Annotated in this window: 52 protein-coding genes (2 of these 52 running past the window's edge); 21 read left to right on the plus strand and 31 right to left on the minus strand. The window is 63.3% G+C overall.

All coding sequences use genetic code 11. The features are described from left to right. Positions 1-1,984: the 3' portion of a patatin-like phospholipase family protein gene (locus tag V3314_RS23045; RefSeq protein WP_046614655.1), read on the plus strand. It extends 203 nt beyond the left edge of the window; only the last 1,984 of its 2,187 coding nucleotides appear in the window; its start codon lies off the left edge, out of view; the stop codon is at positions 1,982-1,984. Between the two features lie 105 nt (positions 1,985-2,089). Here the strand turns inward: V3314_RS23045 and V3314_RS23050 are convergent, their stop codons facing one another. Together V3314_RS23050 and recQ are read right to left on the minus strand one after the other, a co-directional pair. Next, positions 2,090-2,527 (minus strand): MarR family transcriptional regulator, encoded by a 438-nt coding sequence (locus tag V3314_RS23050; RefSeq protein ID WP_046614656.1) that lies wholly within the window; start codon positions 2,525-2,527, stop codon positions 2,090-2,092. A 150-nt stretch (positions 2,528-2,677) separates the two neighbouring features. Beyond that, positions 2,678-4,822, minus strand: a complete 2,145-nt coding sequence (recQ, locus tag V3314_RS23055; protein WP_046614657.1) for a DNA helicase RecQ — start codon at positions 4,820-4,822, stop codon at positions 2,678-2,680. Between the two features lie 246 nt (positions 4,823-5,068). Here recQ and V3314_RS23060 point away from each other — a divergent pair, with 246 nt between their 5' ends. The 3 genes from V3314_RS23060 to V3314_RS23070 all read left to right on the plus strand — a co-directional run bounded on the left by V3314_RS23060 (position 5,069) and on the right by V3314_RS23070 (position 7,699). Then, positions 5,069-5,656 (plus strand): YecA family protein, encoded by a 588-nt coding sequence (locus tag V3314_RS23060; protein WP_025340148.1) that lies wholly within the window; start codon positions 5,069-5,071, stop codon positions 5,654-5,656. After that, positions 5,610-6,029, plus strand: a complete 420-nt coding sequence (locus V3314_RS23065; protein ID WP_161797623.1) for a YbaN family protein — start codon at positions 5,610-5,612, stop codon at positions 6,027-6,029. Before V3314_RS23060 ends, V3314_RS23065 begins: the two co-directional genes overlap by 47 nt. Before the next feature lie 311 nt (positions 6,030-6,340). Further along, on the plus strand, positions 6,341-7,699 hold the full coding sequence (locus V3314_RS23070; RefSeq protein ID WP_046614659.1) for a TolC family outer membrane protein: 1,359 nt from the start codon (positions 6,341-6,343) through the stop codon (positions 7,697-7,699). 41 nt (positions 7,700-7,740) lie between these two features. On the opposite strand, the gene V3314_RS23075 is transcribed toward V3314_RS23070, so the two are convergent. From V3314_RS23075 to V3314_RS23085, 3 genes are all read right to left on the minus strand, one after another. After that, a complete protein-coding gene (locus V3314_RS23075) occupies positions 7,741-8,340 on the minus strand; it encodes a DTW domain-containing protein (RefSeq protein WP_046614660.1) in 600 nt (199 codons plus the stop codon). A 225-nt stretch (positions 8,341-8,565) separates the two neighbouring features. Then, the gene (locus V3314_RS23080; RefSeq protein WP_046614661.1) at positions 8,566-10,131 is read right to left on the minus strand and encodes a PAS domain-containing methyl-accepting chemotaxis protein; all 1,566 of its coding nucleotides are present in this window, start codon (positions 10,129-10,131) and stop codon (positions 8,566-8,568) included. A gap of 140 nt (positions 10,132-10,271) precedes the next feature. After that, complete coding sequence (locus V3314_RS23085) at positions 10,272-11,165, minus strand: LysR family transcriptional regulator (RefSeq protein WP_046614662.1); 894 nt, start codon at positions 11,163-11,165, stop codon at positions 10,272-10,274. Positions 11,166-11,390: 225 nt separating this feature from the next. Between V3314_RS23085 and speB the strand changes: the two genes are divergently transcribed. Continuing rightward, positions 11,391-12,341 (plus strand): agmatinase, encoded by a 951-nt coding sequence (speB, locus tag V3314_RS23090; protein WP_025340154.1) that lies wholly within the window; start codon positions 11,391-11,393, stop codon positions 12,339-12,341. A gap of 133 nt (positions 12,342-12,474) precedes the next feature. Next, entirely contained in the window at positions 12,475-13,854 is a 1,380-nt protein-coding gene (locus V3314_RS23095; RefSeq protein ID WP_046614663.1) for a sodium:solute symporter, read from the plus strand. A 183-nt stretch (positions 13,855-14,037) separates the two neighbouring features. Here V3314_RS23095 and V3314_RS23100 read toward each other — a convergent pair whose 3' ends face one another. Beyond that, entirely contained in the window at positions 14,038-14,166 is a 129-nt protein-coding gene (locus V3314_RS23100) for a PA1414 family protein (RefSeq protein WP_009683677.1), read from the minus strand. 124 nt (positions 14,167-14,290) lie between these two features. Then, positions 14,291-15,184: a LysR substrate-binding domain-containing protein gene (locus V3314_RS23105; RefSeq protein WP_338459671.1), complete on the minus strand. Its 894-nt coding sequence runs from the start codon at positions 15,182-15,184 to the stop codon at positions 14,291-14,293. A 106-nt stretch (positions 15,185-15,290) separates the two neighbouring features. Between V3314_RS23105 and V3314_RS23110 the strand changes: the two genes are divergently transcribed. Then, positions 15,291-16,463 carry an MFS transporter gene (locus V3314_RS23110; RefSeq protein ID WP_085602120.1) on the plus strand — a complete coding sequence of 391 codons (1,173 nt, stop codon included), beginning with the start codon at positions 15,291-15,293 and terminating at the stop codon, positions 16,461-16,463. A gap of 127 nt (positions 16,464-16,590) precedes the next feature. On the opposite strand, the gene V3314_RS23115 is transcribed toward V3314_RS23110, so the two are convergent. The 4 genes from V3314_RS23115 to V3314_RS23130 all read right to left on the minus strand — a co-directional run bounded on the left by V3314_RS23115 (position 16,591) and on the right by V3314_RS23130 (position 18,607). Then, positions 16,591-17,517, minus strand: a complete 927-nt coding sequence (locus tag V3314_RS23115) for a DMT family transporter (protein ID WP_338459672.1) — start codon at positions 17,515-17,517, stop codon at positions 16,591-16,593. Positions 17,518-17,623: 106 nt separating this feature from the next. Then, positions 17,624-18,019: a hypothetical protein gene (locus V3314_RS23120; protein WP_013973698.1), complete on the minus strand. Its 396-nt coding sequence runs from the start codon at positions 18,017-18,019 to the stop codon at positions 17,624-17,626. 77 nt (positions 18,020-18,096) lie between these two features. Next, on the minus strand, positions 18,097-18,351 hold the full coding sequence (locus V3314_RS23125; protein WP_046614667.1) for a BrnA antitoxin family protein: 255 nt from the start codon (positions 18,349-18,351) through the stop codon (positions 18,097-18,099). Then, positions 18,329-18,607 carry a BrnT family toxin gene (locus tag V3314_RS23130; protein ID WP_046614668.1) on the minus strand — a complete coding sequence of 93 codons (279 nt, stop codon included), beginning with the start codon at positions 18,605-18,607 and terminating at the stop codon, positions 18,329-18,331. The genes V3314_RS23125 and V3314_RS23130 overlap by 23 nt, the downstream gene beginning before the upstream one ends. 268 nt (positions 18,608-18,875) lie before the next feature. Here V3314_RS23130 and V3314_RS23135 point away from each other — a divergent pair, with 268 nt between their 5' ends. Next, positions 18,876-19,148: a hypothetical protein gene (locus V3314_RS23135; protein ID WP_025340165.1), complete on the plus strand. Its 273-nt coding sequence runs from the start codon at positions 18,876-18,878 to the stop codon at positions 19,146-19,148. Positions 19,149-19,271: 123 nt separating this feature from the next. On the opposite strand, the gene V3314_RS23140 is transcribed toward V3314_RS23135, so the two are convergent. After that, complete coding sequence (locus V3314_RS23140; protein WP_338459673.1) at positions 19,272-20,633, minus strand: DEAD/DEAH box helicase; 1,362 nt, start codon at positions 20,631-20,633, stop codon at positions 19,272-19,274. 103 nt (positions 20,634-20,736) lie between these two features. On the opposite strand from V3314_RS23140, the gene V3314_RS23145 reads away from it, so the two are divergent. Further along, entirely contained in the window at positions 20,737-22,038 is a 1,302-nt protein-coding gene (locus V3314_RS23145) for a mechanosensitive ion channel family protein (RefSeq protein WP_135002395.1), read from the plus strand. 192 nt (positions 22,039-22,230) lie between these two features. Here the strand turns inward: V3314_RS23145 and V3314_RS23150 are convergent, their stop codons facing one another. The 4 genes from V3314_RS23150 to V3314_RS23165 form a co-directional block, all read right to left on the minus strand. After that, the gene (locus tag V3314_RS23150) at positions 22,231-23,607 is read right to left on the minus strand and encodes a cytosine permease (protein WP_046614671.1); all 1,377 of its coding nucleotides are present in this window, start codon (positions 23,605-23,607) and stop codon (positions 22,231-22,233) included. 72 nt (positions 23,608-23,679) lie between these two features. Further along, positions 23,680-24,561, minus strand: a complete 882-nt coding sequence (locus tag V3314_RS23155) for a carboxylate/amino acid/amine transporter (RefSeq protein WP_338459674.1) — start codon at positions 24,559-24,561, stop codon at positions 23,680-23,682. A 285-nt stretch (positions 24,562-24,846) separates the two neighbouring features. Beyond that, complete coding sequence (locus tag V3314_RS23160) at positions 24,847-25,446, minus strand: FMN-dependent NADH-azoreductase (RefSeq protein ID WP_085602097.1); 600 nt, start codon at positions 25,444-25,446, stop codon at positions 24,847-24,849. 109 nt (positions 25,447-25,555) lie between these two features. Next, the gene (locus V3314_RS23165) at positions 25,556-25,870 is read right to left on the minus strand and encodes a hypothetical protein (protein ID WP_012051530.1); all 315 of its coding nucleotides are present in this window, start codon (positions 25,868-25,870) and stop codon (positions 25,556-25,558) included. Positions 25,871-25,918: 48 nt separating this feature from the next. Here V3314_RS23165 and V3314_RS23170 point away from each other — a divergent pair, with 48 nt between their 5' ends. The 4 genes from V3314_RS23170 to V3314_RS23185 all read left to right on the plus strand — a co-directional run bounded on the left by V3314_RS23170 (position 25,919) and on the right by V3314_RS23185 (position 30,115). Then, the gene (locus V3314_RS23170; RefSeq protein ID WP_012273620.1) at positions 25,919-26,842 is read left to right on the plus strand and encodes a LysR family transcriptional regulator; all 924 of its coding nucleotides are present in this window, start codon (positions 25,919-25,921) and stop codon (positions 26,840-26,842) included. A gap of 13 nt (positions 26,843-26,855) precedes the next feature. Continuing rightward, positions 26,856-27,668 (plus strand): alpha/beta hydrolase, encoded by an 813-nt coding sequence (locus V3314_RS23175; protein WP_085663938.1) that lies wholly within the window; start codon positions 26,856-26,858, stop codon positions 27,666-27,668. Continuing rightward, on the plus strand, positions 27,662-28,219 hold the full coding sequence (locus V3314_RS23180; RefSeq protein WP_108481277.1) for a peptidylprolyl isomerase: 558 nt from the start codon (positions 27,662-27,664) through the stop codon (positions 28,217-28,219). The genes V3314_RS23175 and V3314_RS23180 overlap by 7 nt, the downstream gene beginning before the upstream one ends. 63 nt (positions 28,220-28,282) lie before the next feature. Beyond that, positions 28,283-30,115 carry an ABC transporter ATP-binding protein gene (locus V3314_RS23185; protein ID WP_338459675.1) on the plus strand — a complete coding sequence of 611 codons (1,833 nt, stop codon included), beginning with the start codon at positions 28,283-28,285 and terminating at the stop codon, positions 30,113-30,115. A gap of 125 nt (positions 30,116-30,240) precedes the next feature. Here V3314_RS23185 and V3314_RS23190 read toward each other — a convergent pair whose 3' ends face one another. Further along, complete coding sequence (locus tag V3314_RS23190; protein WP_338459676.1) at positions 30,241-31,368, minus strand: GNAT family N-acetyltransferase; 1,128 nt, start codon at positions 31,366-31,368, stop codon at positions 30,241-30,243. Positions 31,369-31,631: 263 nt separating this feature from the next. Between V3314_RS23190 and V3314_RS23195 the strand changes: the two genes are divergently transcribed. Then, complete coding sequence (locus tag V3314_RS23195) at positions 31,632-32,876, plus strand: putative porin (RefSeq protein WP_015271304.1); 1,245 nt, start codon at positions 31,632-31,634, stop codon at positions 32,874-32,876. A 200-nt stretch (positions 32,877-33,076) separates the two neighbouring features. On the opposite strand, the gene V3314_RS23200 is transcribed toward V3314_RS23195, so the two are convergent. Together V3314_RS23200 and hrpA are read right to left on the minus strand one after the other, a co-directional pair. After that, a complete protein-coding gene (locus V3314_RS23200; RefSeq protein ID WP_046614678.1) occupies positions 33,077-34,198 on the minus strand; it encodes a beta-ketoacyl-ACP synthase III in 1,122 nt (373 codons plus the stop codon). A 221-nt stretch (positions 34,199-34,419) separates the two neighbouring features. Further along, positions 34,420-38,325: an ATP-dependent RNA helicase HrpA gene (gene hrpA / locus V3314_RS23205; protein ID WP_196188619.1), complete on the minus strand. Its 3,906-nt coding sequence runs from the start codon at positions 38,323-38,325 to the stop codon at positions 34,420-34,422. 534 nt (positions 38,326-38,859) lie between these two features. Between hrpA and V3314_RS23210 the strand changes: the two genes are divergently transcribed. Both V3314_RS23210 and V3314_RS23215 read left to right on the plus strand, forming a co-directional pair. Then, a complete protein-coding gene (locus tag V3314_RS23210; protein ID WP_338459678.1) occupies positions 38,860-40,224 on the plus strand; it encodes a glutamine synthetase family protein in 1,365 nt (454 codons plus the stop codon). Between the two features lie 24 nt (positions 40,225-40,248). Continuing rightward, on the plus strand, positions 40,249-41,556 hold the full coding sequence (locus V3314_RS23215; RefSeq protein WP_085602092.1) for an FAD-binding oxidoreductase: 1,308 nt from the start codon (positions 40,249-40,251) through the stop codon (positions 41,554-41,556). Between the two features lie 149 nt (positions 41,557-41,705). Here V3314_RS23215 and fadD1 read toward each other — a convergent pair whose 3' ends face one another. Together fadD1 and fadD2 are read right to left on the minus strand one after the other, a co-directional pair. Continuing rightward, entirely contained in the window at positions 41,706-43,403 is a 1,698-nt protein-coding gene (gene fadD1, locus V3314_RS23220) for a long-chain-fatty-acid--CoA ligase FadD1 (protein ID WP_046614682.1), read from the minus strand. Positions 43,404-43,761: 358 nt separating this feature from the next. After that, positions 43,762-45,450 carry a long-chain-fatty-acid--CoA ligase FadD2 gene (gene fadD2 / locus V3314_RS23225; protein WP_338459681.1) on the minus strand — a complete coding sequence of 563 codons (1,689 nt, stop codon included), beginning with the start codon at positions 45,448-45,450 and terminating at the stop codon, positions 43,762-43,764. A gap of 219 nt (positions 45,451-45,669) precedes the next feature. On the opposite strand from fadD2, the gene V3314_RS23230 reads away from it, so the two are divergent. Together V3314_RS23230 and V3314_RS23235 are read left to right on the plus strand one after the other, a co-directional pair. Beyond that, positions 45,670-46,614 carry an alpha/beta hydrolase gene (locus V3314_RS23230; RefSeq protein WP_046614684.1) on the plus strand — a complete coding sequence of 315 codons (945 nt, stop codon included), beginning with the start codon at positions 45,670-45,672 and terminating at the stop codon, positions 46,612-46,614. 34 nt (positions 46,615-46,648) lie between these two features. Continuing rightward, the gene (locus V3314_RS23235; RefSeq protein ID WP_196182458.1) at positions 46,649-47,119 is read left to right on the plus strand and encodes a MaoC family dehydratase; all 471 of its coding nucleotides are present in this window, start codon (positions 46,649-46,651) and stop codon (positions 47,117-47,119) included. Positions 47,120-47,245: 126 nt separating this feature from the next. On the opposite strand, the gene V3314_RS23240 is transcribed toward V3314_RS23235, so the two are convergent. From V3314_RS23240 to V3314_RS23260, 5 genes are all read right to left on the minus strand, one after another. Then, on the minus strand, positions 47,246-48,484 hold the full coding sequence (locus V3314_RS23240) for an RNA polymerase sigma factor (RefSeq protein WP_338459683.1): 1,239 nt from the start codon (positions 48,482-48,484) through the stop codon (positions 47,246-47,248). Beyond that, on the minus strand, positions 48,484-48,969 hold the full coding sequence (locus V3314_RS23245; RefSeq protein ID WP_046614686.1) for an SRPBCC family protein: 486 nt from the start codon (positions 48,967-48,969) through the stop codon (positions 48,484-48,486). Before V3314_RS23245 ends, V3314_RS23240 begins: the two co-directional genes overlap by 1 nt. A 21-nt stretch (positions 48,970-48,990) precedes the next feature. Further along, positions 48,991-49,335, minus strand: coding sequence for a YciI family protein (locus V3314_RS23250; RefSeq protein WP_046614687.1), 345 nt, complete (start codon positions 49,333-49,335; stop codon positions 48,991-48,993). A 44-nt stretch (positions 49,336-49,379) separates the two neighbouring features. Continuing rightward, the gene (locus V3314_RS23255; protein ID WP_135002386.1) at positions 49,380-49,805 is read right to left on the minus strand and encodes a nuclear transport factor 2 family protein; all 426 of its coding nucleotides are present in this window, start codon (positions 49,803-49,805) and stop codon (positions 49,380-49,382) included. A gap of 261 nt (positions 49,806-50,066) precedes the next feature. Continuing rightward, positions 50,067-50,324 (minus strand): DUF2790 domain-containing protein, encoded by a 258-nt coding sequence (locus V3314_RS23260; RefSeq protein ID WP_004375752.1) that lies wholly within the window; start codon positions 50,322-50,324, stop codon positions 50,067-50,069. A gap of 354 nt (positions 50,325-50,678) precedes the next feature. On the opposite strand from V3314_RS23260, the gene V3314_RS23265 reads away from it, so the two are divergent. After that, on the plus strand, positions 50,679-51,047 hold the full coding sequence (locus V3314_RS23265; protein WP_046614689.1) for a GNAT family N-acetyltransferase: 369 nt from the start codon (positions 50,679-50,681) through the stop codon (positions 51,045-51,047). Here the strand turns inward: V3314_RS23265 and def are convergent. From def to V3314_RS23280, 3 genes are all read right to left on the minus strand, one after another. Next, a complete protein-coding gene (def, locus tag V3314_RS23270) occupies positions 51,002-51,538 on the minus strand; it encodes a peptide deformylase (RefSeq protein WP_135003020.1) in 537 nt (178 codons plus the stop codon). The two genes, V3314_RS23265 and def, sit on opposite strands and share 46 nt — an antisense overlap. Continuing rightward, the gene (locus tag V3314_RS23275) at positions 51,535-52,494 is read right to left on the minus strand and encodes a YihY/virulence factor BrkB family protein (RefSeq protein ID WP_338459684.1); all 960 of its coding nucleotides are present in this window, start codon (positions 52,492-52,494) and stop codon (positions 51,535-51,537) included. Before V3314_RS23275 ends, def begins: the two co-directional genes overlap by 4 nt. A gap of 220 nt (positions 52,495-52,714) precedes the next feature. Then, positions 52,715-52,894, minus strand: coding sequence for a CsbD family protein (locus tag V3314_RS23280; RefSeq protein WP_015271319.1), 180 nt, complete (start codon positions 52,892-52,894; stop codon positions 52,715-52,717). 186 nt (positions 52,895-53,080) lie between these two features. Here V3314_RS23280 and V3314_RS23285 point away from each other — a divergent pair, with 186 nt between their 5' ends. Continuing rightward, complete coding sequence (locus V3314_RS23285; RefSeq protein WP_013973727.1) at positions 53,081-53,461, plus strand: hypothetical protein; 381 nt, start codon at positions 53,081-53,083, stop codon at positions 53,459-53,461. On the opposite strand, the gene V3314_RS23290 is transcribed toward V3314_RS23285, so the two are convergent. Beyond that, the gene (locus V3314_RS23290) at positions 53,462-54,298 is read right to left on the minus strand and encodes a S1-like domain-containing RNA-binding protein (RefSeq protein ID WP_338459685.1); all 837 of its coding nucleotides are present in this window, start codon (positions 54,296-54,298) and stop codon (positions 53,462-53,464) included. A gap of 130 nt (positions 54,299-54,428) precedes the next feature. Here V3314_RS23290 and V3314_RS23295 point away from each other — a divergent pair, with 130 nt between their 5' ends. After that, positions 54,429-55,289, plus strand: a complete 861-nt coding sequence (locus tag V3314_RS23295) for a DUF6279 family lipoprotein (RefSeq protein ID WP_046614692.1) — start codon at positions 54,429-54,431, stop codon at positions 55,287-55,289. Between the two features lie 129 nt (positions 55,290-55,418). Here V3314_RS23295 and aceK read toward each other — a convergent pair whose 3' ends face one another. Beyond that, a protein-coding gene (gene aceK, locus V3314_RS23300) for a bifunctional isocitrate dehydrogenase kinase/phosphatase (protein WP_153671752.1) crosses the window boundary here: on the minus strand, positions 55,419-57,047 show its 3' portion. It continues 87 nt past the right edge of the window; only the last 1,629 of its 1,716 coding nucleotides appear in the window; the start codon falls outside the window, past its right edge; it ends in the stop codon at positions 55,419-55,421.

The following is a 57,047-nucleotide window of genomic DNA, read 5'->3' on the forward strand; positions in this document are numbered from 1 at the left end:
CGGCCTGTATGCCTCTGGCTACAGTGTCGAGGAGCTGGAAAAGCTCGCCACCACCCTCGATTGGCAGCAGGCGCTGTCCGACGCCCCACCGCGCAAGGACGTGCCGTTCCGACGCAAGCAGGATGATCGCGACTTCCTGGTCAAGCAGAAGCTCAGCTTTCGCGACGACGGCAGCCTGGGCCTGCCGCTGGGGGTGATCCAGGGCCAGAACCTGGCGCTGTTGCTGGAAAGCAAGCTGGCGCACACCGCCGACACCCGCGACTTCGACAAGCTGCCTATCCCGTTCCGCGCCGTGGCCACCGACATCGCCAGTGGCGAAAAGGTGGTGTTCCGCCGCGGCCACCTGCCGCAGGTGATCCGCGCCAGCATGTCGATCCCGGCGGTGTTCGCCCCGGTCGAGCTGGACGGCCGGCTGTTGGTGGACGGCGGCATGGTCGACAACATCCCGGTGGACGTCGCCCGCGAAATGGGGGTGGACCTGGCCATCGTGGTCGACATCGGCACGCCGCTGCGTGACCGCAAGCAGCTGGCCACCGTGGTCGACGTGCTCAACCAGTCGATCACTTTGATGACCCGCCGCAACTCGGAAGAACAACTGGCCAGCCTGCACCGCGACGACATCCTCATCCAGCCACCGCTGACTGCCTTTGGCGTTACCGATTTTGGCCGCGCCCGGGAAATGATCGAGGCTGGCTACCGCGCCACCCGCCTGCTCGACCCGCGCCTTGCCGCCCTGCGTCAGCCCGAAGGTGACAGCAGCCTGGCGGTGGCCCGTTCGCCGCGCCAGCGCACGCCGACGATCACCGCGATCAGGATCGAGAACGACTCCAAGGTCAGCGACGAGGTCATCCGCTCGTACATTCGCCAACCCATCGACGCACCGCTGGAGCTCGGCCGCCTGCAGACCGACATGGGCACGCTGTACGGCCTGGACTACTTCGACCGGGTGCAGTACCGCGTGGTGCACAAGGGCGACGACAACACTTTGGTGATCAACGCCCGTGGCCGACGCGGTGGCACCGACTACCTGCGTCTGGGCCTGAACCTGTCGGACGACCTGCGCGGCGACAGCGCCTTCAACCTGGGCGCCAGCTACCGGGTCAACGGCATCAACAGCCTCGGCGCCGAATGGCTGACCCGTGGCCAGATCGGCGACCAGCAAGAGCTCTACAGCGAGTTCTACCAGCCGCTGGACGTGGGTTCGCGCTATTTCATCGCGCCATACCTGGACTTCGGTTCGCAGAACATCGAAGCCACCCTGGACAACGACCCGGTGGCTGAGTACCGCCTGGAGCGATACGGTTTTGGTCTGAACGTGGGGCGGCAGATCGGCAACAGTGGTGAGGTGCGCCTGGGCGTGGGCAAGGCCTGGGGCGAAGCCGAGGTGCGCATCGGCGACCAGGACCTGCCCAAGGTCAGTTTCAACGAAGGTTTCTACGAACTGAAGTATTCGTTCGACACCCTCGACAATGTGTACTTCCCGCACCGCGGCGAGGATATCGGCCTGACCTTGCGCAAATATGACCAGTCGCTGGATTCCGACCAGGATTACCGGCAGTGGATGTTCAACCTGGACAAGGCTATCAGCAGCGGGCCGAACACCTTCGTGCTGGGCGGGCGCTACGGGCGCACGCTGGATGATACCGAAGTGGTGACGTCGAGCTTCGTGCTGGGTGGCGCGCGGGAGCTGTCAGGCTTCCGTCAGGACTCGGTGTCGGGGCAGAACGTGAGCCTGATGCGCATGGTGTACTACCGCCGCCTGACGCCAAGGGCCTACGTGCCGCTGGACTTCCCGCTGTACATCGGCGGGTCGCTGGAGCGAGGGCGTGCGTGGAACAACGACAACGAGTTCGACAGCGGGTACATCAACGCGGCGAGCATCTTCCTGGGGCTGGAGACGCCGCTGGGGCCGTTGAACTTCACTTATGGTGCCAACAGTGCACATGAGCAGGCGGTATACCTGAACCTGGGGCATACCTTCTAGGTGCCGGACACATTGTGGGAGGGGCTTTAGCCGCGAACACCGACGAAGCCGGTGCCATGCACCCCGTTGCATTGTTCGCGGGTAAACCCGCTCTCACAGGCCCTCTCAGGACTTCTCCAGGTTGGCCAGGATCTTGGCATGCACCCGCATGCACACCTGCAGCTCCGCCTCGTCCACGCCGGTGAACAGTTCAACCCGCAGTTGATTGGCAATGGTCTCGATCTGGTCGATCAGCGGCTTGGCCGGCGGGCACAGCACAATTTTCTTCGCCCGCCGGTCTTCCAGTACCGCCTGCCGGCGTACCAGCCCCTGCGCCTCCAGGCTGTCGAGCAGGCGCGCCAAGGTCGGGCCTTCTACGCCCACGCTCTGGGCCAGCTCACGCTGGGTCGGGGCATCTTCGAAACGGGCCAGGTGCAGCAACACCAGCCAGCGCGCCTGGGACAGGTTGAGCCCGGCCAGGCGGCGGTCCAACTCGGCACGCCAACCTCGGGACATCTGGGCCAGCTGCATGCCGAAGCGGTGTTGGTTGTCGGTCAGGGGCATAAGCAACTCATTGAACAGATCTAATTATTAGGCAGCTAACCATGGCCCGTCCCACGAGGCAAGGCTCGGGCCCTCTGGAATGCTCGATAATCGTCAAAAAACATGACCAAGGTCAGCAGTTGGCAGTTCTGCCTTCGACCCTGTCACCACTCACAGTTCGAACTCTGCCGCCAGTGCTGCACGCACGCAGTAAAGCACGCCCTCTGGCACCCGCCCCCCGAACTGCGGCGCTATCACCGACACCGCTGGCAGCTCGCCCTCGCCATCGAGGAAGGCATCCTGCACTTCCATCAACAGGTCTTCCGGCAGGTCCAAGGCTTGTTCCAAGCTCAGTTCCTGTCGGCCCAGCGCCTCGGCCAACAGGCTGTAGACGTTCTTCTCGCTGCAGTTGAGCTGCCCGGCGATCTGTGCCGGGGTCATGCCGGCGCGGGCAAGGCTGACCAGTTCGTGACGCAGGTCGAGCACCACTTTCGGTGCTTCTTCGGTGCCGCCGCTGTTGTTCAGCACCTCGAGGAAGGCCTGGCCATAGCGCTCCAGCTTGCGCGCGCCCACGCCGCTGACCTGGGCCATGTCGCTGAGGCTGACCGGCTGGCTGCGCAACATCTCCAGCAGCGTCGAGTCGGGGAAGATGACGTAGGGCGGCACACTGTGCTCCTCGGCCAGCTTGCGGCGCAGGGTACGCAGTGCTTCCCACAGTTCGCGCTCTTCGGCACGCACCAGCTGGCTGGCCGGGCTGCCGCCACTGGACGACGTTCTGGCGGTGGTCTGCGGCTTGAGGTCACGGCGCAGCTGCAAGGTCACCTCGCCACGCAGCAGCGGCCGGCAGCTGTCGGACAGGCGCAGGCCGCCGTAGCCTTCCAGGTCGATGTCGACCAGGCCGCGCGCCACCAACTGACGGAACAGCGAACGCCACTCGACTTCGGCCAGCCCCTTGCCGACGCCAAACACCGAGAGTTTCTCATGGCCGAAATTGCGCACCTTCTCGGTGTCCTTGCCCAGAAGCACATCGACCAGGTGACCGACACCATAGCGCTGGCCGGTGCGGAACACCGCCGACAGCGCCTGGCGGGCCGGCTCGGTGGCGTCCCAGGTCTGCACCTGGTCGACACAGTTGTCACAGTGCCCGCAGGGTTGCTCGAGGATTTCGTCGAAATAGGCCAGCAGCGACTGACGGCGGCAGCGTGTCTCTTCGCACAGGGCCAGCATGGCGTCGAGCTTGTGCTGTTCGATGCGCTTGTGACGCTCGTCACCTTCAGAGTTCTGCAGCATCTGCTTGAGCATCACCATGTCCTGCAGCCCGTAGGCCATCCAGGCATCGGACGGCAGCCCGTCGCGGCCGGCACGGCCGGTCTCCTGGTAATACGCCTCTAGCGACTTGGGCAGGTCAAGGTGGGCGACAAAGCGCACGTTGGGCTTGTCGATACCCATGCCGAAGGCGATGGTGGCGACCATGATCAGCCCTTCCTCGTTGAGGAAGCGGTGCTGGTTGGCCGCACGCGTCTCGGCAGCCAGGCCGGCGTGATACGGCAGCGCCGGGAAACCCTGGTCACAGAGGAAGGCGGCGGTTTCGTCAACCTTCTTGCGTGACAGGCAATAGACGATGCCGGCGTTGCCGCGGCGCTCGCCGAGGAAGGCCATCAGCTGCTTGCGTGGCGCCTCCTTGGGTACGATGCGGTAGAAGATATTGGGCCGGTCGAAACTCGACAGGAAGCGCTCGGCGCCCTGCAGGTGCAGGCGCTGGACGATCTCTTCGCGGGTGCGCATGTCGGCGGTGGCGGTCAGCGCGATGCGCGGAACATGCGGGAACAGCTCGGCCAACTGGCCCAGTTGCAGGTATTCGGGACGGAAATCGTGGCCCCATTGCGACACGCAGTGGGCCTCGTCGATGGCGAACAGCGAGATATCCAGGTCACGCAGGAAGTCGAGCATGCGCGGCTGCACCAGGCGCTCCGGTGCCAGGTACAGCATCTTCACTTCGCCACGGCGCAGGCGCCCGGCCAGGTCACGCTGCTGTTCCGGGGTCAGCGTGGAGTTCAGCGCGGCGGCCGGCACCCCCAGTTCGTCGAGCGTGGCGACCTGGTCGTCCATCAGCGCGATCAATGGCGAAACCACCACCGTCAGGCCCGGGCGCAGCAACCCCGGCACCTGGAAACACAACGACTTGCCGCCGCCGGTGGGCATCAGAACCAAGGCATCGCCGCCATTGGCCACGCAGTCGATGATCGCTGCCTGGCGCCCGCGGAAACTGTCGTAGCCGAAGACGTCCTTGAGAACGCGCTGAGCCTGTTCGAGCATGTGCAACTCCACAAATCGCCGTACCATCCCGGATACAGGCTGGACGAAAAACCCGCCCCGCACACGCCGAATGCGTAAGCGGTTTTTGCCAGGCAGCCAGTAATACCTGCCCCTGGATGAAAAATCGCGGAGTATACCGCAGCACTGCCTCGCGCAGGGCACCACGGCAATAGACGTTCCCTTTGCCCCGCTGCCGTCGCAAGGTGCTAGAATTCGTTATCGTTTATTCCCCAAGGTAGCCCTGTAATGTCCTTCGCCGAGCAACTGACCCGCCTGCAAGCCTTCCTCGACGCCGACGAGCTGCACGAGGAAGCGCTGGACTATGTCGCCGCCCACGGCTACCTCACCGCCCTTTCGATCAATGCCGAGGAAGTGCCCGAGCGCGAGTGGATCGATGCCCTGTTCGCTGAGGAGCCGCACTACGCCAGCGACGCTCAGCGCACCGAGATCGAGGCTACCCTGGTGGCGCTGAAAGCGCACATCGCCCGCCAGCTGGCCAGCGACGACGAGTTCGAGCTGCCATGCGACCTCGACCTGACCGACGAGCCGGACGATTCCGACCTGCGCGGCTGGTGCATCGGCTTCATGGAAGGCGTATTCCTGCGTGAAGAGGCCTGGTTCGAGAACGCCGAGGAAGAAGTCAGCGAAATGCTGCTGCCGATCATGGTCGGCTCGGGCCTGTTCGACGAGCAGCCGGAATTCGCCGACATTGCCAGCAACGCCAACTTGCAGGACGACATGATCGTACAGATCCCCGAAGCGCTGACAGCGCTGTTCCTGCTGCTGCATGCCCCTGACGAAAAGCCGGCACTGCTCAAGCCACGCCACCACTAAGTCGCCTGTGCGCTACCTGCTGCTGGCCATTGGCTGGCTCAGCGTTGCATTGGGGGTGTTGGGGATATTCCTGCCGGTATTGCCCACCACCCCGTTCCTGCTATTGGCGGCCGCCTGCTTTGCCCGCAGCTCGCCGCGCTTTCATCACTGGCTGGTCCATCACCCGAAGCTCGGGCCATGGATCCGTGACTACCTAAGTGGTGAAGGCATCCCCCTCAAGGGCAAGGTCTACGCCATCGGCCTAATGTGGGCCAGCATCGGCCTGTCCTGCTATCTGGTGCCCCTGTTCTGGGCGCGCACCTTCATGCTGATCAGCGCCGTCCTGGTAAGCCTGTACATCCTCAGCCAGAAAACCCTTCACAAGCCAAAGTGACAATATTCTGTCGCCAAATATCAATTTTGCCTAACCGCCATTCTCCTTATCCGGAATGATTCTGGAACTCCTTGGGGCCCGCGTATTCATTGGCTTTCATGGATTTTTCCGCTGCCATTTCCTGATTACTGCTGTTAGCCAATTAGACAATTTATATATTATATGGCGATTTGATATGAACAAATCTTCTTATATATCGCGTTGAATGTACTTAGCTGTGTTATTAAAAACCTGCAACACTATATGCAATAACTTTATCGTCATTTTTTTGGCGAGCAGCAGGATCAATTTCAGGATCAGGGAGATGTACCATGCGCGTTTTGAACCCCATCACCAGTGCATTACTGTTGGCCCTGGCGAGTGCCAACGTACAGGCGATGTCGATCACCGAGGCTGTCCAGAGCGCCGTGGACTACCACCCACAGGTCAGCTCCAACCGCAACAGCAAGCTGTCGGCCGATGAGGATGTGAAGTTCGCGCGTGGTGGCTACTACCCTTCCGTGGATCTGGTTGCCGGCTATGGCCGCCAGCGTTCGGACAACACCTCGACTCGTGCCGAGGGCAACCACAACAAGGAAACCCTCAACTACACCCAGTCCGAGCTGCGCCTGCGGCAGATGATCTTCGACGGCTTCAACACCTCGAATGAAGTGGGCCGCACCGAAGCGGTCTCCACTTCCCGCGCCTACTACACCCAGGCCGTTGCCCAGGATGTCGCCCTGCGTGCAGTCGAGGTGTACCTGGAAGTGCTCAAGCGCCGTGAACTGGTGACCCTGGCCAGGAACAACCTGCAAGCCCACCTGCGAGTCAACGACCAGATCGGCCTGCGCAACGAGCGCGGCGTCGGCAGCACCGCCGACCTTGACCAGTCCCGCGCACGTCGCGCCCTGGCAGAAAACAACCTGGACACCGCCGAAGTCGACCTGGCCGATGCCGAGGCCAACTTCTTCAGCGTCGTCGGCCGCATGCCGGACGAGCTGGAAAGTCCGCAGTCGATCAAGGTGGAAATGCCGGCCGACCTCGAACAGGCGCGTGAAGGCATGCGCCAGAACAACCCTTATATCAAGTCGGCCCAGGCCGATGTGAATGCCGCCGAGAAGCAGTACGAAGTGGCCAAGTCCACCTTCTATCCTCGCTTCGATGCCATTCTGGCCACAGGTGCCAACAACAACACCGGCGGCGAGAAAGGTCATAACAACAACGACTGGCAAGCCGGCGTCGAAATGAACTACAACCTGTTCCGCGGCGGCAGTGACAAAGCTCGCCTGAACTCCGACGCGCACAAGGTCAATCAGGCCCTGGACATCCGCAACAACGCCCTGCGTGAACTGACCGAAAACCTGAGCCTGGCGTGGAACGCCATGAACAACGCCAGCAAGCAGCTACCGACTGCGCGTGAATACGCCGAGACCACCAAGCGCGTGCGTGCCGCCTACCAGGACCAGTTCGGCCTGGGCCAACGTACCCTGCTCGACGTGCTCGACAGTGAAAACGAGCTGTACAACGCCGATCGCCGCTACACCGAGGTGCGTTATACAGAGGAGTTCTCGCGCTACCGCGTGCTGGCAACCATGGGCGAGCTGCTGAGCAAGCAGCGTATTTCGCTGCCGCCGGAAGCGTTGGCTACCACCGAAGTACGCACCGAGGCGCGTTTGCCTGATATGCGTTGATCGGGTTCGAGATAACCGGGGCCGCTTTGCGGCCCCTGCCCTCACTCGCTACCATGGTTACGCTGGAACGTCTCCAAACCCATGGCCCTGATCTGCCTCTCGATCAACGCCTCGAACGGTGCCAGCAGCGCATCGAAACAGGCAGGCTGCTCCAACGCGTTCAGCGCTCCCACCACCGCCTCGATAGTCGATAACGCACCCGCCTCCGGCGCCTTGCGCAAGCGGTAGCGTGAAGGCGCGACAGCCCCCAGCGTCACCCGCGGCAACGCCTCCAGCAATGGGTTCAGGTACAGCAGTTTGCGCGCCTTGCGCCAAGTGCCGTCAGGCACGATCAACAGCAATGGTTGGACTTCCGTTTCTCCATAGGCCACCAACTCCTGCGCGTCGTCACCCGGGAACAGCAGGGCTGGCCGGTAACCGGGGGTCGCCAGCAATTCGTTGAGGTCATCGAATACCTCACCTACCCGCAACTCGGCGTTGTTCAGGCCAAGGGCGGCCAGGCGGGCGGTATTAAGGGCATGGGCAGTTTCACTGGGGTGCTGCAGCAGGATGACGCGGGTGCGGCTGTCGAGCGCGGGAATCAGTGGGCAGAGGCAATGGTCGAGCGGGCGCTGACAGCGCTCGCAGCGGGGTCTGGGCATGGGGTTCTCCTTGGCGGGAACAGTTTGCCACAGAACCGGGGCCCGCTTTGCGGGCCTTTCGCCGGCAAGCCAGCTCCCACAGGATCACCACAGGCCTGGGCCTTGTGCAATACCTGTGGGAGCTGGCTTGCCAGCGAAAACAGGATCACCACAGACCTGAGCCTTGTGCAATACCTGTGGGAGCTGGCTTGCCGGCGAAAGGGCCGCAAGGCGGCCCCGGCGATCTCAACGATTGAACCGCTCCGCCAGGCTATGCAGGTACTCCGCCATGCGCTCCAGGTCCTGACTGATTTCCGCGCCCTGCCTGGCCTGCCCGGCACTCTGGTCACACAGGTGGGCTATCCGCACGATCTGCTGGTTGATGTCCTCGGCCACATGGCTCTGCTGCTCCGACGCCGTCGCCATCTGCTGGCTCATGCCGGTGATACGGCTGACCGCCTGGGCAATCCCGCTCAACGCTGCCTGCACCGCCTCGACACTGTGCACGCTGTCCCGCGAGATCTGCTCGCCGCGGCTGGCGGTGCTGACCGCACGCTCTGCCCCGGCGCGCAACGAGGCGATGATCTGATGAATCTCTTCGGTCGAGGCACGGGTGCGCTGGGCCAGCGAACGCACCTCATCCGCCACCACGGCAAACCCGCGCCCCTGTTCGCCGGCACGCGCCGCCTCGATGGCCGCGTTGAGCGCCAGCAGGTTGGTCTGCTCGGCGATCGAGGTAATCACATCGACCACGCTGCCGATCGACTGGGTCTGCTCGGCCAGGGCATTGACGGCCTGGCCGATGTCGCTGACCGCATTGCTCATGCTGCCCATGGCTTGCAGGCTCTGCATCGCCAGTTCGCTACCCTGTTGCGCCAGCTGGTCGGCATCGCCCGCTGCGTGCGCCGTGCTCTGCACGTTATGGGTAACCTGCTGGATGGTCGCCGCCATCTGCGCGATCGCGGCGGCGGACTGGTCGGTCTCGTTGCGCTGGCGATCGAGCATCTGTGCCTGGGCACCGGACAAGTCGGACGACTGCGCCGCCCGAGACTTCACCCCGACCCCGGCATCCACCAGGCGGGTCAAGGCCGTTTGCAGGCGTGCTTCCTCGCTGATGATGGCAAGGTCCAACTGGCCTTGCAGGCCTGGGTTATCGCTGTAGGTCAGTGCCACCAGCGGGCTGGTGAAGGCCTTGGGATGCTCGGCCAGCGTGCGGCGGATGGCCTGGTTCTGCCGGTGCTCGACCAGATACCAGGCCAGCAGCAGGCTGGCCATCAGCACCCCGAGCGCCGCATAAGGCGGTAGCCACAGGTAGGCCGCCGCCGACAGCAGGCCCGCACCGATCAATGGCCAACCATGGCCCAGGCCATGCCCCAACCGGGCCGCCCACGGCACCGGCGCGCGGCCGGCCCGCAAGCGCGCGTACAACACCTCGGCGCGGCGGATCTGCTCGCGGGTGGGCACCGAGCGCACCGACTCGTAGCCACTGATGCGGCCCTGTTCGTAGACGGCCGTGACATAGGCGCTGACCCAATAGTAATCGCCGTTCTTTGCTCGGTTCTTGACTACGCCCATCCACGGTTTGCCTTGCTTGATGGTTTCCCACATGTGGCCGAACACGGCCGGCGGCATGTCCGGATGGCGCACCAGGTTGTGGGGTTGGCCGACCAGCTCGTCATAGGTGAACCCGCTGATCGCCACGAAAGCGTCGTTGCAATAGGTGATGCGGCTGTTGAGATCGGTGGTGGAAATCAGGCGTTGATCGTTGGGAAAGGTTCTTTCGTGCTCAGTGACGGGCAAATTCATGCGCATCTTGGGCAATCCTTGCAGGATGAAAGGGAGGTAGACAGCAGCACACGCTGATTTGATATATAGCAGGACGCCATTATGTTGTCGGTCAGCGGCACCAACAAATTTGACGGGCGCCGACGAAATACAGCATGTACCGCGCTTCAGCCCACGTTGAGCTGGCTTTTCAGCAGGTCGCGGAAGGTCTGGATCAGCGGTTCGCGGCTGCGACCGCGGCGAATGATCAGCGAAAACGGTGCCTGATAGCCGAAAGTGGACGGCGACAGCACGCGCAGGTCGCCCTTGTCGACCCAGGCTTGGGCATAGTGCTCGGGCAGGTAGCCGATGTAGGCCCCGGAGAGAATCAGGATCAACTGCGCCTCCATGCTCTCCACCGTCGCCGCGCTGTGCTTGAAGCCATGCCGGGCCAGTTCGGCCTGGCTCCAGTAGCCACGCCCGACCATGCGCTGCTGGGTCACCACCTGCTCGGGGATGCGCCGTTCGGCATACAAGGGGTGGCGGCTGCTGCAGTAAAGCCAGTGCTGCTCACGGTACAGCGGCTGGTAGAGCAGCCCGCTCATGCGCGAGGAAAACGCCCCGATCGCCAAGTCCAGGCGGTTGTCCTGCACGCCCAGTTGCAGCTCGTAAGGGCTGGACACCGACAAGTGCAGATGCACCGCCGGGTGTTCCTGGCTATAGGCGCCGATGGCTTCGGCCAGCGGCAAGGCCCGATCACCTACCGTGGAGTCGATCACCCCCAGATTGAGCGTGCCGCGCAACTCGCCCTTGAGGGCAGCGGCGTACTGCTCGAAACCGTCCAGCTCGGCCAGCAGACGCAGGGTTTCCTGATGGAACAGCTCGCCCTTGCTGGTCAGGCTGAACCCGCCACGGCCGCGGTGGCACAGCACGATCCCCAGGGCGCCTTCCAGCTGGCTCATGTAGGTGCTGATGGCCGAAGTCGACAGGTTGAGGTCGCGCTGGGCATTGGCAAAGCCCTGGTGGCGCACAACGCTGACAAAGATGCGCAGCAGTTTCAGGTCAGGCAAGGTCGAGGCCATGGTGCAACGGTTCCGCAAGGGTATTTGCGCGCAGTCTAACCGCTCTGCCGCCTTTAGTTCAGAAATTCCTGAAGTAAGTATTTGCCGGTAGCGATTTTTCCCCGGCACTACCTTCAGCAGACTTGGCCGAAATGTCCCTGCCCGCCAGCAAGACCACACCTGGAAGGCGCGCGGCGGCAACAGGTTCGAACAAACAGAACAATCGACCGACTGATGAGGCCCACCGTGGACAAGATCCTCCACCAACCACTGGGCGGCAACGAAATGCCGCGTTTCGGCGGCATCGCCACCATGCTCCGTCTCCCCCACCTGCAAAGTGCCCAAGGCCTGGACGCCGCCTTCATCGGCGTGCCGCTGGACATCGGTACCTCGCTGCGCTCCGGCACCCGCTTCGGCCCGCGGCAGATCCGCGCCGAATCGGTGATGATCCGCCCGTACAACATGGCCACCGGGGCTGCACCGTTCGACTCGCTGTCGGTGGCCGACATCGGTGACGTGGCGATCAACACCTTCAATCTGCTGGACGCCGTGCGCATCATCGAAGAAGCGTACGACGAGGTCCTAGAGCACAACATCATCCCGCTGACCCTGGGTGGGGACCACACCATCACCCTGCCGATCCTGCGCGCGCTGCACAAGAAACACGGCAAGATCGGCCTGGTGCACATCGATGCCCATGCCGACGTCAACGACCACATGTTCGGCGAGAAGATCGCCCACGGCACCACCTTCCGCCGCGCCGTGGAAGAAGGCCTGCTCGATTGCGAGCGCGTGGTGCAGATCGGCCTGCGCGCCCAAGGCTACACCGCCGATGACTTCAACTGGAGCCGCCGCCAGGGCTTCCGTGTGGTCCAGGCCGAAGAGTGCTGGCACAAGTCGCTGGAACCGCTGATGGCCGAGGTGCGCGAAAAGGTCGGCGGTGGCCCGGTATACCTGTCGTTCGACATCGACGGCATCGACCCGGCCTGGGCGCCTGGCACCGGCACCCCGGAAATCGGCGGCTTGACCACCATCCAGGCGATGGAGATCATTCGCGGCTGCCACGGCCTGGACCTGATCGGCTGTGACCTCGTCGAAGTCTCCCCGCCTTACGACACCACCGGCAACACCTCGCTGCTCGGTGCCAACCTGCTGTTCGAGATGCTCTGCGTGCTACCGGGCGTAGTGCGTCGTTAATACCGCTACACCCCGGCAGGAGCCATGAGGGAGGGCCACAGAGGCCCGCCAACAACACGACAAGACCGCCGGGCGCCTTGAACCCGCCCGCGTGGTCGATCTCGCCATAATAAAGATAATCGGGAGACCCCCAATGGCCTTGGACATCATTGTTGTAATGATCTACACCGCCGGCATGCTCGGGCTTGGCTGGTATGGCATGCGGCGCGCGAAAACCCATGAGGACTACCTGGTGGCCGGGCGCAACCTCGGCCCGGTCCTGTACATGGGCACCATGGCCACCACCGTGCTCGGTGGCGCGTCCACCGTCGGCACAGTACGCCTGGGCTACGTCCACGGCATTTCCGGCTTCTGGCTGTGCGCAGCCCTGGGCCTGGGCATCATCGCCCTCAACCTGTTCCTCGCCAAACCTTTGCTGCGCCTGCGCATATTCACCGTGACCCAGGTGCTGGAGCAGCGCTACAACCCCGCTGCACGCCAGGCCAGCGCCGTGATCATGCTGGCCTATGCATTGATGATCGGCGTCACCTCGACCCTGGCCATGGCCACCGTACTGCAGGTGCTGCTCGACCTTCCGTTCTGGGCTTCGCTGCTGTTGGGTGGTGGCGTGGTGGTGCTGTACTCGACCATTGGCGGCATGTGGTCGCTGACCCTGACCGACATCGTCCAGTTCGTGATCAAGACTGTCGGCCTGATGTTCATCCTGCTGCCAGTGTGCCTGTACAAAGCCGGTGGCTGGGACACCCTGGTGGCCAAGCTGCCATCGGCCAGCTTCCAGCTGACCACCATTGGCTGGGACACCATCATCACCTACTTCCTGATCTACTTCTTCGGCATCCTCATCGGCCAGGACATCTGGCAGCGGGTATTCACTGCCCGTGACGAGAAGGTCTGCCAGCGCGCTGGCACCACCGCTGGTGTGTACTGCGTACTGTACGGTCTGGCCTGCGCCACGATCGGCATGGCTGCGCACGTGCTGATGCCCGACCTGGCCAACCCGAACAATGCCTTTGCCGAGATGATCAAGACCACCCTGCCCGACGGCATCCGTGGCCTGCTGATGGCAGCGGCGCTGGCCGCCATGATGTCCACCGCCAGCGCCGGCCTGCTGGCTGCGTCGACCACCCTGACCGAAGACTTGCTGCCCAAGCTGCGTGGCGGCAAGGCGTCGAGCCTGGGCGTAAGCCGCCTGTTCACCCTGCTCACCGGCCTGGTGGTGCTGGGCATCGCCCTGGTGGTGAACGATGTGATCAATGCCCTGACCCTGGCCTACAACCTGCTGGTCGGTGGCATGCTGATCCCGCTGATCGGGGCGATTTTCTGGAAGCGCGCTACCACCGCCGGGGCCATCGCCAGCATGTCGCTGGGCTTCGCGACCGCGCTGCTGTTCATGTTCAAGGATGGGCTGGAAGCCAATACGCCGATCTACTACAGCCTGGCGGTTGGTCTGGTGAGCTTTGTGGTGGTCAGCCTGATGTCACGTAAATCGGTGGCGGCGGTGAAGCTGGCCTGACCTTCAGCCTGAACTGGCCTCTTCGCGGGCTCGCCCGCTCCCACAGGGATACCACAAGCCTTGAAATTCATGGGGTACCTGTGGGAGCGGGCAAGCCCGCGAAGAGGCCGGTACAGGCAACACACAACTGGCAGACACAAAAAGGCCGCTGCACCCACCCAGGTGCAGCGGCCTTTGTCTGTATCAGCGACGACGCGGTTGGCGTTTGCGCTGCTCTTCATCAGTCGGGATCGGCACCGGCTGCAAAGGTGGTGGAATCAGCCCCAAGGCGACAGCCAGGTCGTGGAGCCAGTTGGATAGTGGTTTATTCATAATGCCCCCTTGACGGGTCAGCCTCACGGCAATTCAATCCTGCGATGTTTCATACAGATCATAGCCCTATGTCCTGTATTACGCATGCCTCTAAACCTACAGATACGGGCCATTTTGATACGGATCAAGCCGTAACGGCGCATTCCGACGACTGGTTAATCGTTTCGCTTTGTTGCAGGTCGATCCAGGCCTGCAAATTTGCCCCGCACATGCCCTGGCGCCACATCAACCAGGTGACCGCCTGATCGAACGGCGCCTGCAGTCGGTGCGCCCGTACCCGGTCGCGCCCGGGAAGGCTGTCGAGCATCGACCTGGCCATCATCGCCACGCCCGCACCGGCGATCACGCAGGCCAGCATGCTCTGGTACGACTCGATCTCCATCACCCGGCCCATGGGCGTATGGGCATGGGCATACCAGGCCTCCAGGCGCATGCGGTACGAGCAGCCTTGGCGGAACGTGAACACCGCCTTGCCCGCCACATCCTTGGCAGTGAGCACCGCTGGGTGCTCGGGGCTGGTGATCAGCACCAGCTGCTCATCACACAGCGGAACACCATCCAGCCCGGCCAGGCTCGGCGGCCCATCCACCAGTGCCGCGTCCAAGGTGTGGTTCAGCAGGCCTTCCAGCAGTTCGCCACTGGGCGCAGCGCGCACCTGCAGGTTCACCGCCGGGTAGGCTTGGTGATAACGCGCCAGCAGCTCGGGCAAATGGGTCGCCGCCGTGCTGTACATGGTCCCGAGTACAAAGTCCCCCGCCGGTTGGCCGCCCCGCACGGCGGCCAGCGCCTCGTCGCGCAAGGCTGACATGCGGTTGGCGTAATCCAGCAGCACCTTGCCCGCCGGCGACAGCTGCAGGCGCTGGCGTTCGCGCAGGAACAGCTCGACACCCAGTTGCTCCTCGAGCTGGCGCAAGCGCGTCGACAGGTTCGACGGCACTCGACGCAGGCGCTCTGCGGCACGGGTGACCGAACCTTCCTCGGCGACGGCCTGGAAGATACGCAGTTGGCTGAATTCCACGGCATTCTCCAAAACAGAACAACTTAATCATCATTATTCAATTTTATTGAAAAAGAAACCGCCCTAACCTGCCAGCCATCGCTTACATCCGTGCAGGAGAATCGTCATGTCGCCACTCATTCAACTGCTGGCAAGCGCCGTGGCGCTGATGATGGCCATGGGCATCGGCCGTTTCGCCCTGACCCCGCAGCTGCCGCAGCTGATCGCCGAAGGCCAGTTCGATCTGACGGTCGCCGGGCTGGTCGCCGCGGCCAACTATCTGGGTTACTTCATCGGCGCGGTCGATGCCATGTTCGCCCGCTCGCCGGGCCATGTGCGCCTGCGCCTGCAGGGTGGGCTGTGGCTTTGCGTGCTGCTGACCCTGGCGTCATGGGCTGCAGACGGGTTCTGGAGCCACCTGCTGCTGCGCTTTGGCACCGGAATGGCCAGCGCCTGGGTGCTGGTGATGATCACCAGCCTCAGCCAACAGGTGGCCAATGCCAACAACCGTCAGCGCCTGGGTGCACTGGTGTTCGCGGGGCCCGGCCTGGGCATCGCGCTGACTGGCTTGCTGGCGCTGGTGGCGCATCTGTGGGGGTTGGGCTCGGCAGCACTGTGGCTGATCTATGCCGTGGCCGCGCTGGTGATGCTGCTGGCAGTCCGGCCTTGGCTGCCAAGAGCGCTGCAAGCGGCACCAGTGCCGTCGGCTGCACGCCAGGGCCCGACCCGCAGTGTCGGCATCGGCCGCCTGGGGCTGGTGTATGCACTGTATGGCGTGGGTTACATCCTGCCGGCCACCTTCCTGTCGCAGATGGCCAACCAGCAGTTCCACGGGCAGTGGCTGGCCGACCTGTTCTGGCCGGCGTTCGGCCTGTCGGCGGCACTGGGGGTACTGCTGGTGAGCCTGCGGCGTGGCGGCCGCACCTCGGCCTGGCTCACTGCCACCCTGTGGCTGCAGGGGTTGGGTGTACTGGCCTGCCTGATGGGTGGGGGTGTCGGGCTGGCGTTGGGCGTGGTGCTGTGTGGCGGGCCGTTCCTGGCCTGCATGCAGCTGGTGATGCAACGTTCGCGGGAGCTGGCGCCGCATGCCACACAGCGCAATGCCGGGCTGCTGACGGCCTGCTTTGCCCTGGGGCAGTTGAGCGGGCCGCTGCTGGCGGCGGTCAGCAGCCATTACAGCGGCGGGCTGCAGCCGGCGCTGATGGTCGCTGCGGGTGGGTTGGTGGTGGCTGGGGGGCTGGTGCTGCTTGGCAGCTCTGCACAGCAGGGCAGCGCCTGTCAGGCCAAGGCAGCATCCTGAATCGTGGCTGCCCGTGCCGGCTTTTTCGCGGGCTCGCCCGCTCCCACAGGGGCCGCACAATCTTCAAGACCTGTGCAATACCTGTGGGAGCGGGCAAACCCGCGAAGAGGCCGGTACAGGTTATCGATCATCCCACAATCCGCCGCAACTGCTGCTTCACCCAAGTCTCGGCACTCACCAGGATCACCCCCAGCAGCACCATCAACGCGCCAACCACAAAGTTCAGGCTCAGCGGCTCATCCAGCAACAACACGCCAAAGGTCACCCCGAACAGCGGGGTGATGAACGAGAACACTGCCAGGTTCGACGCCAGGTATTTGCGCAGTAACCAGAACCAGGTCAGGTAGCTGATGAACGACACCACAACCCCTTGGAACAGCACACTGCCCATTGCCAGCGGCGTCAGCGTCACCGCGCCGATCTGGCCGCTGAGCAAGGCAATCAGCAGCAACCCGGCAAAGCCCACCGCCAGCTGATAGAACAGGGTCAGGGTCGCCGGCGCTTCCGACAGCCGCGAGCAACGCACCACCACCGTGGTCGCCCCCCAGGCCAGCCCGGCGATCACGCCAAAGGCATCACCCAACAGTGTGCGGCCATCCATTTGCTCGAACGACATGCCGCCGGCAAACGCCATGGCAATGCCGCCGAAGGCCAGCAGGATCCCCAGCCATTGCAGCAGCCGCAGGCGTTCGCTGGGCAACCTGAAATGCAGGCCCAACGCGGTAAACACCGGCGCGGTATAGAGGAACACCGACATGTGCGCCGCCGAGGTCAGCTTCAGCCCCTCGGCAATGAACAGAAACTCCAGGCCAAACAACCCGCCCGCCACCACCCCGGCTCGCCAGGTGCTGCCGACCTGCTCCCAGCCCCCGCGCCAGCACAGCATCAGGCCTACCAGTACGGCGGCGATGCCGTTGCGCAAGGCCGCCTGCATCACCGGCGCGATATCGATGGCGGCCGTCTTGATCAAGACCTGCTGGCAACCCCAGATCAGGCACAGCCCCAGCATCACCTGGAAGGCAAAGGCGTCGGGGTTCTTGCGGACCGCGCTCATAGGCGGGCCTCTGCGGTAGTCATTGGCATGGGCAAGGGCTCGGCAGTGTTCAGGAACTACCGATTATCGGGTTTCCATGGCCGCCCTTGCCAGACTCAAAACGACCTCAGGCAATCTGTGCCTTCGCCGACACCTGCTCGAAGGTGGTTTCGTCCAGCGCATCCTCCTGCTCGTCCAGCACCTGGCGCGGGTGCTCGAAGCCGGGAATGCTGCTGTCGATCAGGCTCATCAGCCGCGAACCGCGCTCGGTCAGCACGAAGTTCTCGCCATTGCCGCCATCCTCTTCGGGCCGGGTTTCGATGAAACCACGCTCGAACAGCAGCCTTTCGTATTCGCAGGCACGGGTTTTCAGGTGGTCCAGGTCGCCCACCGGCTCCCCCTTGGCAGCCAGTGCCGCAGCGTGCTGCTCGGCATAGGGGCGTGGCGTGAAGCTGTGACCGGCGCCGTTCTGCACCTCGTGCAGCAAACGCTCGATCAGGTCCCAGTCGTAGGCGATGCTCATGGCTACAGGCTCCTGCTGTGGACGGAAGGGGTACACAGGTTGGGACCTGTCGAGCTTGCCCAGCGTTCCGAAATATCTCAGCGCTGGCGTTGTTGTGCTTGCATGTACTGGCGCAGCAACTGGTTGATCCGGGTCTGGTAGCCGCTACCCTGCTCTTTGAACCAGGCGAGAACATCGGAATCAAGGCGAATGGTCACCGTTTGCTTGGCTGGAACTCGCAGCTCGGCCTCGCGGAAGAAATTTTCATCCAGCTCAGGAATATCCGAGGTATCAATAGCCTGGTCGTCCTGTCGAGCCAGGCGACTCCAGTCAGTTTTCGATGCTTTGGTCATAATGTTTGGCCTCCCATCTGGTGGCTTTGCGTGCAGAAATGATGCGAATGACATCACCCTGCCTTTCCGTGTACACGACCACGCCTATCAGACACTTCAGCCAGCCCAGGCAGACCCAGCGTTCCTCATCGTGGTCCGGATTGCCATCGCGGCGAATCAGCATCGGATGATTGAACATATCCGGAACATCGCTGAAGTCGATGCCGTGCTTGCGGATATTTATCTGGTTCTTGGCATCGTCCCATTCAAAGAACATGGGACGCTCCGTATTTACATCTGTACATACGATACCTCCTGATCCAGGCCAAGGCTAGGGAGCGATCGCCCACTCTTCAATAGCTTCAGGAGGTTTTGGGAAAGGGATTACAACCTGGAGGGAAGTGGCCTGGCCAAATGGCTCACAAGGCTAGGTCAGATGCCCAGCTGGGGACAGGCTGACCATGAAGTGCCACCGGTCGAAGGCGCTGAACTAACGGCCAGGCGCATACCTCCACCGGGCATCACCACCGCCGGAGGTAGGAAGGATGAAACTGCTGCTGCCCATTGCCTGCGCCACTGCCCTGTTCTGCGCCCTGCCCGCCTGGGCCTGCACACCGGAAGAAGCGACGCAGAAACGCGAGGAGCTAGCCGGGTTGGTCACCCAGTTGACCGAGCAGAACCCGCAGAAGGCCAAGGAGATCAATGACGAGCTTCAAGGGATGGAGCTTGGGACGGCGAGCAAGGATTTGCCCGACAAGTGTCAGCTGATCGACAAGCGGATCAAGGAGTTGAAAGAGGCGGAGAAAAAGGCTGAATAGTGGTCGCCTGTGCTGGCCTCTTCGCGGGCACGCCCGCTCCCACTTGGACAACACAGCCTTCGATCTGTGATTATCCTGTGGGAGCGGGCGTGCCCGCGAAGAAACCAACAGCGATACTGAAGGTTACTCAGCCGCAGGCTTGCGCTTCTTCAGCGGCGCCAGGCCGTCAGCGCTGGCCAGCGGTGCATTGGCCTTCGGCTTGGCGGTTGGCTTGCGCTTGGCGGCCGCCTTCTTGTCGCCGGTCTTCTTCTCGACCTTTTTCTTCTTGCTGCCAGCTGCCTTGCCCGAGGCTTTGACCTTCTTCGGCCCGCTGTAGGTGCCCTTCACTTCCTTGATCACCCGGCGCTCGAACTGCTGCTTGAGGTAGCGTTCGATGCTCGACATCAGGTTCCAGTCGTTGTGGGTGATCAGCGAGATCGCCAGGCCTTCGCCACCGGCACGGCCGGTACGGCCTACACGGTGCACGTACTCGTCACCGCTTCGCGGCATGTCGAAGTTGATCACCAGGTCCAGGCCGTCGATGTCCAGGCCACGGGCCGCAACGTCGGTAGCCACCAGTACCTTGGAGCTGCCCTGCTTGAAGCGGTCCAGGGCCAGCTTGCGGTCCTTCTGGTCCTTCTCGCCGTGCAGCACGAAGGCCTTCACGTCCTTGGCCACCAGGTGGCCGTAGATGCGGTCGGCCAGGGCGCGGGTGTTGGTGAAGATGATCGCCTTGTCGAAGGTTTCGTTGGCCAGCAGCCACTGCACGATCTGCTCTTTGTGCTGGTCGTGGTCAGCGGTGATGATCTGCTGGCGGGTGCCTTCGGCCAGCTGCGAGACGCTGTTGAGCATCAGGTGCTCTGGGTCTTTCAGCACCTTGCCGATGATTTCGCGCAGGGCTGCACCACCGGTGGTGGCGGAGAACAGCAGGGTCTGCTGGCGGTTCTCGCACTCCTTGCACAGGCGCTCCATGTCTTCGGCGAAGCCCATGTCGAGCATGCGGTCGGCTTCGTCGAGGATCAGCACCTGCACGTGGGACAGGTCGAGGTTGCCGGCATTGAGCTGCTCGAGCAGGCGGCCCGGGGTGCCGATCAGCACATCCGGCACCTTGCGCAGCATGGCGGCCTGTTCCTTGAAGTCTTCACCGCCGGTAACCAGGCCCGACTTAATGTAGGTGAACTGCGAGAACAGCTGTACCTGCTTGAGGGTCTGCTGGGCCAGTTCACGGGTCGGCAGCAGGATCAGCGCGCGGATCTCCACGCGGCGCTCGCGCAGGTCGACCAGGCGGTTGAGCAGTGGCAGCACGAAGGCCGCGGTCTTGCCGCTGCCGGTCTGCGCGGTCACGCGCAGGTCACGCCCTTGCAGGGCCAGGGGGATGGCCGCGGCCTGCACCGGGGTTGGCTCGACAAAGTTAAGCTCGGCCACGGCTTTAAGCAGGCGTTCGTGCAGGGCGAATTGGGAGAACACGGAGGTAACCTCAGGCAAGTGCGGAAAATTCAGTTGCATAGGGTAACGTTTTCTGCCGCCTTAGCCGAATTTCTTTTGGCAACTTTGTCGCCATCCGGGCTCTAATGGCGCTTCGTTTAGCAACAAGACTGTACGCAAGCCCATGGATATCCAACGAATCTGGCGTGACTCCCTCGACCTGTGGGGCACCCTTGACCAACATCCGATGCTGCACGCGGCCATCGGCCTGGCGGTGCTGCTGCTCCTTTCCCTGGTGATCGGCCGCCTGGCACGCTTCCTGGTGCTGCATGGCGCCCGCCTGCTGGCCCGCCAGCCAGCGCTGAAGTGGCTGGACGACCTGCGCAACAACAAGGTGTTCCACCGCCTGGCACAGACCACGCCATCACTGGTGCTGCAGTTCGGCCTGAAACTGGTGCCCGAGCTGTCCGACACCGCCCAGCACTTCCTCGGCAATGTTGCCCTGGCCTTTACCCTGCTTTTCATGACCATGGCGCTGTCGTGCCTGCTGGATGCCCTGCTCGACATCTATGCCCGCACCGAACACGCCCGCACCCGTTCGATCAAGGGCTACGTGCAGCTGGCCAAGATGATGCTGTGGATTTTCGCCTCCATCGTCATCGTCGCCACCCTGATCGACCGCTCGCCGCTGCTGCTGCTGTCGGGCCTGGGTGCGATGTCGGCGGTGCTGCTGTTGGTGTACAAGGACACCCTGCTGTCGTTCGTCGCCAGTGTGCAGCTGACCAGCAACGACATGCTGCACGTGGGCGACTGGATCGAAATGCCCCAGGTGGGCGCCGACGGTGATGTGGTGGACATCACCCTGCACACCGTGAAGGTGCAGAACTTCGACAAGACCATCGTCTCCATCCCCACCTGGCGCCTGATGAGCGAGTCGTTCCGCAACTACCGCGGCATGCAGCAGTCCGGTGGCCGGCGCATCAAGCGCAGCCTGTTCATCGACGCGGCCGGCGTGCGGTTCCTGACTCGCGAGGAAGAACAGCGACTCACCCAGGTCAGCCTTCTGCGCGACTACCTGGCGGGCAAGCGCCAGGAACTGCAAAGCTGGAACGAGGCCCTGGGGCCAGTGGCCGAGCTGTCGGCCAACCGCCGTAAGCTGACCAACATCGGTACCTTCCGGGCATTCGCCCTGGCCTACCTGAAAAACCACCCCAACGTGCACCCGAACATGACCTGCATGGTGCGGCAGATGCAGACCACCGCCGAGGGCGTTCCGCTGGAGATCTACTGCTTTACCACTACCACAGCGTGGGCTGAGTACGAGCGGATTCAGGGGGATATCTTCGATTACCTGCTGGCGGTGTTACCGGAGTTTGGCTTGAGCCTGTATCAGCAGCCGAGTGGCAACGACATGCGGGCGGGGTTGAGCGGGCGTGTATCGCAAGAGCCTGTGCCGCGTCGGCTGGAAGAAATGAGCGAGGCTTGATATTGCCGGGGCTGCTTCGCAGCCCATCGCCGGCAAGCCAGCTCCCACTGGCACCGCGCAAAATTCGAGAGGTGTGCAGTACCTGTGGGAGCAACTGTCTTGCTCAAATTCTAAAAGTTGGCGCGATCCCCTGTGGGAGCTGGCTTGCCGGCGATGGGCCGCAAAGCGGCCCCTTTCCGTGTCAGGGCCGAGTCAGGGGTGCGCATTCATGCTTGTCGAAAGCCGGTTGCTCTCGCGCCCATGGACCATGCAATACAGCGCACCGGCCAGGATCAACCCCATCGCCCAACTGATATCCGCCCCCAGCCACTCGGCCACGAAGCCCGTGTAGAACGACAGTTTCATGAACGGGATGGTACCGATGATCGACACGGCGTACACCGCCAGGCTTCGACGATTGAAGCATCCATAACGCCCCTTGGCGTCATATAGCGCCCCCACATCATAGTGGCCCCTGCATACCCAGTAGTAATCCACCAAGTTGATCGCGCTCCATGGGATCAACAGGTACAGCTGGCCGATCAGGATGTCGGCAAAGAACGTATCGAAATTGTACTGGGTGGCGATGGCGATCAGCGTTGCCGCTGCGGTCAGCCCTGCCATTACCAAGGCCTTGGCCGTCGCGGTAACGCGCCGGATGGTCTTGAAGGCGCCAAAGATCGTGACCGACGACATATAGGCGCTGTACAGGCACAGGACGTTGTACTGGATCACCCCCAGCGCGATCACTGCCAACGCCAACGGCGCCCACGGGCCAAACAACGCGGCAATGGCCGTGGCCGGGTCATGCCCCAGTGCCGAGGGCAGTTCCACAGCCACCAGCGCACCCAGTGCCATCATGGCGAAGGAGCCCAGCGCACAACCGCAATAAGTGGCCCAGAACGTGGCGCGCGGGTTGACGTTGGCCGGGAGGTAGCGCGAGTAATCGGCCACATAGGGGCCATACCCCAGCGTCCAGGAGGCCGACTGGGCCACGATCAGGTTGAAGGCGGTGAACGAGAAGCCGGTACTCACCGCCGTTGTGGTTGCCATATCGCCGGGGTGCAACAGAATCAGCACCAGGGCGCCAGCAAAAACCAAGGTGGACAACAGGCTCATCCACGCGCCCAGGCGGTGGATCAGCTCGTAGCCGACAAAGCCGATGACAAAGGTCAGCAAGCCGACCACCACGATCGCCTGGTCATCGCTCATGGGTACCAGCGCCTGCAGGGCATTGCGCATCAGCACGCCGCTGGCGGCAAGGAACAGGACTGCGGCCGTGACCATCACCAGCAGAGGGAGCGCGGCACCATGGACACCGAACTGGGCCCGGCTCTGGATCATCTGTGGCACGCCCAGGTGAGGCCCCTGGGCAGAGTGCGCGGCCATGAACACGGTACCGATGAGGTTGCCGACCAACAGGCCCAACAAGGTCCAGCCAAGGCTTAGCCCCGATGCAATGCCCAGGGTGCCGACCATCAGCGCGGTTATCTGGAAGTTGGAGCTGAACCAGATAGTGAACAATCGTTTAGGCGTGCCATAACGCTCTGCGTGTGGGACAAATTCGATACTTCGCGTTTCTAGCTTCACGCCGGTCTCCCGATTTTGTTTTCCGGATTATCGGGTAGGGACCGGCGGAATTTGGGTTCAGTAACGAACGCGTCATAGCTGACTGCGCCATGGCTTGCTTGATAACGTCAGGGTACCCAGGCGGCTCATCCACACCGACGCCAGGATCACTGCCCCGCCGATGAACAGCCTGCCCAATGGCTCGTCCTGGTTCCAGATCAGCAGATTGAGCAGCAACCCTACCGGCACATGCAGGTTGTTCATCACCGCCAGCGTGGCCCCAGATACCAGGCACGCGCCCTTGTTCCACCAGTACAGGCCCAGCGCCGTCGGGCCCAGCCCCAGGAACAGCAGCACCAGCCACTGCACGTTGGTGGTCGGCAGGTGCTGGACGTTGCCAAACAGCAGGAAGGCCGGCAACACCACGATCAACGCGCCCAGGTAGAAGTAGCCAAAACGCTTGTAGTGCGGCAAGTCGCTGGGGTGGCGTGCTACCAGGTGGCGGTACAGCACCTGGCCGGCGGCGTAGGTGAAGTTGGCCAGTTGCAGCAGCAGGAAGCCGATGAAGAACTCGCCGCTGATGGTGTCGAAGCGGATCACCGCCGCGCCGGCCACCGCCACCAGCGCTGCCAACAAGGCCCACGGGTTGAAGCGCCGGCTCATGGCGTCTTCGATCAGCGTCACGTGCAACGGCGTGAGAATAGTGAACAGCAGCACCTCCGGCACGGTGAGCACGCGAAAGCTCAGGTACAGGCAGACGTAGGTGATGCCGTACTGCAGCGCGCCGATCAGCAGCATCGAGCGCATGAAGCGCGGCTCGACCTGGCGCCAGCGGGTCAGCGGCAGGAATACCAGGCCAGCCAGCACTACCCGCGCGAGCACGGCAAAGTAGCTGTCGACGTGCCCGGCCAGGTACTCGCCGATCAGGCTGAAGGAAAACGCCTGGATCAGCGCGACGATTATCAGGTAGCCCATGGTTGCCTCTCGTGGATCAAGGCCGCGACCTTAGCGGGTTGCGATGAATGAGTTCAACCATGAGGAATGTGGGGCTGTGCAGGCCTCTTCGCGGGTAAACCCGCTCCCACAGGAATATCACGGCACCTCAGATCAGTGGTGTCCCTGTGGGAGCGGGTTTACCCGCGAAGAGGCCGGCACAGGCCCCCACAAAATTCACAGGCATAAAAAAGCCCGGCCATGCGGGCCGGGCAGGTACACCCAAAGGAGCAACAACAGGTGTCAGGGTTGGGAATTCGCTAAGCCTCAGGCCACCGCCGCCAGCTTGGCCTTGGCCTGGTTGACGCCCTTCTCGTGGAACTCGCCGCTCATGTTCAGGCCTTCGGCATGGATGAAGTCGACATCGTGAATGCCGATGAAGGCCATTACCTGGCGCAGGTACGGTTCCTGGTGGTCGCTGGTGGCACCGGCATGGATGCCGCCACGGGCAGTCAGGACGATGGCGCGCTTGCCGGTCAGCAAGCCCTGCGGGCCGGTGGGGGTGTACTTGAACGTGATGCCGGCACGCAGCACGTGGTCCAGCCAGGCCTTGAGGGTGCTGGGGATGGTGAAGTTGTACATCGGCGCAGCCATCACCAGCACGTCGGCGGCGAGCAGCTCATCGGTCAGTTCGTTGGAGCGGGCCAAGGCGTCCAGTTCGGCAGCACTGCGCTGTTCTTCGGGCTTCATCCAGCCACCCAGCAGGTTGGCGTCCAGGTGCGGCACCGGGTTCACGGCCAGGTCGCGCACACTGATCTGATCGGCCGGGTGGGCGGCCTGCCACTGCTGGATGAAATCACGGGTCAGCTGACGGGAAACGGAATCCTGCTGGCGGGCGCTGCTTTCGATGATCAGTACGCGGGACATGGGGTGCCTCCATCGGCAAAAAGGGTTGCGATTCGATGGAGGTGAGATTACCGCTTGACCTATCGATAAAAAAGCGTAAAAAGTGGGTTCAATCTATCGATTTATCAGCTTATTCTGCGCTGCAATTCAAGGCGATCCGTAGTTTGATGATCTGCCGGTTGAACTTGGCAGTGACATCGACGCTTTTACCGGCCGGTACGTTCACCCGACGCACCCGTGGCGCCTCCGGGCCGTTGCGGAAGGTCACCTTGCACGCGGCCGGTACCTGCCCATAGTTGTTGAGGGTGATGGCGCCAATGTCATAGGCCGTGTCATAGGCGGTGTAGTCGAGCTTTACCCCGGTCAGTTCCTTCTCAACGTCGATGGGATAAGCCATGGCCCCGAGGGGCAGGCACATCAGTATTGCCGCACAACATTTCTTCATGGGCCGCTCTCCTTGAAAGAGCGCAGCTTAGGACAACAGGAGCGAAAGATGAAAGCGCCGCGCGTAACCCTTGACCAGTGGCGAACCCTGCAGGCAGTGGTCGATCACGGCGGGTTTGCCCAGGCCGCCGAGGCACTGCACCGCTCACAGTCGTCGGTCAGCTACACCGTGGCCCGCATGCAGGAGCAACTGGGCGTGCCGCTGCTGCGCATCGACGGCCGCAAGGCGGTGCTCACCGAGGCCGGCAATGTCCTGCTGCGCCGTTCGCGCCACCTGGTCAAGCAGGCCAGCCAGCTCGAGGACCTCGCCCACCACATGGAACAGGGCTGGGAGGCGGAGGTACGCCTGGTGGTCGATGCCGCCTACCCCAGTGCCCGCCTGGTACGCGCCCTGGCCGCGTTCATGCCACAGAGCCGTGGTTGCCGGGTGCGCCTGCGTGAGGAAGTGCTGTCTGGCGTCGAGGAAGTGATGCACGAAGGCATCGCCGACCTGGCCATCAGCAGCTACAGCATCGGCGGCTACCTGGGCGCCGAACTGAGCGCGGTGGAGTTCGTCGCCGTTGCCCACCCCGAACACAGCCTGCACCGCCTGGGCCGCGAGCTGACCTTCCAGGACCTGGAAAGCCAGTTGCAGGTGGTAATCCGCGACTCCGGCCGCGCCCAGCCGCGCGATGTCGGCTGGCTGGGTGCCGAGCAACGCTGGACCGTCGGCAGCCTGGGCACCGCCGCCACCTTCGTCAGCAGTGGCCTGGGCTTTGCCTGGTTGCCCCGCCACATGATCGAGCGCGAGCTGCGCGAGGGCGTGCTCAAGCCGTTGCCGCTGGATCAGGGTGGCAGCCGCCACCCACTGTTCTACCTTTATTCGAGCAAAGAGAAGACCTTGGGCCCGGCTACGCAGATTCTCATCGACCTGCTGCGCAATTTCGACACCGCGCCACTGGACGTGCCCTTCGCAGCCCCCCCACAAGCCTGAGAGGACCGCGCCCATGGCCTATTTCGAACATGAAGGATGCGCACTGCATTACGAGGAATATGGCCAGGGCGAACCCTTGGTATTGCTGCATGGCCTGGGCTCCAGCTGCCAGGACTGGGAGCTGCAGGTGCCGGTGCTCAGCCGCCACTACCGGGTAATCCTCATGGACATCCGTGGCCACGGCCGCTCCGACAAGCCACGCGACGGTTACCAGATCGCCACCTTCAGCGCCGACCTGCTGGCCCTGCTCGAACACCTGCACACCGGCCCCGTGCACTTCGTCGGCCTGTCCATGGGCGGCATGGTCGGCTTCCAGTTTGCCGTCGACCACCCGCAATGGCTGCGCAGCCTGTGCATCGTCAACAGCGCCCCCGAGGTCAAGCGCCGTACCCGCAGTGACTGGGCATGGTGGCTCAAGCGCTGGGGCCTGGCGCGCCTGCTCAGTGTCGAAACCGTCGGCAAGGGCCTGGCCGAGCGGCTGTTTCCCAAACCGCAGCAGGCCGAACTGCGGCACAAGATGGCCCAGCGCTGGGCACGCAACGACAAGCGCGCCTACCTCAAGAGCTTCGACGCCATCGTCGACTGGGGCGTGCAGGAACGCATCGGCCAGATCCACTGTCCTACCCTGGTGATCGCCGCCGACCACGATTACACCCCGATACAACTGAAAGAACGCTACGTCGCCCTCATGCCCCACGCCAGGCTGGTGGTCATCGACGATTCCCGGCACGCTACACCCCTCGACCAACCCGAGGTCTTCAACCAGACCCTGCTGCAGTTCCTTGCAGCCGCTTCCACCTCTCAAGGATCTTTGAGCCCATGCTGAAAAAACTCCTGCTCACCGCCTGCTCGGTCGCCTTCGCCACCAGCGTCATGGCCTCCGACAAGACCCCGCACGTACTGCTGGACACCAGCTTCGGCCAGGTCGAAATCGAGCTTAATGCCGAGAAGGCACCGATCAGTACCAAGAACTTCCTCGAATACGTCGACAGCGGCTTCTACAACAACACCATCTTCCACCGTGTAATCCCGGGCTTCATGGTCCAGGGCGGGGGCTTCACCGACCAGATGGTGCAGAAGAACACCCGAGCCCCGATCACCAACGAGGCCGGCAACGGCCTGCAGAACACCCGCGGCACGCTGTCCATGGCCCGTACCCAGGACCCGAACTCGGCCACCAGCCAGTTCTTCATCAACGTGGCCGACAACGACTTCCTCAACCCTGGGCGTGACCGTGGCTATGCCGTATTCGGCAAGGTGACCAAGGGCATGGAAGTGGTCGACCAGATCGTAAATTCGCCGACCACCACCAGGAAAGGCATGCGCGATGTACCGGCCGATCCGGTCTACATCAAGTCGGCCAAACGCATCGACTGACCGCAGGCTTCACAGGGACGTGAAACCGCCTGAGGGTCGGATGAAACAGGAGTGTCGTCACCCATGCTGTACCGCCGTTTCGAGCAACTGATCGATATCTTCCGCGACGCGCCCAGCGAGTCGCCACCCGGCCAGGTCTGGCCGTTCTACCTGTACTACCTGCGCCAGGTGTGGCCGAGCTTTGTCGCCCTGCTGGTGGTGGGCCTGGTCGCCTCGCTGATCGAGGTGGCGATGTTCAGCTACCTCAGCCGCATCATCGACCTGGCCCAGGGCACGCCCAATGCCAATTTCTTCAGCGAACACAGCGGCGAGCTGATCTGGATGCTGGTAGTGATCCTGCTGCTGCGGCCGGTGTTCTTCGGCCTGCACGACCTGCTGGTGCACCAGACCATCAACCCCGGCATGACCAGCCTGATCCGCTGGCAGAACCACACCTATGTGCTCAAGCAGAGCCTCAACTTCTTCCAGAGCGACTTCGCCGGGCGCATCGCCCAGCGCATCATGCAGACCGGCAACTCGCTGCGCGACTCCGCCGTGCAGGCAGTGGATGCGCTATGGCACGTGCTGATCTACGCCATCACTTCGCTGGTGCTGTTCGCCGAAGCCGACTGGCGCCTGATGCTGCCACTGTTGCTGTGGATCGCCGGCTACATCGCCGCGCTGTTCTACTTCGTCCCCCGGGTGAAGGAACGTTCGGTGATTTCCTCCGACGCCCGCTCCAAGCTGATGGGGCGCATCGTCGACGGCTACACCAACATCGCCACCCTCAAGCTGTTCGCCCATACCGACTTCGAGCAGCAATACGCCCGCGAAGCGATCCGTGAACAGACAGAGAAAACCCAGCTGGCCGCAAGGGTGGTCACCAGCATGGACGTGGTCATCACATCCCTCAATGGCCTGCTGGTGGTCACAACCACCGGCCTTGCACTGTGGCTGTGGAGCCAGTCGCTGATCACCGTCGGCGCCATCGCCCTGGCCACCGGCCTGGTGATCCGTATCGTCAACATGTCGGGCTGGATCATGTGGGTGGTCAACGGCATCTTCGAGAATATCGGCATGGTCCAGGACGGCCTGCAGACCATCGCCCAGCCGGTTACCGTCGCCGACCGGCCCAACGCACCGGCGCTCAAGGTAAGCCGCGGTGCGGTGCGCTTCGATGATGTGGACTTCCATTACGGCAAGGCCGCCAACGTGATCGAAGGGCTCAACCTGGACATCCGCCCGGGTGAGAAGATCGGCCTGATCGGCCCGTCCGGGGCAGGCAAATCGACCTTGGTCAACCTGCTGCTGAGGCTGTATGACGTTCAGGGCGGGCGCATCCTCATCGACGGCCAGGACATTGCCGAAGTGAGCCAGGCCAGCCTGCGCGCGCAGATCGGCATGATCACCCAGGACACCTCGCTGCTGCACCGCTCGATCCGCGACAACCTGCTGTATGGCCGCCCCGGTGCCAGCGAGGCGGCGCTGCATGAAGCGGTGCGGCGGGCCCGCGCCGACGAGTTCATCCCGCAACTGTCGGACGCCCAGGGGCGCACCGGTTTCGATGCCCATGTGGGCGAGCGCGGGGTCAAGCTGTCGGGTGGCCAGCGCCAGCGTATCGCGATTGCCCGGGTGCTATTGAAGAATGCACCGATCCTGATCATGGACGAGGCCACTTCGGCGCTGGATTCGGAGGTGGAGGCAGCGATCCAGGAAAGCCTGGAGACGCTGATGCAGGGCAAGACAGTGATCGCCATTGCCCACCGGCTTTCCACCATTGCGCGGATGGACCGGCTGGTGGTGCTGGACAAGGGGCGGATTGTAGAAATTGGCAGCCACAGTGAACTGCTGCAGCAGCAAGGCTTGTATGCCCGGTTGTGGCATCACCAGACGGGGGGGTTTGTCGGGGTGGACTGATTCCTGTACTGGCCTCTTCGCGGGTGAACCCGCTCCCACAGGGACCGCACAAATTTCACGGTCTGTGCAGTACCTGTGGGAGCGGGTTCACCCGCGAAAGGGCCGGCACAGGCAATATGAATGGATCAGTCCCGGCGATAGGGCAACATCCCCCGGGCCTCCTCGGCATAGGCCCGCACCCCTTCCCGCTCCTGCACCAGAAAATCCTCCACCGCCCGCCGCAACCCCGGGTGCAGCAGGTAGTGCCACGACCGCGTCAGTACTGGCTCGAACCCACGAATCAGCTTGTGCTCCCCCTGCGCCCCTGCATCGAAACGCTGCAGCCCTTCGGCAATGGCAAAGTCCATGCCCTGATAGAAACAGGTTTCGAAATGCAGCCGGTCGAATTCATCCAGGCACCCCCAGTAGCGGCCAAACAGGCTGTCGCCCCCCACCAGGCTAAGGGCCATGGCCACATCACGGCCCCCCTGCCGCGCCATCACCACGCGCAAGGCCTCGGGCATGCGCTCGGCCAGCAGGCTGAAGAACTCGCGCGTCAGGTAGGGCGCTCGGCGGCGCACCGCGTAGGTATTGGCGTAGCAGCGGTAGACGAAATCCCACTGCGCCTCATCCAGTTCACCCCCACGGTACCAGCGGAATTCAATACCGTGCCCGGCCACCTGTTCACGCTCCTTGCGCATCTGCTTGCGCTTGCGCGAACTCAGGCTGTCGAGAAAATCCTGGAAGTCGCGGTAGCCGTTGTTGCGCCAATGAAACTGGCAACCCAGGCGCTCCATCCAGCCCGGCTGGCTGGCCAGCTGTTCGTCCAGCGCCGGCTCGGTGAAATTGATATGCGCGCCAGACAGACCGCCCTTGCCCAGGTACTCCGGCACGGCCTGCAGCATCAGCAAGCCATCGGCTGTGTCGGCGGCAAGCAGGCGCGGGCCGCTGACCGGGCTGAACGGCACGGCACCGAGCAGCTTGGGATAGTAGGCAATGCCGGCCCGCTCGCAGGCATCGGCCCAGCCATGGTCGAACACGTACTCACCGAACGAGTGCCATTTGCGGTACGCCGGCAGCAGCGCCCGTACCTGCCCGTCACGCTCCAGCACCAGGTGCTCGGCGGCCCAGCCGGTGTTGCGCGCAACGCTGCCGCTGTCCTCCATGGCGCTGAGGAACGCATGGCGCAGGAACGGCTGGCCGGCCGGCACCAGGGCATCCCAGGTGGCCGCCGGTAGATCACGCAAATGGGCAAGGCTGTACAGGCTGGTCACGGTTTTGGCTCGCTGTTTCAAGGTACCCAGTATCCCCAAGGAAGGCCCGCCACTCAAATCACGATAGCCGGCACAGATCCTTTCATTCTCAATTACTTAACCGCAGTGCCACTAATTCGACATTAATCTGTCATTCGCCCCCGCAATACTTGCGCCTGTTTTCCGGAACCCCAGAACCTGTCTATTCAGGCCCTTTCCGAAGACATGCCAACACAGGGGCGGGCGCTTGAGCCTCCCCCATCTCATTCAACAGGGAGAACCTTATGCGTCTTGTTTCTACACTTACCGGAGTGAGCCTCACCGGCATGATGCTGGCTCTGAGTACTCCGGCCAGTGCAGCTGTCGACGCCAAGCTGCTCGAAATGCTCCGCGCCAACGGCTCGATCAACCAGGCGCAGTACAACGAACTGCAGGCGGACCTGGCTCAAGAAACCAAGGAAAAGGCCGCTCAGAAAGCGCAATCCGAACGGATGAGCTCCTTTGAACAGAAAGTGGCATGGGCCGCCAAGACCCAGGTCAAGGGCGATGTGCGCCTGCGTTACGAAGACGTCAACGTCGACGACCCTAACAGCAGCAGCGGCAACCAGGACCGCCAGCGCGTGCGTGCCCGTGTCGGCTTCTACAGCGAAATCAACCCGCAGGTAGACGCGGGCATCCGTATCGCCACCGGCAGCAGTGCCGACCGCCGTTCGACCAACCAGAGCTTCGACAACTACTTCGACAAGAAGTCGCTGTGGGTCGATCAGGCCTACCTCGACTGGCACCCGACTGCAGTTCCCAACCTGCACCTGATCGGCGGCAAGATGGCGCAGCCGTGGGTGAGCATGGGCGACATCATCTGGGATAGCGACATCAACCCGGAAGGCGTGGCAGCCACCTACAAGACCGACCTGGGCGGGGCCGAGGTGTTCGCCAGCGCCGGTCAGTACACCCTCAAGGACAACGTCGATGGCGACGGCGTGCAATACAAGCATGACGCACAGGTCTATCACGGCCAGTTGGGCGCCAAATTCGCCCCGGCCGATGTGCTCAAGCTGACCGTAGGTGCCAGTATCTATGGCTACGACAACGACAAGGAAGCCACCATCCTGCAGTCGTTCGGCAACACCACCAACGAGTTCAACCTCGTGGAAGGCTTCGGCCAGCTGGACTTCACCGGCTTTGCCATCCCGCTCTCTGCTTACGGCCAGTATGTGAAAAACACCGAAAGCACCGATGGGGAAGACCAGGCCTGGTTGGCGGGCCTGAAAACCAAAGTCGGCGCCTGGAGTCTGGACTACAACTACCGCGATGTGCAGCGTAACGCCGTGGTCAGCCTGTTCACCGACTCTGACTTTGGCAACGGCTTTACCGGTTCGCGCGGGCACAAGTTCAAGGTCGGGTATGAAATCGACAAGAACTTCTCTCTGGGCGCTGCCTACCTGATGGCCAAGACCGACCTGTCGCAATTGCCCAACAGCGATGCCGATGTAGATACCCTGCAGGTCGACCTGGAAGCCAAGTTCTAAGCGACACCCTGCACTGTTTCACCTGAAGCGGGAAATGCCGACCCCATCCGGCATTTCCCGCTTTTTCTTGCCTGGCAGAAATGCGCCGGCCTCTTCGCGGGCTCGCCCGCTCCCACAGAATCACCACAGCTCTTGAAAACTGTGGAGTACCTGTGGGAGCGGGCAAGCCCGCGAAGAGGCCGGTACAGGCGCCAGATAAATCAGCGCTTGCGCAGGATCACGCTACCAATCGAATACCCCGCACCAAACGAGCTCAACACGCCCAGCGAGCCCTTGGCCAGGTCGTCCTGGTACAGGTGGAAGGCAATCACCGACCCCGCCGAACTGGTGTTGGCATAACGGTCGAGAATCACCGGTGCGTCTTCCTCGGCCACTTCACGCCCCAGCAGCTTCTTGACGATCAGGTGGTTCATGCTGAGGTTGGCCTGATGCAGCCAGAAGCGTTTTACATCGCTTGGCTGCAGCCCGTTTTCCTGCAGGTGCTCACCGATCAGCTCGGCCACCTTCGGGCACACCTCGCGGAACACCTTGCGGCCTTCCTGGATGAACAGCTTGTCCGCCGCACCCTCGCCCTCTTCCGCCGCGCGGTTGAGGAAGCCGAAGTTGTTACGGATATTGTTGGAGAACTCGGTCCACAGCTTGCTGCTGACGATCTCGAACTGATGCGCCGAGGTGGCCTTGTCGGCACGCTCGAGCAACACCGCGGTGGCGGCATCACCAAAGATGAAGTGGCTGTCGCGGTCACGGAAGTTCAGGTGGCCGGTGCATACCTCCGGGTTGACCATCAGCACCGCGCGCGCCTGGCCCAGGGCCACGCTGTTGGCGGCGGTCTGGATGCCGAAAGTGGCGGACGAGCAGGCCACGTTCATGTCGAAGGCAAAGCCCTGGATGCCCAGCGCCTGCTGCACTTCGATGGCAATGGCCGGGTACGGGCGCTGCAAGTTGGAACAGGCGACGATCACCCCATCGACATCGGCCGCTGTACGACCGGCGCGCTCCAGGGCCTGGCGGGCGGCGGCGACAGCCATTTCGCAGAGCACCGACGGTTCGTCGTTGGAGCGCTCGGGCAGGCGCGGTTTCATGCGCTGCGGGTCGAGGATGCCGGCCTTGTCCATGACGAAGCGGCTCTTGATGCCCGAGGCCTTTTCAATGAAGGCCGCATCGGACAGCGGCGCCGCCTCGATTTCACCGCGCTCGATGGCGGCGGCGTTGTCCTGGTTGAACTGCTGCGACCAGGTGTTGAAGGACGCTACCAGTTCTTCGTTGGAAATGCTCTGGGCCGGGGTGTACAGGCCGGTGCCGCTGATCACGACGTTATGCACGGTCGTTCCTCTGGTCAAAGGCCATCGCCACGGGGCGCTGGCTGGGAAACATGACAGGTTAATGGCACTTTAGTGCCAATTTAAAGGCGAGGTCTGTACCCTCGTTCGCGGGCATGCCCGCTCCCACAGGGATCGCACCGCTCCCTGAGGACACTGCTATACCTGCGAAGGGGCCGCCAGGCGGCCCCAAATTGCATCAATATTGCCACAACTGTGGAAGTTTAGCCCTCCACCTGGCTCCATTGCTTGCTCAATCGCTTGTCCGAAATCGGCACCTTGGTCCCCAACTGCTGGGCAAACAACGACACCCGATATTCCTCCAGCCACCAGCGGTACACCGTCAGTTGCTCATCGCGCTTGCCTTCCTGGGCATGCTTGTCGGCACGGGCCTTGTACTGCGCCCACAGGTTGGCCAGCTCGCCGCTCCACACACGGTCCTTCTGCACCTGCGAACCCAGCTTCTCCAGGCGCAGTTCCACCGCCTTGAGGTAACGCGGCAGCTCCTTGAACCAGCCCCCAGGGGTCTCGCGCACGAAGCCCGGGTACACCAGGTTGCCGAGCTGTTGCTTGATGTCGTTCAGCGCCACCGCCTGGCTCAGGTCGATCTTGCCCTTGAAGCGCTTCTGCAGCCCATGCCACAGCTTCAGCACTTCCAATGTCTGCCGTGCCAGGCGCTCGGCATGCTCGGCCCAGCTGCCGCGCTTGCGCTCGGCCAGGCCAGCCAGTGCCGCACCGTCGCGTGGCAGCGGCTGTTCGCCTTCGAGGATGCAGCTGTCCAGGCTTGCCAGCAGAATGTCCTCGACCAGCGCCTCGACCCGACCCATTTCACGGTACAGCAGGCCCAGCTCGGTCAGCCCAGGCAGCTTGCCACGCAGGTACTTGGCCGGCTCGGCCAGCTGCTGCAGCAACAAGCGCTGCAAGGCGCGGCGGTGCTGGAACTCGGCCTCTGCCTGGGTCGAGAAGCGCCCTTCGCGCACGGTGCCGCCCTCTTCCACCAGCGCCGGGTACACGGTCATCGACAGGCCGGCGATCTTCTGCTGCGCGGTCTGCTTCACCTCGCTGAAAGCCTTGGCCTGCACCGGCTGCTCGCTCTTGGCGTCACGCGGCACGGCCAACGCTGCCTGACTGGCGGCGGCAAAGCGCGCGGTCAGCTCGGCCAGGTCGCGGCCTTCACCCAGGAACTTGCCCTGGCCATCGACCACTTCGATGTTCATGCGCAGGTGGCCTTCCACCAGGTTGACCGACTCGTCCCAGGCCTCGTCGGGCACACGGGCGCCGGTCATGCGCAGCAGCTCCTGGCCCAAGGCCTGCGGCAATGCGCCCTGGCCGAAGGTCATGCGCGCTAGCGAGGCCTTGACGAAGTCCGGCACCGGCACGAAGTTCTTGCGCAGGGCCTTGGGCAGGTTGCGCACCAGCGCCACGCACTTGGCTTCCAGCAGGCCCGGCACCAGCCATTCCAGGCGCTCGCCCGGCAGGCTCGGCAGCAGCGGTGCCGGCACCCGCACGGTCACGCCATCGCGGGGGTGGCCAGGCTCGAAGTGGTAACTCAGTGGCAGGCGCAGCTCGCCCACCTGCATGCTGTCGGGGTACTGCGCGGCGGTGACTTCGCTGGCCTCGCGGGCCAGCACGTCTTCCTCGCGCATGATCAGCAGGTTGGCGTCCTTCTGGCTGCCCATGCGGTACCAGCTGTCGAAGGTCGCGGTCTGGTGAATTTCCGCCGGCAGACGCGCTTCGTAGAAGGCGTACAACGTCTCTTCGTCGGCCAGAATGTCACGGCGGCGGGCTTTGGCCTCCAGTTCGTCGAGCTCTTCCAGCAGGCGCTTGTTGGCCGTCAGGCACTTGGCTCGCGACTGGATTTCGCCACCCACCAGGCCTTCGCGGATGAACAGCTCGCGCGAGGTGACCGGGTCGATCGGGCCGAAATGCACCGGCCGACGGCCGACAAGGATCAGGCCATAAAGGGTGATCTGCTCGTAGGCCACCACCTGCCCGCGCTTCTTCTCCCAATGCGGCTCGAAGTGGTTCTTCTTGACCAGGTGGCCGGCCAGCGGCTCGATCCAGTCCGGCTCGATCCTGGCCACCATGCGTGCGTACAGCTTGGTGGTTTCGACCAGTTCGGCCGCCATCACCCACTGCGGGCGCTTGCGCCCCAGGCCCGACGACGGGTGCACCCAGAAGCGCCGCTGACGGGCGCCCTGGTAGTCACCCTCTTCGGTCTTCTGGCCGATCTGGCTGAGCAGGCCACTGAGAATGGCCTTGTGCATTTTCGGGTAGTCGGACGGCTCCTTGTTCACTGTCAGCTGCAGATCACGGCAGATCAGCGCCAACTGGCGATGAGCATCGCGCCATTCGCGCAGGCGCAGGTAGTTCAGGAAATTCTTGCGGCACCAGTTACGCAGCGGGTTGGCGGTCAACGCCTGACGCTGTTCCTCGAAGCCACGCCACAGGTTGACCAGCGCGGCGAAGTCGGAATCCACGTCCTTCCATTGCGCGTGCGCCTGGTCGGCGGCCTGCTGGCGCTCCGGCGGGCGTTCGCGAGGGTCTTGCACCGACAGTGCGCTGGTGACGATCAGCACTTCCTGCAGGCTGCCCAGGCGGGCGCCTTCGAGCAGCATGCGGCCCAGCCGTGGGTCGATCGGCAGGCGCGCCAGCTGGCGGCCGATCGGCGTCAGCTGGTTTTCGCGGTTGACCGCCGACAGCTCCTGCAACAGGTTGAAACCGTCGCTGATGGCCTTGCCATCCGGCGGCTCGATGAACGGGAAAGCATCGATTGCGCCCAGGCGCAGGTGCAGCATCTGCAGGATCACTGCCGCCAGGTTGGTGCGCAGGATCTCCGGGTCGGTGAACGCCGGCCGGCTGTTGAAATCCTCTTCGCTGTACAGGCGCACGCAGATGCCCGGCTCGACCCGGCCACAGCGGCCCTTACGCTGGTTGGCACTGGCCTGCGACACGGCCTCAATGGGCAGGCGCTGGACCTTGGCGCGGTAGCTGTAGCGGCTGATGCGCGCGGTACCGGTGTCGATCACGTAGCGGATGCCAGGCACGGTCAACGAGGTTTCCGCGACGTTGGTGGCCAGCACCACACGGCGCCCGGTGTGTGGCTGGAAGATGCGCTGCTGCTCGGCCGGCGACAGGCGCGCGTACAACGGCAGGATCTCGGTGTGGCGCAGTTGCGCCTTGCGCAGGATCTCGGCGGCATCACGGATCTCCCGCTCGCCCGGCAGGAAGATCAGCACATCGCCGGGGCCTTTGCCCTCGCTTCGTTCGTGGTGCGCAAGCTCGTCCAGCGTGGCGAGGATTGCCTGGTCGACGGTGAGGTCGTCCTCGATCTGGTTGCCCTCCTCGTCCTGCTCGCTGGTCAGTGGGCGGTACCAGGTTTCCACCGGGAAGGTACGCCCGGACACCTCGATGATCGGTGCGCCGTCGAAGTGCCTGGAGAAACGTTCCAGGTCGATGGTCGCCGAGGTGATGATCAGCTTCAGGTCCGGGCGGCGGTGCAGCAGGGTCTTCAGGTAGCCGAGCAGGAAGTCGATGTTCAGGCTGCGCTCGTGGGCTTCGTCGACGATGATCGTGTCGTAGCGCTCGAGGAAACGGTCGTGCTGGGTTTCGGCCAGCAGAATGCCGTCGGTCATCAGCTTGACCAGGGTGTTGGCGTCGCTCTGGTCCTCGAAGCGCACCTGGTAGCCAACCAGCCCGCCCAGGGGCGTGCCCAGCTCTTCGGCGACCCGCGCGGCAACGCTGCGGGCGGCGATCCGGCGTGGCTGGGTATGGGCGATCAAACCATGGCTGCCACGGCCCAGCTCGAGGCAGATCTTCGGCAACTGGGTGGTCTTGCCCGAGCCGGTTTCGCCGGCGATCACCAGCACCTGGTGCTCGGCCAGGGCCTTCTTGATTTCGTCACGCTTGGCAGCGATGGGCAGGCTGTCGTCGTAGCGCACGGTCGGCACGCTCTGCTGGCGCGCGGTGACCTGGGCGCAGGACGCCTGGACCTTTTCCACCCACTGCGCCAGCTTCGCCTCGTCGGGGCGCTTGCGCAGTTCGTGCAATTGCCGGCGCAGGCGATGGCGGTCGGCGATCATGGCGTGGTCGAGGTTTTGCAGCAGTTTGTCGATGGCGTGGTCAGTCATGGGGCTTTTTAGTGATGCAGGTGGGCCTGCTTTTTCATGATCGGCATTCGAAGGATGCGCGATTGTGGCAGATTTGCCGGTTTTCTGCTGCCTGTGCCGGCCTCTTCGCGGGCTTGCCCGCTCCCACAGGGGTCACCACGTGACTGAAGATTGTGCGGAACCTGTGGGAGCGGGCAAGCCCGCGAAGAGGCCGGCACAAGCAACCAAATGTTTAGCCATATGCGATGTAAAGGTTGCCATTCACTGCTTTAATCAACCTTACGCCGCATGTGAGTATCAAAGGCATGACTCCCGTCCAGCCCATCGCCCCACCGCTGTCCCGCCCTTCGCTGCCGAAGGCCCGGCGCCATGCCGGTGAAAATCCGCTGGTCCACATCATCCTCGCCTTCTGGGCCCTTTGGCACTGCCGTCACGCACGCCCACCGGATTTCTCGCTCACGCCTTCCTGACCCAACCCGGCCGTCGTCTGGCCGTTTTAATCAGCCGGGCCGCCTGCATGCGCGGTGGCTCCGTGCGCCCGTGAGCGAATCCATCATGCACTTTGCACCCGTAGAGCAGGCCAGCCGTTTTCTGGCCGACAACCCCGATATCGAACTGTTCGAACTGTTCATCCTCGACGCCAACGGCGTGCCGCGCGGCAAACTGCTGCACCGCGAGGAACTGCTGGCCGTTTACCAGACCGGCCGGCCGCTGCCCAGCACCATCCTTGGCCTGACCCTGAACGGCGACGACGTGGAAAACTCCGGCCTGGTGTGGGATGTGGGCGATATCGACTGCCGCGCCTACCCGCTTGAAGGAAGCCTGGTGCGCCTGCCCTGGCGTCGGGTGCCGACCGCCGCGGTGCAGGTGAGCATGCACCCAAGCGAGGGCCTGCCGGCCAGCATCGCCGACCCGCGCCATGTGCTGCTGCGTACCATCGAAGCCCTGAAGGACGACGGCTACCGTCCGGTGATGGCCTGCGAGCTGGAGTTCTACCTGCTCGACCAGCAACCTGATGCCCAGGGCCGCCCGCAACCGGCGCTGGACAACGACGGCGGCCGCCCACGCACCACCCAGGTGTATGGCCTGCGTGAACTGGAGCAGATCGAGCCGTTCCTCGCTGACCTCTACGCCGCCTGCAAGGCTCAGGGCATCCCGGCCCGCACGGCGATTTCGGAATACGCCCCCGGCCAGGTGGAAATCACCCTCGAGCACGGCGACGCCCTGCAGGCAATGGACCAGGCCGTGCGCTACAAGCGCCTGGTCAAGGGCGTGGCCCATGCCCATGGCATGCAGGCCTGCTTCATGGCCAAGCCGTTCGCGCAACTGGCCGGTACCGGCATGCACATGCACCTGAGCCTAGCCGACAGCGCCGGCAACAACCTGTTCGCCAGTGAGGACAAGGCCGGCACCCCGCTGCTGCGCCAGGCCGTGGCCGGCATGCTGCGCCACCTGCGCGACTCGCTGCTGCTGTTCTGCCCCAACGCCAACTCGTTCCGCCGCTTCCAGGCCAACAGCTATGCCCCGCTGGCGCCGACCTGGGGCGTCGACAACCGCACCGTGAGCCTGCGCATACCGGGCGGCCCAGCCAACAGCCGGCATGTGGAGCACCGCATCTGCGGCGCCGACGCCAACCCCTACCTGGCCGCTGCGGCGATCCTCGCCGCCAGCCATCGGGGCATCCGCGAACAGCTGGACCCGGGCGCGCCGGTGGAAGGCAACGGCTATGCCCAGGCCACCGAACACCTGCCCACCGACTGGTTGACGGCCCTCGACGCCCTGCAGCACTCCAGCTGGGCTCGCGAAGCACTGGGCGAGGACTTCCTTGGCGTATACCTGAAGGTCAAGCGCGCCGAGTACCGCCAGTTCATGGCCGAAGTCAGCGAGCAGGACTGGCGCTGGTACCTGCACCAGGCCTGAGTCCCCAGATAACAAGGAACCCTCATGAACGCAGCATTGAACAAGGGCCCGGCGCAACGCGCGCCGTCCTACTACAGCGCCACCCTCAACGACCACACCGAGTACCCGCAGCTCAAGGGCACGGTACAGGTGGATGTGGCGATCATCGGCGGCGGCTTCACCGGCGTGGCCACGGCGGTGGAGCTGGCCGAACGTGGCCTGAAAGTGGCCATCGTCGAAACCAACCGCATCGGCTGGGGTGCCAGCGGGCGCAACGGCGGCCAGGTCACCGGCAGCCTGTCGGGCGACGAAGCCATGCGCTCGCAGATGCGCAACCGCCTGGGTGCCGAGGTCGATGACTTCATCTGGCACTTGCGTTGGCGCGGCCACCAGGTGATCGAGCAGCGCGTGGCGCGGTACGGCATCGACTGCGACCTCAAGCACGGACACCTGCACGCGGCCATGAAGCCCTCGCACATGGAGGAGCTGCGCGCATTCGAAGCCGAAGCCCGGCGGCGCGGCATGGGCGAGCAGGTGCAACTGCTGGACCGCAATGGCACCGCCGAGCACCTGCAAAGCCCGCTGTATCTGGGCGCTCTGAAGAACCTGCGCAACCTGCACCTGCACCCGCTCAACCTGTGTTTGGGGGAGGCCCGTGCCGCCCATGGCCTGGGGGCACTGATATTCGAAAACTCCGAGGTGCTGGACATCGTCCACGGCCCGCGCCCGGCGGTGGTCACTGCCCACGGGCGGGTCGAGGCGCGCCAGGTGATGCTGGCCGGCGATGTGTACCACAAACTGGAAAAGCGCCAGCTCAAGGGCAAGATTTTCCCGGCCATGGGCGGCATCGTCACCACCGCGCCGCTGGGGGAACTGGCCGAACAGATCAACCCGCAGGACCTGGCGGTGTACGACTGCCGCTTCGTCCTCGACTACTACCGCCTGACCGCCGACAAGCGCCTGTTGTTCGGCGGTGGCGCCAACTATTCCGGCCGTGATTCACGGGATATCGAAGGCGAACTGCGCCCGTGCATCGAGCGCACCTTCCCGGCGTTGAAAGGCGTGCCGATCGAGTTCCAGTGGAGCTGCGCCATGGGCATCGTGGTCAACCGCATCCCGCAGTTGGGCAAGCTGTCGGACAACGTGTGGTATTGCCAGGGTTATTCGGGGCACGGGATTGCCACCAGCCACATCATGGGCGAGATCATGGCCGAGGCGTTGACCGGGACGCTGGAGAAGTTCGACACCTTTGCCCAGTGCAAGCATGTGCGGGTGCCGATGGGGGACTTGCTGGGCAACCCGCTGCTGGCGGCGGGGATGTGGTACTACCAGATGCTGGAGAAACTGCGCTGATTACGCGGTCTCTGTGGGAGCGGCCTTGTGTCGCGAAAGGGCCGCAAAGCGGCCCCAGGGTCTCAGCTGTGATGCTGAAATTGCTGGGGCCGCTTCGCGGCCCTTTCGCGACACGAGGCCGCTCCCACACTGAGCGTGCAGGGCTCTGATCAGGCGATCTTCTTCAAGCCCTGTTTCTTCAGCTCTTCATCGCGCAGTTCGCGGCGCAGGATCTTGCCCACGTTGGTGGTTGGCAGCGCATCGCGGAACTCGATCTGGCGCGGGACCTTGTAGCCGGTGACGTTGGCGCGCATGTGCTCCATCACCTGTTCCTTGGTCACGGTCATGCCCGGCTTGACCACGATGAACACCTTGATCACTTCACCGGACTTCTCGTCCGGCACGCCGATAGCCGCGCACTGCAGCACGCCCGGCAAGGCCGCCAGCACATCTTCCAGCTCGTTGGGGTACACGTTGAAGCCCGAGACCAGGATCATGTCCTTCTTGCGGTCGACGATGCGCATGTAGCCGTCCGGCTGGATCACGGCGATGTCACCGGTCTTCAGCCAGCCATTGCTGTCGAGGATCTCGGCGGTGGCGTCCTCGCGCTGCCAGTAGCCCTTCATCACCTGCGGGCCCTTGACGCACAACTCGCCCACCTCGCCCAGCGGCAGCTCGTTGCCGTTGTCGTCGATGACCTTGCACAGGGTGGACGGCACCGGAATACCGATGGTGCCGACCTGGTTGGCTTCCGCCGGGTTCACCGCGGCCACCGGGCTGGTCTCGGTCATGCCGTAGCCTTCGCAGATGGCGCAGCCGGTCACGGCTTTCCAGCGTTCGGCCACGCTCAGCTGCAAGGCCATGCCGCCGGACAGGGTGATCTTCAACGCCGAGAAGTCCAGAGCACGGAACGCCTCGTTGTTGCACAAGGCAACGAACAAGGTGTTGAGGCCGACGAAGCCGCTGAACTTCCACTTGCCCAGCTCCTTGACCATGGCCGGCAGGTCACGCGGGTTGCTGATCAGCACGTTGTGGTTGCCGATCAGCATCATTGCCATGCAATGGAAGGTAAAGGCGTAGATGTGGTACAGCGGCAGCGGAGTGATGAGGATTTCGCAGCCTTCGTGCAGGTTGGAGCCCATCAGCGCCCGGCACTGCAGCATGTTGGCCACCAGGTTGCGGTGGGTCAGCATCGCGCCCTTGGCCACACCGGTAGTACCACCGGTGTACTGCAGCACCGCCACGTCGTTGGCCTGCGGGTTCGCCTCGGTCACCGGCTGGCCCTTGCCCAGCGCCAGTGCATCGTTGAAACGTACGGCCCGCGGCAGATTGTAGGCCGGCACCATCTTCTTCACGTACTTGATCACGCTGTTGATCAGCAGGCGCTTGAGCGGCGGCAACAGGTCGGCGACTTCGGTGACGATGACGTGCCTGACCTGGGTCTTGGGCACCACCTTCTCGGCCAGGTGGGCCATGTTGGCCAGGCACACCAGGGCCTTGGCGCCGGAGTCGTTGAACTGGTGTTCCATTTCCCGTGCGGTGTACAGCGGGTTGGTGTTGACCACGATCAGCCCGGCACGCATGGCACCGAAGACCGCCACCGGGTATTGCAGTACATTAGGCAGCTGCACGGCAATACGGTCACCCGGCTTGAGGTCGGTATGCTGCTGCAACCAGGCGGCAAACGCCCCCGACAGCGCATACAGCTCGCCATAAGTGATAGTCTTGCCCAGGTTGCTAAAGGCCGGTTTGTCGGCAAAGCGTTGGCAGGATTGCTTGAGTACCGCCTGGATATTGGGGAATTCGTCAGGATTGATTTCCGCCGTAATCCCGGCTGGGTACTTATCCTTCCAAAAATGTTCGATCATGGAAGCCCACTCCTTCAGCAACAGCGAAGTTCGATTCACGCGTCGATGCGCTTATTATTGATATGAGATGACGGCTCGTTGCAAACCGGATCATCTGAAAGCGGGCCGAGAGTAACAGCTTTGCCTGGGGTCGCCTAGAGGCCAAAACAGGCCTCACGGTCACAAAAATGACTCAATGAACAATACAGGTCATTTTTAGAGTAATTATCCAAAATGTCGCAGATCGGGCTATAAATAGCCTTTTAGAGCGGTTTCACGGCATTCGCGGGCTTGCCCGCTCCCACAGGGACCTCACAGTTCTCGAATGCTGTGCAGTACCTGTGGGAGCGGGCAAGCCCGCGAAGAAGCCAACCCGGTATCAAGCTATGTCGCGCAGCTCCCGCCGCAGGATCTTGCCCACCGGCGTCATCGGCAACGACTCGCGCAGCACGATGTGCTTGGGCACCTTGTAACCGGTGAAGTTGGCCTTGCAGTAGGCCTTCAGCTCATCCACGCTCAGCCCGCCCTCGCGCGGCACCACGAACAGCTTCACCGCCTCTCCGGAGCGCTCGTCCGGCACGCCGATGGCAGCACAGTTGGCAACCTTGGGATGCCCCATCACCACATCCTCGATCTCGTTGGGGTACACGTTGAAACCCGAGACGATGATCATGTCCTTCTTGCGATCGACGATGCGGGTGAAGCCGTCCGGGTCGATCACCGCGATGTCGCCGGTCTTGAACCAGCCCTCCGCATCCAGGGCCTGGGCCGTGGCCTCGGGCTGCTGCCAGTAGCCTTTCATCACCTGCGGGCCCTTGATGCACAGCTCGCCCCGTTCGCCCAGCGGCAACTCGTTGCCGTCATCGTCGATCACCTTGAAGGCGGTGCCGGCCACCGGGATGCCCACCGTGCCCAGACGCGCCAGCTGGCCATAGGGGTTGGTGCTGGCCACCGGAGAGGTTTCGGTCAGCCCGTAGCCTTCGACGATGCGGCAACCGGTAAGCGCCTCCCAGCGTTCGGCCGTGGCCTTGACCAGCGCGGTGCCGCCGGAGTTGGTGACCTTCAGCGCCGAAAAGTCGAGCTGACGGAAGCCCGGGTGGTCCATCAGCGCGACGAACAGCGTGTTCAGGCCCAGCAAGGCGGAGAAACGCCATTTGCCCAGCTCCTTGATGAAGCCGGAAATATCCCGAGGGTTGGTGATCAGCACGTTGTGGTTGCCGGTGACCATCATGCACATGCAGTTCGCGGTAAAGGCATAGATGTGGTACAGCGGGAGCGGCGCGATCATCACTTCCTGGCCGTCCTTGATCAGCTTCTGCCCGTCCGGCCCGTGCTGCGAGAAGCAGGCCAGCACCTGCAGCATGTTGGCCACCAGGTTGCCGTGGGTGAGCATGGCGCCCTTGGCCAGGCCGGTAGTGCCGCCGGTGTATTGCAGCACGGCGATGTCGTCCAGGCTCAGTGGCACCGGCTTGTGCGACGACTCGCGGCCCTGGCGCAGCACCTGCTTGAACTGCACCGCCTGGGGCAGGTGGTAGGCAGGTACCATCTTCTTCAGTTTGTCGACCACCGTGTTGACCAACCAGCCCTTGGCGGTGGGCAGCAAGTCGCCCATCTTCGCCTCGATCAGGTACTCGATGCCGGTATCGGGAAGCACCTCCTGCACGCGCTTGCCGAACATGTTCAGGTACACCAGCGCACGCGCACCGCTGTCCTTGAACTGGTGGCGCATCTCGCGCTCGGTGTACAGCGGGTTGGTGTTGACCACGATCAGGCCTGCGCGCAGGGCACCGAACACGGCGATGGGGTATTGCAGCACGTTGGGCATCTGCACCGCGATGCGGTCGCCCGACTTGAGGTCGGTGTGCTGCTGCAACCAGGCGGCGAAGGCCGCCGAGTGGCGCTCCAGCTCCGCGTAGGTCAGGGTCACGCCCAGGTTGCTGAAGGCCGGGCGGTCGGCGAAGCGTTTGCAGGAGCGCTCGAACACCTCGACGACCGAGGTGTAGGCATTGATATCGATGGTAGAAGGTACGCCCGCCGGGCGCTTGTCATTCCAGAAGTCGGCTTGCATTTATTATTGTTCCTCTGCCTGGACCTGCTGTGAGTCCTGTAGTCCTTTCACCTGCCCGCCCGAAAGCGAAAAGGCGTTTATCCGACGTTAGCAGGTAAGCCCAAGGCGGCATATACGCCAAGTGCCGCCATTAACATTGTGAATCTTATTTGTGCCCTTCCTGCAATCCGGTCGGTTGTGCATACACTGTTCGGGTATCTGTGCGCACAAGGACCCGCCATGCCTCACGACGCCTTCTGGCTGCCCGCCAGCGAGCACTGCAGCCTGTATGTGCACCAATGGTTGCCAGCCACACCGGTAAAAGCCGTTGTGTTGCTGGCCCACGGCATGGCCGAGCATGCCGGGCGCTACCAGCACCTGGGCCATGCCTTGAGCGAGGCCGGCTTCGCCCTGTTCGCCGCCGACCAACGCGGCCATGGGCGCACCGCCGAACTGGGCAGCCTCGGCCTGTTCGCCCGCCATCATGGCTGGAATGCCGTGGTCAACGACCTCGGGCTGCTGGCGCAGCACATCGGCCAGCAGTACCCGTGCACGCCGCTGTTCCTGTTCGGCCACAGCATGGGCAGTTACATCGCCCAGGCCTATCTGCTGCACCACAGTGGCAGCCTGCATGGGGCGATCCTCAGCGGCTCCAACTATCAGCCAGCGGCGCTGTACCGCGTGGCGCGGCTGATTGCCCGGCTGGAAGCCTGGCGCCAGGGGCCGCTGGGCAAGAGCGCGCTGATCGAGTGGTTGTCGTTCGGCTCGTTCAACAAGGCCTTCAAGCCCAACCGCACGGCGTTCGACTGGCTCAGCCGCGACCCGGCGCAGGTCGACCTGTACGTCAAAGACCCGCTCTGCGGCTTTCGTTGCAGCAACCAGTTGTGGCTCGACCTGCTGCAAGGCTTGGCGCAGATCAGCCAGCCGAGTAACCTCGCGCAGATCGATCCGAACCTGCCGCTGCTGGTTATCGGTGGTGAATGTGATCCGGTCAGTGCCGGCAAGCGTCTCACCCACCTGGTCGACGCCCTGCGCGCGACCGGCAATCGACATGTACAGCTGCGCATCTATCCTGAGGCGCGACACGAAGTACTCAACGAAACCAACCGTGACGAGGTCACCGCCGATATTCTCGGCTGGCTCGAACAGGCACTGGCTCTAGGCCGCCCTGTGCGCAGTGAATGATAGCCGCCCTCGCCTACCGCTTAAGGAAGCCCCGATGTCCCAGGTCACCAACACGCCTTACGAAGCCCTCGAAGTCGGCCAGAAGGCCGAGTACAAGAAGTCCGTCGAAGAACGCGACATCCAGTTGTTCGCCGCGATGTCCGGTGACCACAACCCGGTACACCTGGACGCCGAGTTCGCTGCCAAGAGCATGTTCCGCGAGCGCATTGCCCACGGCATGTTCAGCGGCGCGCTGATCAGTGCTGCAGTGGCCTGCACCCTGCCTGGCCCTGGCACCATCTACCTGGGCCAGCAAATGAGCTTCCAGAAGCCGGTGAAAATTGGCGATACCCTGACCGTGCGCCTGGAAATCCTGGAGAAGCTGCCCAAGTTCAAGGTGCGCATCGCCACCAATGTGTTCAACCAGAATGATGAGCTGGTGGTCCAGGGCGAGGCCGAGATCCTGGCGCCGCGCAAGCAGCAGACCGTCGAACTGGTTTCGCCGCCGAATTTTGTGGCTAGCTGAAAAGTGATGTAGGCAGCACCGGCCCTATCGCCGGCAAGCCAGCTCCCACCGGATCACCACAATGTTCAAGCCTGTGATGACCCTGTGGGAGCTGGCTTGCCGGCGATAAGGCCGGTAAAGCAAACATCATTCGATAGCCTGCAACCGCCGCTCGATATGCCTGCGCTCCGGCTCCTGCCGGGTCAGCGCCAGCGCCTGCCGCCAGGCCGCACGCGCCTGCTCCACATGCCCCAGCTGGTAATACAGCTCGGCCCGCGCCGCATGGGCCAGGTGATAGTCCAGCAGTTCACCCCGCGCCAGAATCCCTTCGACCTCCCGCAGGCCAGCCTCCGGCCCATCCCGCTTCGCCAGCGCCACGGCCCGGTTCAGCTCTACCACTGCTGACGGCCAATGCCGCTGCAACACGTCATACAGCCCGACGATCTCCGCCCAGTCGGTCGCATCGGCGGTCGCCGCTTCGGCATGTACCGCTGCAATCGCTGCCTGCACGGTATAGGCACCAAACGCCCGGCTTTGCAGGGCCTGACGCACCAGCTCGCAGCCTTCTACGATGCGTTGCCGGTCCCACAGGCTGCGGTCCTGATACTCCAGTAATACCAGGTTGCCCCGGCCATCGGTACGTGCCCGCTGCCGGGACGCCTGCAGCAACATCAAGGCCAGCAGGCCGACCGCCTCCGGGTCGGGCAGCAACTGCACCAGCAGCCGCGCCAGGCGAATGGCTTCGTCGCTCAGTTCCTGCTGCAACAGCGCCTCGCCCGACGACGCCGAATAGCCCTCGTTGAACACCAGGTAGATCACCCGCAGCACGCTCTCCAGCCGCTCGGGCAGTTCGTTCAGCTCCGGCACCTGATAAGGGATGCCGGCATCGCGGATCTTGGCCTTGGCGCGCACGATGCGCTGGGCGATGGTGGCCGGGCTCTGCAGGAATGCACGGGCAATCTGCTCGGTGGTCAGGTCGCAGACTTCGCGCAGGGTCAGCGGCACCTGGGCATCGGCGGACAAGGACGGGTGGCAGCAGGTGAAGATCAGCCGCAGACGGTCGTCAGCCAGCAGTTCTTCCTCGCTGGGGTCCTGTGCCTGGCCGTCGAGCAGCATGCTCAGGTCTGCCTGGGAACGGTCGAATCGGGCCCGTCGACGCAACGCATCGATGGCCTTGAAGCGGCCGGTGGACACCAGCCACGCCCGCGGGTTATCGGGAATACCGTCGCGCTGCCAGCGCTCGACGGCGATGAAGAAGGCATCGTGCATGGCCTCCTCGGCCAGGTCGAAATCACCCAGAAGGCGGATCAGTGTCGCCAGGATGCGCCGTGACTCGCTCCGGTAGACCGCCTCGACCTCGGCACGTACCTGCGCCAGTGCCGACATCAGTCGGGCATCCGCTGGGTCACCACCTCCACCAGGCGGTCCAGGCTTTCTCCCCAACCCTGGTGGAAGCCCATTTCCTCATGGGCGCGGCAATCGGCGGCATTCCAGTGCCAGGCGCGGGCGGTGTAGCGGGTTTTGCCCTGCTCCTCGTCAAAACTGATCACGGCAGTCATGAAGGCCTTGTCCGAAGGTACCCAGCCTGGGCCGAAGGCATCGGTGAACACCAGACGCCGCGGCGCGGCGATTTCCAGGAACACGCCCTGGTTCGGATACTCGCTGCCATCCGGCGCCCGCATCAGGGTGCGGAACAGGCCACCGCTCCACAGCTGCATCTCGCACTCCGGGGTGGTCATGCCGTGCGGCCCCCACCACTGCATCAGCCACTGGGGCTCGGTCCAGGCGCGGAACACCTTGGCCGGTGGCGCGTCGATCAGGCGGCTGATGGACAACTCGTGTTGCGCTTGCGCGGGGTGTGCAAGGCTCATGCTGTTAAGTCTCCATTGCTGTCAGGGTTGCAGTTCGCGCACCGGCCGCACCTCGACACTGCCGACCCGCGCGGCGGGGATGCCCTTGGCGATGTTCAGCGCCTCGTTCAGGTCGCGGGCTTCCACCAGGTAGAAGCCCGCCAGTTGCTCCTTGGTCTCGGCGAACGGGCCGTCGGTCAGGCTCATGTGCCCGTTGCGCACGCGCACGGTGGTGGCGGTCTGCACCGGCTTCAGCGCCTCGGCCGCCAGCATTCGCCCGGAGCCTTGGATGGATTCGGCATACGCCATGCATTCGGCGTCTTCCGGGCTGTCGGGCAAGCTGTGCAGCAGCCCCTCGTCACAATAGACCAGGCACAGGTATTTCATGGTCACCTCCAGGGCATTGGCAAAGTGCGTTTGGCGATAACGGCTCAGGGCTTGAGATCGAACAGGGCTTTCTGAGTTGCCATGTCGAATGGCGCCGACCAGTGTTCGTGGATTACCTGCCACTGGCCACCTTGACGACGATAGCCCACGGTGGCGCGCATGAAGCCGCACTGGCTTTCGTTGTCCGCTGGGCCACAGCGGTTCAGCCAGTGCGCCAGGGCCAGGTCGCCATCGGCATGCACGGTAAGTTCAGCGAATTCGAAAACCATCTGGCCGGGGCACATGTTCATGCACATCTCCCAATGCGCCTGGTAGGTTGCCTTGCCTTTGAATTGCAGGGCCTGGATGGCATCGAAGGCGACAATATCGTCGGCATAGGGAGCGACGATGTTGGGGATGTCGCGGTCGCGCACGGCCTGCATCCAGCGCTCGATCAATTGGCGGATCTCGGTTTCGGCTGCGGTGCTCATCGGGGGTTCCTCCGACAGGTCATGGGTGATTGGGCACGGGGGTGCAACGTGCTCTCACCTATGGTCGAACGGGGGACGCAGGAATCGACAGGTCGAGGAAATTATTCTGGGTTGATTGTGGTTTGAAATGCATATCGGGGAATTGCATAGGGGCGACAAGGTGCATGCCTTGGGTGATGTGGCGCCTGTGAGACCGAGCGCCGCGCGGGCGGCGCTCGATCCCACAGGTGCTGAAAATGCTGTGGCGGGTCCTTGGCGGGCTCAACCCTGCTGGCACCCCTCACCCATGGCCCGGTACTGAATGGTGTGCACCTGGCCCTGGTGGTCTTCGTAAGTCATGGTCGCAGGTACCACTTCGCAGACGTTGGGGATGGTCGACAGGTTGATCACCCGCTTGATGTCCAGGTTCATGGAGTAGTCGTACTGCTGGGCGACGGGCTCGCTGGAGACGGGTCTGGCCTCATCGGCGAGGGCGAACGAGGACATACCGACCAATGCAAGAATCAGTAATGGTTTCATGTGAGTCTGCCTTTTGAGCATTCAAGCTGATCGATTGACTTCTATTGCCGTGCCCGGCGCGGAGAAGTTGCCATCTGCGGTGAAGATGGCACGAAGTACCGATCCCGCTTCGTACTGCCAGTGGGGATGAGTAAAAGTCTACTCCCGGCCTGGAATAGTTGAACCCCGAACTCGGACATTCACCCTTGCCAGATATGCAACAATCTGCGACAAGTTCACCGCAAAACATCGGGCCAGAGCCTCTGGCCACCTTTCAGGGCAGGGCGAGCAATTTCTGAAAATTTATACTGTTCGAAGCTTTCGGCCCCGGAACGCCGGCTGCTGGACCACTTCTACCGTCAGCACGGCTCACGCATGCGTGCTGCGGGCGATGCTGAGCTGTGGGTGGCGCGGGGCCCCGGCATCATCGCAGGCTTGAGCCTGAGCCCGGTGGGCGATGGCTTCTGGCTGACCGGGTTGTTCGTCGACCCGCAGCGGCGCAGCCAGGGGGTGGCCGGGCGGTTGGTCGAGGCGGCGCTGGCGCAGGCTGGCGGGCCCACCTGGCTGTTCTGCCACCCGGACCTTGCGCCCTTCTACCAGCGCCTGGGCTTCGACATGGCCCTGCAGCTGCCGGAAGCCCTGGCTGGCCGCTTGCAACGCTATCAGCGCAGCAAGCGCCTGGTGGCACTGCAACGAGGTCAGTCGTCGCTGGCGTCGAGCCCGGGGAACAGCACCTCGGTGTAGCCGAACCGGGAAAAGTCCTGGATGCGTGACGGGTACAACCGACCGATCAGGTGGTCACATTCATGCTGCACCACCCGCGCATGGAAGCCGTCGGCAAAGCGGTTGATCGGATTGCCATGGGGGTCGATGCCTTCATAGCAGATGTGCTTGAAACGCGGCACCACACCGCGCAGGCCGGGCACTGAAAGGCAGCCTTCCCAACCATCCTCGATCTCGCTGGATGTCGGCGTGATGACCGGGTTGAGCAGGATGGTCTGCGGCACCGGTTCGGCATCCGGGTAGCGCTCGCTGCGCTCGAAGCCGAAGATCACCAGCTGCAGGTCGATGCCGATCTGTGGCGCGGCCAGCCCCACGCCGCCCACATGGCGCATGGTTTCGAACATGTCGTCGATCAGTTGCTGCAGTTCGGCACTGCCGAGCAGGTGCTCGGGCACTGGTGGGGCGATGCGCAGCAGGCGTTCGTCGCCCATCTTGAGAATGTCACGGATCATCGGGGTGTCGGCTCTGAAGATTGGTGCTCGCTCGGTACCGGGTGCTCATGGCCCAGCACGCTAATGGTCTCGCGGGGCTTGTGCTCATCGACGTCCTTCTCGCCAGGGTTCTTGCCCTCGCTCGACATGTGTTCGATCACTGCGTTCATCTCCGCGCCCAGCAGCAAAACGGCAGCAGAGATATAGAAATACAGCAATAGCACGATGATTGCACCGATACTGCCGTACATGGCGTTGTAGTCGGCAAAGGTCTTCACGTAGTAGGCAAAGCCCAGCGACGCCACGATCCAAACCACCACCGCCAGCACCGAGCCCGGGGTGATGAAGCGGAACTGCTGCTTCACATCGGGCATCACGTAGTAGATCAGCGCAACCGCCACCATCATCAGGATGATGATTGCCGGCCAGCGCAGAATGGTCCACACCGTGACGATCACCTCCTGCATGCCGATCTGGGCGGCAATCCACTCCATCACCTGCGGCCCCAGCACCATCAGCGCCGCAGCCACCAGCAACATGCCGGCAATGCCTACGGTGTAGACGATCGACAACGGGATGCGCTTCCACACGGGGCGGCCCTCGGGCACATCGTAGGCGGCGTTCATCGCGCTCATCATCAAGCGCACACCCGCCGATGCAGTCCACAGGGCAATCACGATACCCGCCGACAGCAGCCCGCCCTTGGACTGCTGCAACTGGTCGATCACCGGGTTCACCTGCTCCAGCGCCTGGGGTGGCAGCACCAGCTCCGATTGAAGGCGCAGCCAGGAGAAGAAGTCCGGCAGGTGCAGGAAACCGATCAGGGCGATCAGGAATAGCAGGAAGGGGAATAACGAAAACAGCATCTGGTAGGCCAGCGCGGAAGCGTAGGTCGACATTTCGTCGTCGAGGAATTCCTTGACGGTGCGTACCAGCACGCGGTGCAGGGGCAGACCGCGCAGGTCGGGGAAAATCATAGCGTCTCCTTTCGCCGCTCGATTCGTGAGTACCACGGTAAGTCTAATAGACCATGCCGTTACTGTGCTGATCCCGGCCATGCTGCAAGAATTTGCTTACGCCAGTACCGGCCTCTTCGCGGGTAAACCCGCTCCCACAGGTGCTGCACAGTGCGTGAAGTCTGTGCAGCACCTGTGGGAGCGGGTTCGCCCGGGAAAAGGCCGGGACAGGCCACTTACATCAAGGCTTTTTCACCGCGTCCTTCACGTTGCCCTTGATCTGTTGCCCCTCGCCCTTGAGCTCCTGCGCTTCACCCTCGGCCCGCAGTCGCTCGTTGTCGGTCACTTTGCCGACACCCTGCTTGACGTTGCCGATCGCTTCGTTGGCCAGGCCTTTCGCTTTGTCTTTGGTACCGCTCATGGCAAAACTCCTGCAATTGGGGGCACGTGGACCGTGCCGACAGTCGGTGGACCCAACGCCTTCGCCAAGCGTTCCAACAGTTTTCTCGCCCTCGAGCCGAACGGCAAGGCGGTTGGCAAACCTTGCCCCGCTACCCGCCACCCCTCACAATGCAGGCCTTCATAGCGTCAACCCGCAGGAACCTGCATGAAACTCGACAAACCCGCCGCCATCGCCCGGCGCAACGAAGCACTGGCCCGCCCGGTGCTGACCAGCAGCAACACCCTGTTCGCCATCCTCGACCGCAAGCGCAACCTGTGGTGGTTCGAGGTGCCGGTGGCGCTGCTGCGCAAGGGCCAGCCCGACTGGGTCAACCTGCTGCTGCACACCCCGGAAAGCGACGAGCTGCAGCACTTGAAGGTGCCGACCAACTTCCTGCGTGCTCACCAGGAACAGATGGAAGTGCGCAACCCTGGCAAGCGCCGCTCGACCATCAGCCTGGCCCTCAGCGCCGACCGCGACTCGCTGCTGCGCGACACCCGCCCGGGTGGCGAGCAGCTGGACTTCCGTACCTTCGTGCAGGCCTGATCAGGCCTTCTCGATGCGATCGTCATGGATGACGATGCGGCCTTGCTTGAACAACCCGCCAATGGCCTTCTTGAAGTTGCCCTTGCTGACGTTGAACAGCTTGCTGATCAACGCCGGATCGCTCTTGTCGCACACCCCCAGCACTCCGCCTTCGGCCTCCAGGCGCACCATGATCTGCTCCTGCAGGCTATCGGCCAGGGCAGCGCCGACCGGCTGCAGGCTCAAGGCGATCTTGCCGTCCGCGCGCACTTCCTTGATGAAACCCTTCTCATGCATGCCCGAGCGCAGGAACTTGAACACCTCGTTCTTGTGGATCAGGCCCCAGTGGCGGTTGTTGATAATCGCCTTGAAGCCCATTGGCGTCTCGCCGGCCACCAGAAGTTCGACCGGCTGGCCTACCTGGTAGTCCGCCGGGGTGCGGTCCAGGTAACGGTCCAGGCGAGAGGTGGCAGTGATGCGGCGGGTGCGCTTGTCGAGGTATACGTGCACCACGCAGTAGTCGCCGATCTTCAGCGGCCGCGCCTCTTCCGAGTACGGCATCAGCAGGTCCTTCGACAGGCCCCAGTCGAGGAAGATGCCGGCACCGTTGATGTCCTTGACCTTGAGGCTGGCGAACTCGCCAACCTGCACCTTGGGCTTTTCGGTGGTGGCGATCAGCTGGTCTTCGCTGTCCAGGTAGATGAACACGTTCAGCCAGTCATCCACTTCGGTTTCGGCGTTTTTCGGGATGTAGCGCCCGGGCAGCAGGATCTCGCCGTCGGCGCCGCCGTCCAGGTACAGGCCGAAGTCCACGTGTTTCACGATTTGCAAACTGTTGTAACGCCCAAGCAGAGCCATTTCCGATGTTCCTCAAGACAAGGCGACTATTCTACACCTGAAGCCAGCGCGCCGCCCGACCGCTGATGCAGTGGAACCGTCAGCGCCTCTTTGCGTCTACCGTCGGGCAAGCCCCCGCAAGGAACAGCCCATGCCGCTACGCCTGTCCAAAGCCCTGCTCGTCGCCATCGGCTGCGCCCTGGCCCTGGCCGCCTGCAGCCGTATCGACCTGGCCTACCGCAACCTCGACCGCCTGGTGCCGTGGTCGCTTGGCGACTACCTGGCCATGAACAGCGAGCAGAAGGCCATGCTTGACGACCGCCTGCGGGAGCACCTGGCCTGGCATTGCAAGACCCAGCTGCCCGGCTATCTCGACTGGCTGGACCGGGTACGCGACATGGTCGCCGACGACCAGGTGACCGACCAGGCCCTGCAGCAGCGTACCCGCGAAGCCCGCGAGGCGATTGGCCGGGTGGCCGAGGAAATCACCCCTTCGGCCACCGAACTGCTGCGCGGCATGAGCGATGCCCAGGTGGCGGAGATGCGCGAGGCGTTCCGCGAGGACATCAGCGAACGGCAGAAGAAGTATGTGGATACGCCGTTGGACAAGCAGATTGCCCGCCGTGCCGAACGCATGGAGAAACGCCTGACGCCGTGGTTTGGCGAGCTGACCGCGGTACAAAAGCAGCGCGTGCAGGCCTGGTCCCAGGCGCTGGGCGACCAGAACCGCGAATGGATCGCCAACCGCGCGCACTGGCAACAGCAATTGCTGCTGGCGATGAACCAGCGCAATGATGCCAGTTTCGAGCCGCGCCTGGCGACGTTGTTGCAGCGCAAGGAGAGCTTGTGGACGCCGGAGTACCGGGCGGCGTATCAGAATACCGAGCAACAGGCCCGCAGCTTGCTGGTGGACCTGGTGCACCAGAGTACCCCGCAGCAGCGGCGGTTCCTGCAGGAGCGGTTGGGCAAGGTGCGCACCGATTTTAGTGAATTGAAGTGTTTGAAAGGGTGAAGGTGGAAAGCAGGCACGGCCTCTTCGCGGGTAAACACGCTCCCACAGGCACCCCACTGGTTTCAAATCCTGTGCCGTACCTGTGGGAGCGGGTTTACCCGCGAAGGGGCCAGGCCTGCTAAAGCAAAGTCACCGCCCCTTGCGCCGATACGGAAACACATCGATCACCTTCCCTTCACGAATCGCCGCCTGCAGCCCCTTCCAGTAATCCGCGTCGTACAACTCCCCATGCAGCCGGCTGAACAAGCGCCGCTGACCGATATCGGCAAACAGGAACGGCGGAAACTCCTCGGGGAACACGTCATGCGGCCCGATCGAGTACCACGGCTCGCCCGACATCTCGTCTTCCGGGTAACGCGGCGGCGGGATATGGCGGAAGTTCACTTCGGTCAGAAAGCTGATCTCGTCATAGTCATAGAACACCACCCGGCCATGGCGGGTAACGCCAAAGTTCTTCAGCAACATGTCGCCTGGGAAAATATTCGCCGCCGCCAGCTGCTTGATGGCCAGGCCGTAATCCTCCAGCGCCTCCAGCACCTGGCCCTCGCTGGCGTGTTCCAGGTACAGGTTCAGCGGCGTCATGCGCCGTTCGGTCCAGCAGTGGCGGATCAGCACCGTGTCACCCTCCAGCGCCACGGTCGATGGCGCCACCTCCAGCAGTTCGGCCAGGCATTCCGGCTCGAACTTGCTGCGCGGAAAACGAAAATCGGCGAACTCCTGGGTATCGGCCATGCGCCCGACGCGGTCGACGCTTTTCACCAGCCGGTACTTGTCGATCACCGTGGCGCGGTCGACTGTCTTCGACGGTGAAAAACGGTCCTTGATGATCTTGAACACGGTGTTGAAGCCCGGCAGGGTGAACACGCTCATGACCATGCCGCGCACCCCGGGCGCCATGACGAAGCGGTCGTCGCTGCTGGCCAGGTGGTTGATCAGCGCCCGGTAGAACTCCGACTTGCCGTGCTTGTAGAAACCGATGGAGGTATACAGCTCGGCAATGTGCTTGCCCGGCAAGATGCGCTTGAGGAAGTTGACGAACTCCGCCGGCACCGGCACATCGACCATGAAGTACGAGCGGGTGAAGGAAAAGATGATCGACACCTCGGCCTCGTCGGTGATCAGCGCATCGGCCTCGATACCGTGCCCTTCGCGGTGCAGCAGCGGGATTACCAGCGGCCACTGCTCGTCGCTGTTGAACAGCCGGCCGACCAGGTAGGCACCCTTGTTGCGGTAGAGCACCGGCACAAACAGCTCCAACGCCAGGGTCGAATCCTTGCATACCCAGTCCGGCAGGCACTCGCGCAACTGATCTTCCAGGCGCGCCAGGTCGCCCTCCAGGTCGCCGTACGGCACTTCGAACGGGTAATCGCTGAACACCGCCCGCAGCAGGCTCTTGAGCCCAGCGTCAGGCCGATAGGTACGGGTTTGCGCGGCGCGCTCACGGCTGCGCATGGACGGCCGGGTGGTGTGGATGAACATGCAGCCGTCGCTGATCTGGTCGTGGCTGAACAGGCTGCAGAACAGCGAGTTGTACCAAGTCTCGGACAGCTCGTCGTCCAGCCGTGGGTCGATCAGGTGGATATAGGCGTTCTTCACCAGGGGCCATTGATCCACATCCAGCAGCACATCCTCGGCGAAGCCCTGACGTAGCCAGCCGTTGACCTCGGCGACCTTCTCTTCATAGAGATTGATGCGGGCGGCGGAGGCACGCTGGATATCCTGCCAATGCGCCTGCTCGAAGCGCTTGCGGGCACCGAG

This window comes from Pseudomonas sp. TE3-3-F2023, from assembly GCF_036784815.1.
Classification (GTDB): Bacteria; Pseudomonadota; Gammaproteobacteria; order Pseudomonadales; family Pseudomonadaceae; genus Aquipseudomonas; species Aquipseudomonas pudica.

Coding starts and splice junctions, on each gene's coding strand:
- V3314_RS23165 (WP_012051530.1), bottom strand. CDS start 25,870: ATGAAGAAATGTTGTGCGGCAATACTGATGTGCCTGCCCCTCGGGGCC.
- V3314_RS23240 (WP_338459683.1), bottom strand. CDS start 48,484: ATGTCGGCACTGGCGCAGGTACGTGCCGAGGTCGAGGCGGTCTACCGG.
- V3314_RS23245 (WP_046614686.1), bottom strand. CDS start 48,969: ATGAGCCTTGCACACCCCGCGCAAGCGCAACACGAGTTGTCCATCAGC.
- V3314_RS23135 (WP_025340165.1), top strand. CDS start 18,876: ATGAAACTGCTGCTGCCCATTGCCTGCGCCACTGCCCTGTTCTGCGCC.
- V3314_RS23235 (WP_196182458.1), top strand. CDS start 46,649: ATGTCCCAGGTCACCAACACGCCTTACGAAGCCCTCGAAGTCGGCCAG.
- V3314_RS23075 (WP_046614660.1), bottom strand. CDS start 8,340: ATGCCCAGACCCCGCTGCGAGCGCTGTCAGCGCCCGCTCGACCATTGC.
- V3314_RS23125 (WP_046614667.1), bottom strand. CDS start 18,351: ATGACCAAAGCATCGAAAACTGACTGGAGTCGCCTGGCTCGACAGGAC.
- V3314_RS23085 (WP_046614662.1), bottom strand. CDS start 11,165: ATGGCCTCGACCTTGCCTGACCTGAAACTGCTGCGCATCTTTGTCAGC.
- V3314_RS23170 (WP_012273620.1), top strand. CDS start 25,919: ATGAAAGCGCCGCGCGTAACCCTTGACCAGTGGCGAACCCTGCAGGCA.
- V3314_RS23265 (WP_046614689.1), top strand. CDS start 50,679: ATGCGTGCTGCGGGCGATGCTGAGCTGTGGGTGGCGCGGGGCCCCGGC.
- V3314_RS23065 (WP_161797623.1), top strand. CDS start 5,610: ATGCCCCTGACGAAAAGCCGGCACTGCTCAAGCCACGCCACCACTAAG.
- V3314_RS23215 (WP_085602092.1), top strand. CDS start 40,249: ATGAACGCAGCATTGAACAAGGGCCCGGCGCAACGCGCGCCGTCCTAC.
- V3314_RS23060 (WP_025340148.1), top strand. CDS start 5,069: ATGTCCTTCGCCGAGCAACTGACCCGCCTGCAAGCCTTCCTCGACGCC.
- V3314_RS23185 (WP_338459675.1), top strand. CDS start 28,283: ATGCTGTACCGCCGTTTCGAGCAACTGATCGATATCTTCCGCGACGCG.
- V3314_RS23140 (WP_338459673.1), bottom strand. CDS start 20,633: ATGCAACTGAATTTTCCGCACTTGCCTGAGGTTACCTCCGTGTTCTCC.
- V3314_RS23115 (WP_338459672.1), bottom strand. CDS start 17,517: ATGAGCGCGGTCCGCAAGAACCCCGACGCCTTTGCCTTCCAGGTGATG.
- fadD2 (WP_338459681.1), bottom strand. CDS start 45,450: ATGCAAGCCGACTTCTGGAATGACAAGCGCCCGGCGGGCGTACCTTCT.
- V3314_RS23275 (WP_338459684.1), bottom strand. CDS start 52,494: ATGATTTTCCCCGACCTGCGCGGTCTGCCCCTGCACCGCGTGCTGGTA.
- V3314_RS23155 (WP_338459674.1), bottom strand. CDS start 24,561: ATGGGCTACCTGATAATCGTCGCGCTGATCCAGGCGTTTTCCTTCAGC.
- V3314_RS23095 (WP_046614663.1), top strand. CDS start 12,475: ATGGCCTTGGACATCATTGTTGTAATGATCTACACCGCCGGCATGCTC.
- V3314_RS23280 (WP_015271319.1), bottom strand. CDS start 52,894: ATGAGCGGTACCAAAGACAAAGCGAAAGGCCTGGCCAACGAAGCGATC.
- V3314_RS23295 (WP_046614692.1), top strand. CDS start 54,429: ATGCCGCTACGCCTGTCCAAAGCCCTGCTCGTCGCCATCGGCTGCGCC.
- recQ (WP_046614657.1), bottom strand. CDS start 4,822: ATGCTCGAACAGGCTCAGCGCGTTCTCAAGGACGTCTTCGGCTACGAC.
- V3314_RS23110 (WP_085602120.1), top strand. CDS start 15,291: ATGTCGCCACTCATTCAACTGCTGGCAAGCGCCGTGGCGCTGATGATG.
- V3314_RS23070 (WP_046614659.1), top strand. CDS start 6,341: ATGCGCGTTTTGAACCCCATCACCAGTGCATTACTGTTGGCCCTGGCG.
- def (WP_135003020.1), bottom strand. CDS start 51,538: ATGATCCGTGACATTCTCAAGATGGGCGACGAACGCCTGCTGCGCATC.
- V3314_RS23160 (WP_085602097.1), bottom strand. CDS start 25,446: ATGTCCCGCGTACTGATCATCGAAAGCAGCGCCCGCCAGCAGGATTCC.
- V3314_RS23195 (WP_015271304.1), top strand. CDS start 31,632: ATGCGTCTTGTTTCTACACTTACCGGAGTGAGCCTCACCGGCATGATG.
- fadD1 (WP_046614682.1), bottom strand. CDS start 43,403: ATGATCGAACATTTTTGGAAGGATAAGTACCCAGCCGGGATTACGGCG.
- hrpA (WP_196188619.1), bottom strand. CDS start 38,325: ATGACTGACCACGCCATCGACAAACTGCTGCAAAACCTCGACCACGCC.
- V3314_RS23180 (WP_108481277.1), top strand. CDS start 27,662: ATGCTGAAAAAACTCCTGCTCACCGCCTGCTCGGTCGCCTTCGCCACC.
- V3314_RS23080 (WP_046614661.1), bottom strand. CDS start 10,131: ATGCGCATGAATTTGCCCGTCACTGAGCACGAAAGAACCTTTCCCAAC.
- V3314_RS23285 (WP_013973727.1), top strand. CDS start 53,081: ATGAAACTCGACAAACCCGCCGCCATCGCCCGGCGCAACGAAGCACTG.
- V3314_RS23230 (WP_046614684.1), top strand. CDS start 45,670: ATGCCTCACGACGCCTTCTGGCTGCCCGCCAGCGAGCACTGCAGCCTG.
- V3314_RS23120 (WP_013973698.1), bottom strand. CDS start 18,019: ATGAGCATCGCCTACGACTGGGACCTGATCGAGCGTTTGCTGCACGAG.
- V3314_RS23260 (WP_004375752.1), bottom strand. CDS start 50,324: ATGAAACCATTACTGATTCTTGCATTGGTCGGTATGTCCTCGTTCGCC.
- V3314_RS23100 (WP_009683677.1), bottom strand. CDS start 14,166: ATGAATAAACCACTATCCAACTGGCTCCACGACCTGGCTGTCGCCTTG.
- V3314_RS23210 (WP_338459678.1), top strand. CDS start 38,860: ATGCACTTTGCACCCGTAGAGCAGGCCAGCCGTTTTCTGGCCGACAAC.
- V3314_RS23050 (WP_046614656.1), bottom strand. CDS start 2,527: ATGCCCCTGACCGACAACCAACACCGCTTCGGCATGCAGCTGGCCCAG.
- V3314_RS23290 (WP_338459685.1), bottom strand. CDS start 54,298: ATGGCTCTGCTTGGGCGTTACAACAGTTTGCAAATCGTGAAACACGTG.
- V3314_RS23250 (WP_046614687.1), bottom strand. CDS start 49,335: ATGAAATACCTGTGCCTGGTCTATTGTGACGAGGGGCTGCTGCACAGC.
- V3314_RS23130 (WP_046614668.1), bottom strand. CDS start 18,607: ATGTTCTTTGAATGGGACGATGCCAAGAACCAGATAAATATCCGCAAG.
- V3314_RS23145 (WP_135002395.1), top strand. CDS start 20,737: ATGGATATCCAACGAATCTGGCGTGACTCCCTCGACCTGTGGGGCACC.
- V3314_RS23175 (WP_085663938.1), top strand. CDS start 26,856: ATGGCCTATTTCGAACATGAAGGATGCGCACTGCATTACGAGGAATAT.
- V3314_RS23255 (WP_135002386.1), bottom strand. CDS start 49,805: ATGAGCACCGCAGCCGAAACCGAGATCCGCCAATTGATCGAGCGCTGG.